We start from the raw sequence: 57,671 nt of genomic DNA, 5'->3' as shown, positions 1-57,671 counted from the left end.
GCATCGACAGCGAAACCCAGACCCTGCTCAACCGCCTCGGCTGGCGCCGCGCCAGCGAACGCTCCCTGTACGCCGCCTGCCAGATCGGCACGCCGTTGCTGACACTGGGTCTGGCGATCTTTCTGCAAGAGGTGTTCTTCCCCCAGGCCGACAACCGTTGGCTGGTGCCGATGCTCGCCACCGGCGGCGGATATCTGCTGCCCAAACGCTTGCTCGCCTACGCAGCGGCCCAGCGACAGAAAACCATCGCCGTCGAGGTGTCGACGTTCATTCCGCTGCTGCGCATCCTGTTCGAATCCGGCATGGCCGTCGAACAAGCGCTGCGTGTGCTCAGCATCGAAGCGCAAAAACTGCTGCCGGAACTGACCAGCGAACTGCGCCTGATCCTGACCCGTGTCGACTCAGGTCTGGAGCTCGGCCAGGAGTTGAACAAAGCGGCGGTGATGCTCGCCGTGGACGAATTCAGCGACACCTGCGTGATCCTTCAACAACTGATTCAACAGGGCGGCGGCGCGATGAAATCGCTGCTGGCGCTCAAGCAATTGCTGGATGACCGCCGCCTGACGCGCTTGCAGGAATACATCTCGAAAATGTCGGCGAAGATGTCGGTGGTGATGATGCTGTTTCTGTTTCCGGCACTGCTGATCGTCCTCGCTGGCCCGGGCTTCACCGCGATTGCCCGGGCGTTCGCCAACTGACCTTGCTCATGGAGAGCGTTTGATGAAAGTACTGATAGTCATGGCAAGTCTGTTGTTGCTCGGCGGTTGCGCCACCGACGGCCAGGCACCTTGGACGGCACTGCTGGCACCGAGCAGTTGCAGCAAAATGACCCAGGAGCAGGAGCTGGCCCTGAACCTCGCGGACGACCTGGCCAACGACGGCAAACTGCACGCCAGCCTGGCCAACCTGCAAAGCCTGCCGGACAACATCAGCGAAGTGCGCCTGCGCAAAGCCAAGGTCTATCGCCTGCTCGGCCGCAGCGAAGCCGAGCCGCTGTACCGCGGCCTGCTCGGCGGCTGCCTGACCGCCGAAGCCGAACACGGCCTCGGCCAGCTCTACGCAGCCCGTGGCGACAACGGCCAGGCCCAGGCCCACCTGCAACGCGCCGCGCGCTTGGCCCCCACCGACGAAAAAATCCGCAACGACCTCGGCGTGGTCTACCTCAACCAGCTGCGCCTGAACGACGCCCGTTTCGAGTTCCTCACCGCCATCGAACTCAAGCAGAACAACCAACTGGCGACGCTGAACATGGTCACCCTGCTGCTGTACCAGAATGACTGGCCACAAGCCGCCGAAATCGTCAGCCGCGCCAAACTGACCCCGCAACAATTCACCGAAGCCCAGGAACGCGCAGAAAAACTCAAAGCCCCGGTCAAGGCCAAACCGGCCAGCAGCAATCAAGTGGCCGCCGTCGCCGACCCGTTGCCGTCATCGCTCAAATAAGGAGACAGCCATGCATCCCTTCAAAGGCCTGTGCTACCTGACCCTGCTCAGCCTGCCCCTCAGCGCCGCCGCCATCGACGCCGGCCCTGCCTCGGCGCAACAACAGGAAACCGAAGGCTGGCTGGTCCTGCAAAGCCGCAACAAAGCCGCCTCGCCCAAACCACAAACGGCGACCGCAACCGAACGGGATCTGGCGATGCAGCGCTGGTTGAAGAAGTACAAATATGAGATTCCGGATTTTTATGACCCGGATGCGGGTGGCAAGATCGAGACCAAGAATTAGAGAAGCGCTGACCTTGCGAGCGCTTTCGCGAACAGGCTCGCTCCCACCTTTTGAAATGCACTCCACCTGTGGGAGCGAGCCTGCTCGCGAAGAACGATGACGCGGTGTGCCTGCCGGATCAGGTCTGCGGATCTACCCGATCCAATGCCCGGTTTACCGCCAGTTCAGCCAGCATGATGATCTGCTGAATCGCCAGCGCAGTATTACGCTCGGGCCGGCCGAGTTGATCGGCAAAGTTACCGGCCAGCGTATTGGCCGAAGCCAGGGATTCGCAGGCGTGGGCGAGCAGGCTTTCGGTATCGATTTTCGGATGGATGAGAAACATCGTGCTCGGTTGCCGGGGTTTTGCAGGTTCGGGGCAGAGGTAGAAATCGAGAGCGCGTTTGATCGCTTCGCGGTTTTTGGCGAGGTTGTCGGCGCGGATGGCTTCTTCGAGCGGGGTGGTGGGTTCGTGGGGTGGGTCGGGGATCAGTTTGTCCATATCAACTCCTACTTGGCTGAGGAGCCAACCTTTGTCGTTTCCACACGACAAAAGGTGGCAGCTGTACGCAGGGTGGAAAACCGATAAGTAGGCAACCGGCCAGACCGAAGCCTGCCCGCGCACAGCCGCCGCGACACAGTTTGCAGACGAAAGAAGACGCCGACAATGATTGCGGTAGCGATGCAACGCATCTACTTGAAATTCAGGTTTCCACACCCGGTCGCTGAATTGGCAGCGACAGCCAGAGACTAGAGAGCTCACGTCCGACGGACAACCTGAAAACCGTGTGGGAAGGTTCCGGTTATCTGGCACACATTTAAACAGCCAAAAGCCAACCCTCACCCTAGCCCTCTCCCAGAGGGAGAGGGGACTGACCGAGTTGTCTGTAAGAGGTACGCCGACGTGAAATATCGAGTCGAATTCAGATTTTGAAACAGATCAAAAGCCCCTCACCCTAACCCTCTCCCAGAGGGAGAGGGGACTGACCGGGGTGTTTGGTAGAGGTACGCCGACGTGAAATACCGCGTCGAACTCAGATTCTGAAAAGCACCAGATCAGCTCCCTCTCCCTAGGGAGAGGGTTGGGCGGGCGGCGTTCCGATGAGGGGCAAACCCACCACAAAACTAAAGCCGAACACCCGCTCTTCACCACTCAATAGGCCGAGTGTCAGCTCGCCTGCTTTTGATCTTGGAGCCCGTCGGCAGGCTGAGTGGAGGGATTGATCCGGGGCTAGGCGCGCAGCGCCGTTCGACGAAGTCGAACACATCGAAAGGAGGTGCAGCGAAGCAAACCGGAAGCGATGCCCCCGGATCGATCCCGGAGCGAAGGAACCCCGAGCCCTAGCGAGCGGGCCGAACGTCAGGGCGCAGACCTTTTGGTTACTTTTGGGGCGTTTGCCAAAAGTGACCCGCTGTAAGAGCGGAACCGCCAGCGGCAACACCCGCAACAACGGATATTCACCCAAACCACCCACAACATGGTCGGCCCACAGGCCGCCAAGTCAATGCGCCGTAACCCGCTGCCGAGAAGCAGAAGCACTCGGCGACAAGGCCAAAGCCAACTGCGTCCGATTATGCATATGCGTCAACCGCAACACCTGCGAAACATAAAGCTTCACCGTGTTCTCGGTAATCCCCAACTCACAGGCAATCTGATAATTGGTCTGCCCTTTACCCACCAACCGCGCGACATCCAGCTGCCGCGGCGACAACTGACTGAAAATCGCCGGCATCTCCTGCACCTCAGCCTCGCCTGGTTCACCACCCGGCACATCGCGAGCCACCGTCGAAGGATTGCGCCGCACCTTGTCCAGATCCTGATACAGGTCATCAATCGACTCAGACAAATACTGCAACTTCTGATTCAAATGCCCCAGCTGCAGATTCTTCTGCCGCTCCTGCAGAGCCACCTCCTGACGCCGCACACCTTCCAGCAACTCATCCAGATCAATCGGTTTCTGATAATAATCGGCAATCCCGGCACGCAACGCCTTGATCACATCCTGCTTGTCGGCACGCCCGGTGAGCATGATCGCCTCAAAAGCCCGATGCTTGCCTGCCAACCGCTGCAACGCCTGGATCAACTGAATGCCATCCATCTCCGGCATGTGCAGATCACTCAACACCAGACCGATTTCCGCGTCCTCACTGAAACGCTCAATCGCCTGCTGACTCGACTCACACGGCACACAGCGATACCCGTTACTTTCAAGAAACTCGCACAGCTCCTCCACAATCAACGGCTGATCGTCGACCACGAGGACTTTTACCGCAGACGTAAGCTTGTTCACGTGCTACTCCATGTCCCAGGCCAAAGCTGACCATTCCTGTACTGCCAGCCTTTGGCTGTATAACCAGTTCCTTTGAAAGTAGACGTACTTTCCGACTATGTACATAGGACTAGTGGCGCTTGGCGACTAATGGATCCAAAGCAGGACCAGCAGCGTCCCAACCAGCACAAACGGTGCAAATGGCAGCTTTTTTGACATAGTTGGCCCCAGATATCGCAGACGCTCTCTAAGCCCTTGACTCATATGAAGCCAGACTCTTGGCGCCAGCAGCATCCAGACCACGCTGGCGAGCCCTGCACCAATAAATACGCCAAGAATGAACAGACCGTCCGTCGCAAGCCCCAGAGCTGTCATTAATTTCACATCGCCGGCGCCCATGCGGCCCATGAAAAAACCCGGCAGGGTCAGTGCCAGCGCAATCAGGCAGGCCCAGCCGCCCTGCGCCGCTTCCGCGCCCAGCCAGGTGCTGCCGGTCCACCACAGCCAGATCAGCGCCAGCGCGGCAACGCCGAGGGTCAGAGCATTGGCAATGCGGCGCTGGCGGGCGTCTTGCGCCGCGCACAGCACCAGCCAGATCAGGAGGATAAAACTGTGCATCCGGTAAAAACCGTCCGTTTTTGCTGAATGATTCTATGCTGATACTACGCAGTGACAGTCAGGGTAGACGCACTCATGAAAACCGGCTTTCGGAAGTCGCAAAAAGGTGCGGTGGCGATCGAGTTCGCCTTGGTGTTCATCGTCTTTTTCGCCGTGTTCTACGGTCTGGTCAGCTACAGCCTGCCGTTGGTGATGATGCAATCGTTCAATCAGGCCACGTCCGAAGCGGTGCGCCGCAGCGTCGCGGTCGACCCCAACACACCTAATTATTCAACAGTGGTGATCAACACCGCTAACGCCACCCTGACCCAGCAATTGTCGTGGATCCGGCCGATCTTCAACCTGGTGATCGGCGTTGACACCAGCGTCCAGTACAGCGCGTCGGGCCTGCTGACGGTGCAAGTGAATTATCCGGTCAGCAAACTCAATCAGGTCATGCCGTTTCTGGTGCTGCCGGGCATCGGCACAGTGCCCAATCTGCCGCCCTACCTGACCGCCACCTCGAGTCTGCAATTTTGACCTCGGGGGACAAGCTCTTCGGGCGCCTGCTCAAACGCACACCGCCCGCCGCCCACGAGTTGCCCGACCCACTCGGCTCACCCGCAACAGGCTTGCACCTGTACCTGAACGACGACGCTGGCGTGCTGCACATTGCTGGCCCGTTACGTCATCTGCTGGCGCAGCACAAACCCCACAATCAGCCCTTGCCATTGAGCGCCTATCTGTTGCCCCACAGCACACTCACCGTCGAAGGCAGGCCGAGGGAATGGCAGGGGCTATTGCTTGACCTCGACTTCTTCGGTCTGGGAGAGCAAACCGTGCACCTGCGGGGCTGGGTACAGCCGTTGGGCGACGGCTGGCTGATGCAGTTGATCGACATCGCTGATTTGCTGCTCGAACGCCAACAATCGCGCCAGCGTGACGCCTGCCAATTGATCGCCGGGCAGGTCAGCGAACAGGTACGCGCCTGCAGCCAAGTGCGTTTGCCGGTGATCGTCAGCGAACAATTGCAGGTGATTGCGCAACACGGGCACATCCCCTGTCTGGCGCTGGCTTTGCTTGATGATGAAGAACAGGGCTGGCAGATTTTTCAGCAATATCGCGCCCACGATGCACCGACCCTGTGGCATGACGGTCAGCGTCTGGGCACGCCGCTGGACAGCCTGAACGGTGCCGCGCCACAGCGCGTCGGCGCGCACCATGGTCTCGACGAACATTCACGGGTGCAGGCTCTGTTTGGCAATGCCGAAGGTTTCGCCGTGCCGTACAGCGATGAACGCGGCGTGGTGGCCTGGCTGCTCTGCGGCTTTTATCCCGTGGACAGCGCCGCGCCCTACCTGACCGAGCGCGACTGGATAGCGCTGCTCGCCGCGCTGGCCGGGCCGTTGCTCGGGCGCCTGCGCGAACAGCAACATCACCTGCAACTGGAACGCATCGAAGCGCTGCAAACCCTGCTTGGGACCGGCTGGTGGGAGATCCCCGCAGGCAACGACAACATCCAACTGGCGCCCGCGCTGGCTGCGTCCCTGCAACTGAACAATGATGGGCTGGCGCTGGAAGACTGGCTGGCACAGATCCATCCCGCCGATCGCGACGAGTTGCGCAGCCGCCTCCAAGCCTTGCAGCAACAGGGTGAAGCCCTGACGTTATCGGTGCGCCTGCACGGTGGTAATAACGAGCAGACGCCCACGTGGTATCGCGTACAGGGCCAAGTGATTGGCCACGGCGAGCACCGCCGGCGAGTCGGTTTCATGCTCGATATCAGCGACATCCAGAACCAGCAACAACGCGCTGCTGCGGCACATGCACGGCTCGACAACCTGATCGCCAGTTCACCGGCGGTGATTTACGTCCAGCACTACCACGAAGGCGCGCTGATTCCGGCGTTCTTCAGTGCCAGTCTGCAACCCTTGCTGGGCTGGAGCCTTGAGGACTGTGGCGACGGCGCGTTGGTCGAGATGATCCACCCTGAAGACCGCGACCTGTATTTCGCCCGCAGCCGCCAATTGCTGCGTGAAGGCTCAGTGCGCACGCGTTATCGACTGCGCGACCGACGCGGCGAATATCACTGGCTGCTTGATGAAGCCAAACTGCTGCGCAATGACCTCGGCCTGCCGGTGGAGGCGGTCGGGTTGTGGCTGGACGTCACCGAAGCGACCCTGGCTGCCGAACAGGTGAAAAAGAGTGAAGAACGCTACCGGATTCTGGTGGAGGACTCGCCAGCGATGATCTGTCGCTACCGTCCGGACCTGACGCTGACTTTCGGCAACCGCCCGTTGGCGACCTATCTGGAATGCACCCCGGAAGAGTTGCCGGGGGTCGATCTGGGTAGCTGGATGTCCGACGAACAACGTGCCGCCTTCGTCCAGCGCCTCGCTTCGCTGACCGCAGAGCAACCGGTGAGCACCGCCGAAATCAGCTTGCAGTTGCCCGGCCGCGAACACGCCTGGTGGGTGTGGTCCGATCGCGGCGTGTTCGACGAGCAGGGCCAATTGATCGAAGTGCAAGCGGTGGGCCGCGACAACACCGAGGTGCGCCGCTCGCAGCAACAGCTCACGCAAAGCGCGAAAATGGCCACCCTCGGTGAAATGGCCACCGGCCTGGCCCACGAAATCAATCAGCCGCTGAACGTGATGCGCATGGCCATCGTCAATGTGCTCAAGCGCCTGAGCAACGGCGACGTACAGATCGATTACCTGACCGACAAACTCAATCGCATCGACGCACAGGTGCAGCGCGCCGCGAAAGTGGTCGATCACATGCGCGTGTTTGGCCGGCGTTCGGAGATCGAGCAGCAACTGTTCAATCCGGCCTCGGCCATTGAAGGCACGCTGTCGCTGCTGGCCGAAGGCATGCGCGGCAAAGGTGTGGATTTGCGCATCAGCGAGACCGGATTCGAAGTGCAAGTGCGCGGCTATGTCGATCAGCTTGAACAAGTGCTGATCAACCTGATGGTCAACGCGCGCGACGCCTTGTTGAGCAAACGCGAGAAGGACTCATCTTTCAAACCGTGGATCTCGATTTATGCCGAGCGCGATGAACAGAGCGTACGGTTGTGGGTCGAGGACAACGGCGGCGGTATCGATCCGCGTCTGCTGGAGCGGATCTTCGAGCCGTTCTTCACCACCAAACCGATCGGCGTCGGCACCGGGCTGGGGCTGTCGGTGAGCTACGGCATTATCGACAACATGGGTGGCCAGTTGAGCGTGCGCAATTCGGCGCAGGGCGCGCGGTTCTGCATCGAGTTGCCGGTTGCCGTGGACGCCTAGATCACCAGATAAGCCTTGCCGGTCTGGCCGCAAGTCATGTTGGCGCCAACGTCGACGTCCATCAGGTTGATACCCAAACCTTTGAGCAGGTTGTTCAGCAGCGGGTCGAGCAACGGACTAAGTGCCCCGGTCACCACGGGCAACAATCGGTTGGTGACATCGCTGATCAACGAGGCAACGCCAGTGACGATGGCACCCAATGGATTGCTGCCCTGCGGTTTGTAGACGATCAGGTTGATGCCCGCGAGGGTGCTCGACAGGCTGCCGACGATGTTGCTGGTTGGCGCTGCCGGCAAGATGCTCGGTGGCAGTTTGAGGTTGGCCGGGGTGGCGAACGGCGTGCTGCTGGAGAACAGCAGATCCTGGGAATTTTGTCCGACGCTGGTGTCGAGCATGATGCCGATGCCTCCCGCGCCGAAAGGAACATGGGTGGCAGGATCACAGGTGCCGAGCAGCAGGATTTTGTGACAGGTGACGATCCCCAGATCGATCAGCGCCAAGGGTGCCACCGTGGGTTCGGCCGCCGAAGAAAAGGCATTGGTCGGATCGATCTTGCCGAGCTTCAAGTCAGCGATGGACGTGATGGTATGCGCAGTCAGGCTCTTGGTGCCGGTGATGCCCGTCGGACAGCTGTAATCGGTGACATAACTCTTGGCGCCACCGGCATCCAGGCTGATGTCGATTTGCGGTGAGGGCAGCAATTGCGGATCAAGTTGCTCGCAACCGGCGCCCAACAGGCACAGGACCGAGTTGAGCGTACTGACCAGATTCAGACTCAGCAGTGCATTGAGGGTCGGGGTTAATCCGCCGACCAGCCCCAGCACGGCATTGGTCAGCCCGGTGACGCCGCTGAGTGCCGGTAGACTGACGGACACCAATGTGCGGATCTGCGCGGTTCGGACATAAATCCGGTCCACCCCGGTCGGATTGGCCTTGGCCCGCGCCGGATCGCCAATCGCAGAGAACTGCGGCGGCTCGATCACTTTCACCCGCACCGTGACATTCGCCAGCCCCAGCACACTGATCGGCAACGTCGCCGCCACCGCACTTTTGCTGTTGGCCAGTTGCACCACGCCCTGAATCAGCTGCAGCAATTGCAGATTGGCGTCCAGCCCTGCTGCTGTGGTGCCGGTCTGCAGTTGCAGGATGTCGCCCAGTTTGACCGGCGCCGCGTTGATCGCTGCCACCTGCAATTGGCCCAGCGCAGTGATCACCTGCGCGGTCGCGCCATTGAGTTGCACCACCGTCGCCGCCGCTTGAATCAGTTGCGTCACCGTGGCCTGAGTGTTGAGTAATTGCGTGTAATTGCCCGCCGCGACGTTGAGATTGATCGCCAGTTGATCAAGGTATTTGAGCAGGTTGATGTCAGTGTTCAGCAGGCCATCCCAGCCCAGCGCCGTGAGGTTGACGTTACCGCCGAGCAGCCCGGAAAACAGCGGATTGAGGATGTTCGACTGCGCCGTATCGATGCTGCCCAGGGTGCTGCGGATATTCAGTTGCGCCACCGTCGGCTGCGGTTTGGCGGCCACCGCCGAGGCATTGAGCGTGGTATTGAGACTGACCGGTGTACCACTGAACAAGGCCTGTACGCCGCCAGCAAAACTGGTGGTCACGGTGCGACTGGCGACGACTTTGACCGCGGCCGCTTGCGTGGCATCCACTGCAAACGTGCGCACGCCGGAGGCTGGCGTGACCAAGGTGCCGCACGTGGTAGCGAGGGTGTTGCCAGCATCGACAATGTAGCCATTGCGCACGGCGCTCTGCCCGGCGTAACTGGCGGCGCTCAGACCCGGCAGGCAATTGCCGCCACGACTGACGGCTTCGAGGGCGGCGTTGTCCACCACCCGCTGCAGCTTGCGCTGTTCCATGTACAAACGGCCGGTGTCGACCACCAGCAACATCATCACCACCGCCAGACTGAGGGTGGCCGCCGCCATCAAGCCGATCGCCCCGCGCTGGCGGGCCGGGCCGTTGAATCGCGAACGAGGCGACATGGCGCACTCCTTTGCCGCTAGCTCCATTAGTGCAACTGAGTGTAGACGCGCAATCCCCCGTAGGAGCTGCCGAAGGCTGCGATCTTTTGATCTTCGCCTCTAAAAAGCAAAATCAAAAGATCGCAGCCTTCGGCAGCTCCTACCGGGGGTCGTCACAGGGCAAAAAAATGGGAGCTCAGGAGCTCCCGTTTTTTCTGAACAGATTCAACGCGGTGGATAGTTGGCCAGAATCCGTCCGACGGTCTCACGAATGGCATTGCTGCGATCTTCGGGATTCGGCTTGCTGGCGAGCATCTGCTCATCGCTGCCGCGCCACACCAGTTTGCCGTCCTTGCCGTCGAGCAGGTCGATCTGGATGGTCGCGACCTTGTAGGTGATGTTGCGCGTTTCGTTGTACATCGGCGCGCCCCAGTAGCCGTTCCACGGGCCGCCCCAGCCGCCGCCGTAGTTGGTCGTCACTTGCTGCTGACGATCCTCGACAATCAGGTAAGTCTGCACATTCAAATCACCCTTGGCGCCCGCCGCCGCAGGACGCAAACCGCGCTGGTCGAGCTGATCGGCCACAGCCTGGCTGATGCGCTGTTCGGTCAGGTCACTCTTGATCCGTGGATCATCGGGGCGGTATTGCAGGGCGGGGTCTTTCCAGCTCCAGCTGCGATAGGCGGCAAAGTCGCGGCTGGCATCAAAGTCATGGTTGACCTGGTTGGCGGCGCAGGCGCTGAGCAGCACGGCCATGGCCAGTAAAGCGAGACGGCGGAACATGGTTTTTCTCCAGTTGAAGACATGAACCTGCTAGAGCTTGTCATTTGCGGGAAGCTAACCGGGAGGATACGCCGACATGGCCTTTTCCACAGCCTCGCGGATCGAATCGGTGCGATCGATTTCGCTGCCCTTGTTCGCGGTTTCGGCACTGGCACTCCAGACCGGTTGACCCGTACCGGCATCGAACAGATCAACCTGCACCACCACGACTTGCTCGGAATAGGTGCGTACGATCGGCACCGAGTTGTACATGCCGTAACCGCGACCATATCGATCATAGCCACCGTATCCACCGCCGTAATAACCATAGTCGTCCTGGACCTGACGCAAGCGGGTTTCCAGACGCAAATTGGCGCTGACCAACAGGTCGGCCGGGTGATTGTCGTGCAATGGGCGCAAGCCGCGCTGATCCAGCGCATTGCTCACCGCTTCGGCCACTTGCGCCGAATCGGCCCAGGCCGTGCCCGGCGGTAATTGCCCGTTGAGCCAGGCCCAGCTGCGATAGCGTCCATAATCACGCGGCGGCGCCGGATACGCGCTGCGGTCGAAGGTGGTGGCCGCTTGCGGCGGCGCCGGTGGCAAGGGTCGCGACTGCGCCACGTACGGGTTGCTGCTCTGGCAAGCAGCCAAGCCCAGACACATCAGCAGTAACCCGGATTGAGCTTTCATGTCGCGCTCCGATCAGATCGGCCGGCAGATCCAGTGCAAGTAACGCCCAAGCCCGGCGAAGCTTGGGTGACGACGGTGAGCGAGCTCCATCTCGAGCAAATCGACGAGTTCGGCGCGGGCCTGGAATTCCACTGGCATGTAATCGTGGAAAACCCGGATGCCGCTCTGGGTTTCGACCTGCCACAAGCCGTCGAGTTGCGTTGCCAATTCCCGTGGGTCCAGCGGCTGTTGCGGAGTCAGGCTCTGCTTTTCGCCGGCCATGACGTTCTTGCGCATTTTCTTGAAATGGCCTTTGAGCAGGTTGCGATAGATCAGCGCATCACGGTTGTAGAACGCCAGCGACAACCAGCCACCGGGTTTGGTCAGTTGATGCAGCACTGGCAGGATCGCGTGGGGTTCGGCGAGCCATTCCAGTACGGCGTGGCAGATCACCAGATCGTAAGGTTCGGTGAGCTGGCCGAGCAGTTCCTGCCATGGCGCCTGAATGAATGTCGCGGTCTGCCCGGCTTCGGCGAAACGCTGGCGCGCGCCTTCGAGCATCGGTGCGGCCGGCTCGGTGAAGGTCACCTCGTGACCGCGTTCGGCCAGCCACAGCGACATGTGGCCGAGGCCGCCGCCAATGTCGAGGACGCGCAACGGACGATCCGGCAGCGCTTCGGCCAGGTCAGCCTGTAACACCGCGAGACGAATCGCGCCTTTGGCGCCGCCGTAGATTTTTTCGGCGAACCGCGTCGCCAACTGATCGAAATGCCGGTCGCTCATCAGCTGAACCGCCGTTCGCTGTCGGCGAGCTTGGCGCGCACCACTTCATTCATGTCCAGCCCCAACTCGCTGCACAGCAGCAACAGATACAGGACGATATCGCCGACTTCCTGCCCGGCATGGGCGAGTTTGTCAGCGGGCAACTGGCGCGACTGGTCTTCTGTCAGCCACTGGAAGATTTCCACCAGCTCGGACATCTCGACACTGGCCGCCATGGCGAGGTTTTTCGGGCTGTGAAATTGCCGCCAGTCATTGCGGTCGCGAATGGCGTGCAGGCGTTCGGTCAGTTCAACAAGGTTCATCGGGCTCTCCTGAAGGCGTATAGCTTCGGGGGGATACCCACCAAAGGCAAGCGGCGCAGGTGATCTAATGTGGGAGCGAGCCTGCTCGCGAAAGCGGTGTGTCATTTAACCCATCAGTTATCTGATCCACCGTATTCGCGAGCAGGCTCGCTCCCACACAGAATTGGTGCAAACCTTCTATCATGCAGGGAACTCGGCCACCGGCGTTGTGGCCCAAGGCTCAGCCCTTTCATCAGGATGCACATATGCAGGTAGAAAGCTTTTTCGAATGGCTCGGCCAGGCGCTCGGTTCGGTCATCCGCTTTATCGTCGATGGCCTCAGCGGCCTGTTCAACATTTTGAGCAATGCCGGTGGCAACTTTGTCGATGGACTGGCGAAGACGCTGGGCATGGACACGTCGATCATCAGCATCATCGCGCTCATCGTCGGGCTGATGCTGTTGTGGTCGGCGATTCGCGCGTTCATGAATGCGTCGATCATTGCCGGGATTATCTGGTTGTTGCTGGGGTTGTGGTTGTTGAGCTGGATTATTCATTAACCCTTTAGAGCCCCCTCACCCTAGCCCTCTCCCGGAGGGAGAGGGGACTGACCGGGGTGTTTTGCAGAAATACGCCGACTTGCGATACCGAGTCGAACTCAGGTTTTGAAAACGCCAGAGGTCGGCTCCCTCTCCCTCCGGGAGAGGGCTGGGGTGAGGGTGGCTTCTACCGCTACAATGCCGCTCCCCCAAGGAGCCCGCATGTCCACTCTGATCGCCGACTGGCGCGACCGCCCGACACACCGCAAGGTCTGGGCTCTCGCCGCGCCCATGATTCTGTCCAATATTTCCGTGCCGCTGGTGGCGCTGGTCGACAGCACTGTCATTGGCCACTTGCCCCACGCCCATCAATTGGGCGCGGTGGCGGTCGGTGCCAGCCTGTACACCTTTCTGGCCTGGGCCATGGGTTTTCTGCGCATGGGCACCACCGGGTTTGCTGCGCAAGCCGCCGGGCGCAGCGACGGTGCAGCGTTGCGGCAGATTCTGTTGCAGGGTTTGCTGCTGGCGATGGGACTGGCGCTGGTGTTGGGCACTTTGGGCGTGCCGCTGAGCGGGATAGCGCTGCACTTCATGCAACCGTCGGCGGAACTGGATCAGCTCACACGGGATTTCTTTCACACACGACTGTTCGGCCTGCCCGCCGCGCTGGCCAGTTACGCGCTGGTCGGCTGGTTCCTCGGTACGCAAAACGCCCGAGCGCCGCTGGCAATTCTGCTGACCACCAATCTGATCAACATCGCCCTCAATCTGTGGTTTGTCATCGGTCTGGACTGGGGCGTGGTCGGTTCGGCGCGGGCTTCAGTAATCGCCGAATGGAGCGGCGCCCTGCTCGGCCTGCTGCTGACCCGCAAGGCACTGCGCGCGTATCCGGGACACATCATCTGGGCGGCGTTGAAGGTCTGGCAAAGTTGGCGGCCATTGCTGGCGGTCAACCGCGACATCTTCATCCGTAGCCTGGCGTTGCAATCGGTGTTTTTCCTGATCACCGTGCAAGGCGCGCGGCTGGGCGATTCGACGGTGGCTGCCAACGCGCTGCTGCTCAATGGCTTGCTGTTGACGGCGCATGCGCTGGACGGTCTGGCCCACGCCGTCGAAGCCCTGTGCGGACACGCCATCGGCGCCCGCGATCGTCTGGCCTTGCGTCGTTCGCTGGTGGTGGCCGGCGGCTGGTCGCTGATCGCCAGCCTCGGATTTGCCGCGCTGTTTCTGCTCGCCGGGCACCTGTTCATCGAGATGCAGACCGATATCCAGAGCGTGCGCGACACCGCGTTCGTCTACCTGCCCTACCTCGCCGTGCTGCCATTGATTGCGGTCTGGAGTTACTTGCTCGACGGTCTGTTCATTGGCGCCACCCGCGCCCGTGAAATGCGCAACGGCATGCTGATCACTGTGGTGCTGTTAATGCCGTTCGCCTGGGCGCTGCAAGGTCTGGGCAATCACGGGCTGTGGATATCTTTTCTGCTGTTCATGGTCCTGCGCAGCCTGACCCTCGGCGCACAAGCCTGGTGGCTCAAACGCAATGATGGCTGGTTCAGCGGCGCCGCTCACTGAGTCGGCGTGTGCGCGATAAACCCGACGACCTGATCGAGCACTGGCGCCAGACGCCGTAACGGACGCGACAGGGTCGCCACCAGGGTTATGTGGCTCGGCCGCGAGTAATACAAATCCTGCGCTGGCACCCCGGCCGCGCGCAGCTTGCTGGCGAGACCGCCGGTGTTGCGTGTCGGGTTGACCAGATCATCTTTGCTTGCCGCAATCAACAGGGCCGGCGGTGCGCCACGATGGACATGGTTGATCGGCTGCGATTGCGGCGGTGAGTCCGGCCAGAAGAACACCGGACGCACCTCGGGATTCTTGATCGGCAGAAAGTCATAAGGACCGGCGAGACCAATCCAGCCCTGCAGATCCCTGGGCGACATGCCCACCGCTGCGAGCCATTCGTCATCCAGCGCGAGCATCGCCGCGTTGTATCCGCCGGAGCTGTGGCCCATCAGATACAAGCGCTGCGGGTTGCCGGAAAATTCGTGGATATGCGCTTTGGTCCACGCCACCGCTCGCGCGCCGTCCTGCAGAAACAGCGGATAGCGCACCTGCGGATACAAGCGGTAATCCGCCACCACCGTGACAATCCCCTTGGACGCCAACGCTTCACCGACAAAGCGGTAGTCGACGCGCGAACCGCTGTTCCAGCTGCCGCCATAGAAAAACACCACCACCGGTGCGCCCGGCATCGGCTGATGCGGCACGTACACATCGAGCTTCTGCCGCGGATCGTCACCATAAGCGATGCCCGCCTTCTTGTCGTACGTGCTGTCCGGGGTCAGCGCATTGAGCAATTGCACCGGCGAACATCCGCCCAGCGCCAACAGCAACACACTGCCGATCACTGCAACGAACCCTTGCCGGAATAACCGTGTCATACGCGCCGAACCTCGCCTCAGAGCTGATCGCCGCGCCATTGACGCCGCACATGGTCGAGCCGTTGTTGCTGGGTCAGCCCCACCGGCGGCGGCACCAGTACGGCACGCGGATGCAGCAAGCGTAGCCATAACCAGCCATCGAGCACGGTGCGGTCACTGAACCCCAGCGCCAGCCCCTGTTGGACATGGGAGGACATCGTTGCGTAATCGGTTCCCAATGATTGGCACCAGCGCCAGATATGCTGCTCCAGCAGGCAGGTTTGCAAGCGTTCGCGCTGGCGCCGGGTCAGGCTTTCTTCGATGCTCAGCGGCTCGACGGCAAGTCCCGGATTGCGCAGCTGCTGCCAGCCCTGACTGCCAATCGCGCGGTCCGCCCAGGTGCCACCGAACCAGCGCAACTGGCGGATCGGCCCGAGCCAGCGGCTCAATTCAGCGGCGTCGCAGGCATCGAAGAAATAGCTCGCGGTCTGCCGGTTGTAATAGCTGAGCAAGGCCCGATGACTCAATCCAAACGACACCGTGAGCATGCGTTGCAAGTGGCCCAGCAACTGTTGCGCCGATGCCTCACTGACGAGCAACAGCCCGCGCCAGGTATCCGGATCGCTGTGACACAAGGCGGCCAACGCCGGGTAATCGCGCAACTCGAGCAACACCGGGCCGTACTCGCTCACCGGTGCAAACTCGGTACCCTCGAACAAACCGAAGCGCGGCACACCGGTAAAAGCCTGGCGCAAGATCAGCAAGGCCTGTGGAGCATCCGGGCCATCGAGCAACAGCCATTGCGCCCTGGGCTCATGCACCGCGCCACTCATGTTGCGCCGCTCTGTTCAAGCGCAGTGACCAGTCGACAACTGCACACCGACTCTGCGCAGTGACTGAAGCTGCCGCCACCGGGGATCAGGCACAGCAGCAGCAACGGCTCACCGGACGCCAGCAATTGCTGCAAGCCGTCACTGACCAGACGGTCGGGCAGTGGCGGGGCAACGCCCGTGTCGGTCTCGGCGAGTGGCGGCTGCAGGACGCCGCTGATCATCGGCTGATCCGGGTCGCCTTCAAAGAAACTCACTACCACCTCGACACCATCGCTCAGCGCCGTGATTGGCGTCTGCTGCAGAGACGGCGCCAGCGGCAACCAACAGTGACTCGGCGCGGCGCCTTCGCCTTGATAGAGCCAGTCAAACTGCACCGCTACCGGTCGCGAGCAATCGGGTTGTGGTTCATCGACCGCCACCACCCAGGCCCGTTGCAGGCTGTGCATGCGCTGGCGCGGTGGCGCGGTGGCCACTGCACTCGGCAGTTGCAACGCGCCGAACAGGCGGTTGGCGTAAGCAGGTTCGAGGGCCGGGTCGGCGCGATGCTCAATGCGAGTCAACAACCATGGGCGATTGCATTCGGCGAAGGGATGCCCGGCCAATCGCAACCAATGACCGCTGCGCAATGTCGCCAGATCACTCTGACCTTCGGCCTGTTGCACACCCGCCGAGTTGACCTGGATTGCACTGTGCAATTGCCATTGGTGCAACGCGGGAGAAGCATCATGTCCGTCATCCTCGCGCTGATAGCTCGCGGCGCCCGCCAATGGCAAGTGCGCCGGATCGTCAGTGAAAACCAGGCAATGCCGATCACGCTCGTGTTCAAAGTAATAGTGAATCCGCGCTTGCGCGCACAAGCGCTGAAGCAGTTGCAGATCGGACTCGCGGTATTGCGTGCAGAACGTCCGGGCCGGGTAATCACCACGCAATTGAAAGCGGCGCTGGGCAGCGACGATGCCGTGCTCTTTGAGCACCTGATCGATGATCTGCGGCACCGAACGGCCACTGAAGATCCGCTGACTGAAGCGCAGCGCAAGGCAACCGAGTTTTGGCCCCAGACGGATCCGGCTCAACCGCAAGCCTTCGCCGTACTCATGCTGGACAAGGCTTTGCAATTGCCCGTGCACGCCCTCCCCTGACGGCCCGAAACAGAGGAATGCCGAACGGTAGAGCAGGCCGGCGAGATCCAGGTGCGGATCGTTGATCAACACATCGATCTCGAACGCAAAGGATTCGCTGAGGGCTTCACTACCGGTAAAGGCCAGGACTTCGAAGGGGTCGGACAGGCCCGCTACATCGAGACGAAACGACGACTCGTTGACTGGATCGAACATGGGCGGATCTCTACAGGAGGGGCGGTCGGGGATTCTCGCCGAGAGCCATGGCCGAGTAGAGAGCTGAAGTACAACTTAGGAAATGACCTACGCGAAAAGCAGACCGGATGACTTTGCTGGCCAGGACAGCCAAGCTTTTCGCGAAGATTTTGGGAGATGTCCCACCGGGTCATGCGAATTTTCCACCACTTTCGGAAAAAATTCGGACAACCCGGGGAGATCGCACCTGGACTCAGGAAGACAGGTAGGAGGAGCGGGTCAGGCCCAGACGCAAGGCATCGAGAAATTGCGTGCGCTCGCTGGCACTGATGCGGGCACTCGCGCACTTGTCGCGGTAGTGGGTCATCAGTTCTTCCGGCGACAAGTGCACGTAACGCAGCATGTCTTCAATGGTGTCGTGGGTCTCGATGCCGGCGTGGTACACGCTGCCATCGGCGTTCTGGTAGATGTTCACCGAGTCGGTGTCACCGAACAGGTTGTGCATGTCGCCGAGGATTTCCTGATAGGCGCCAACGAGGAACACGCCCAGCAGGTAGTCTTCGCCTTCATTCAAACCGTGTACCGGCAGGCTGGTTTCGATGCTCTGCTCGTCGACGTACTGGTTGATCTTGCCGTCGGAGTCGCAGGTCAGATCCTGCAGAACCGCGCGGCGCAGCGGCTCTTCGTCGAGACGGTGCAGCGGGATGATCGGCAGCACCTGATCGATCGCCCAGGTATCCGGCAGGCTCTGGAACACCGAGAAGTTGCAGATGTACTTGTCGGCCAGCTTGTCGTTGAGTTCGTCGAGCACCTGACGGTGCGAACGCTGACGCGCTTTCAGCGAGTTGTGCAGGCGACGGCACACGGCGAAGTAGCACTGCTCGGCCAAGGCTTTTTCGGCCAGGGTCAGTTTGCCGTCGGCGTATTGCGCGGCCACGTCGCTCATGTAGTGAGTCGCGCGCCAGTAGGTTTCTGTGACCATTTCGATGTCGGTCGGGCCCAGCAGGTCAACCAGCCACTGCACGGTCTCCGGCAGCGCTTCCTTGTTTTCGATCTGCGGGATTTCGTCGTTGTGCTTCTCGACGTCGGTGACCTGCACCACCAGCATCGCGTGGTGCGCGGTCAGCGAGCGGCCGCTTTCGGAGAAGATGTGCGGATGCGGCAGGGCCTGCGCATCGCAGAACTCCTTGAGCATACCGACCACGACACCGGCGTAATCGTCCATGTCGTAGTTGATCGAGCTGGCGTTGCGCGAGTGCGTACCGTCGTAGTCCACGCCCAGACCGCCACCAACGTCGATGTGGTCGACCGGCAGACCGAGGTTGCGCAGCTCGCCGTAATAACGGATCGCTTCCTTGAAGCCGTGCTGATAATCAGCGAGGTTGGCAATCTGCGAACCCATGTGGAAGTGCAGCAGGCGGATGCCTTGATCCAGGCCGGCGGCGCGGAAACGCTCGACCACCGACAGCAGTTGCGCCGCCGACAGACCAAATTTGGACTTCTCGCCACCGGTGTCCGCCCACTTCGACGAGGCCAGCGACGACAGACGCACGCGCAGGCCGACCTGTGGCTTGACCTTGAGCGAAGCCGCTTCTTCGATCACCAGGCCGACTTCGGATTCTTTCTCGATGACGATGAACACATTGTGGCCGAGCTTCTGGCCCATCAGTGCCAGACGGATGAACTCGCGATCCTTGTAACCGTTGCAAACGATGGTGCCACCCTTCGGCGCCAGTGCCAGCACGGCCAGCAGTTCAGGCTTGGAGCCGGCTTCCAGACCGATGGAAACGTCCTGGGTGGCGATGATGTTCTCGATCACCGCTTCTTGCTGGTTAACCTTGATCGGGTACAGCGCGGTGTACTTGCTCTGGTATTCCAGACGTTCGATGTTCGCATCGAAGGCGCCGGTCAACTGGCGTACACGGTCTTGCAGGATGTCGGGAAAACGAACCAGCAACGGCAGGGACAAACCGCTTTTGCGCAGTTGGTCGACTTGCTCGAACAGGTCGATAGGCGAGCTGCTCGGGCCGTTCGGACGAACTTCGACGCGACCGGCGTCATTGATCGCGAAATACCCGGCCCCCCAATGGCGAATCCCGTAAACACTGCGGCTGTCCGCAACTGTCCATTGGCTGCCATCGTCTTTGCGTGTGCGTCGTACGGACATCGAAGTCCCCTATAAAGAAGTCATAGTGCGTCGCCTGATCTCAGGTCGGCGCAGTCTAAAGTATGAAAATGACGGTTCGTCAGCGCGGCGGTAGACCGCACTGACTGCGTGGAGTTTAGAAACCGGTCATGAACAGGCTCTGTGAAAACCATGGAGACGACGCCGGATCTGCAACTGTGCAGAGCCGGATCAAGCCGCAGGTGGTTTTCACAGAGGCTGCTAGCCGCCGGACTTCTTCGCTTTGAAACCGTGCTTGATCAGTTCTGCCAAGAGTAGCTCGACATGATCGCCCTGGATTTCGATGATGCCGTCCTTCAACGCGCCGCCGGTGCCGCAACGTTTCTTCAACGTTGTCGCCAACTCTTTGAGCGCCTCTTCGGCCAGTGGCACGCCGGTAATGGTGGTCACCGTTTTGCCGCCACGGCCCTTGCTCTCGCGTCGCACGCGGGCAATACCGTCGCCGGCCGGGATCACGGTTTGTTTGCAGATACAGGCGTCCACCGGCTTACTGCATTCCGGGCAATGACGACCTGCGTCGGTGGAAAATACCAGGCCACCTAAGGCGGCGAAGGATGCGGCTTTTTTGGCCACCGGCAATCCTCTTGGGAGGACAAAGACTGATCGCGACCTTGGGCAAGGTCATCGACCGCGAAGCCCCACTCAGGCAGGGGCAGCGCTACTGCACCGGAATTTGGCGACGAGACTGCTGACCTGTAGGAGCTGCCGAAGGCTGCGATCTTTTGATCCTGCTCTTGAAAAACAAGATCAAAAGATCGCAGCCTTCGGCAGCTCCTACAGTGGGTCAGCAGGCCAACCTCAAACTATTCGGTACAGCTTGAAAAGGTCGCGCAGTGTAACGGCAAAAAAGCGACTTGCTAAGTGCCAATCGGCGCCAATTTATGTGTTCTTTGCGACGTCGCTTTGCTGCGCCTTCAGATAGCGCTTCAACGCGGCCAGAGAGTCCGGGCAATAAGGCTTTTGCGCAATTTCCCGCATGACCTGCTCGACCGGAATAAAGCGCGCTTCAAGCACCTCTTCAGGTTGCAGTTTCAACGGCCCGTCCCACACGGCAGAAAACGCCGAACACCACAGACGGTTGCCGGTGTCTTCGAAGTAGAAATGGTCATGGGCAGTCAGCTCGACACCGCTGACGCCCAACTCTTCCTCCAGCTCACGGGCCGCCGATTCGGCGTAAGTCTCGTCGGCCTGCACCATGCCGCCCGCCGCGACGTCCCAGAAACCGGGATAAATCGCCTTGCTCAACGTGCGCCGGTGCACGCAAAGGTCGCCGGCGGAATTGAACAACATGATGTAGGTGCCGCGACCAATGAGCCCGCGCTCGCGCAGATCGGCACGCACCAGAGCGCCGAGCAGGTTGTCCTGCTCGTCGACCCAGGCGATCTGTTCTGCATCGGAGGCGGCGCGATGGGCCGCCTCTTTGGCGTTCTGGCTCATGAATCAGCCCTGATTGAGCAGTTGACGCAAATCGATCACAGCGGCGTTGGCCCGGGAAATATAGTTGGCCATGACCAGCGAGTGGTTGGCCAGCACGCCGAAGCCGCTGCCGTTAAGGATCATAGGACTCCAGACGGGTTCCTGCGAGGCTTCCAGCTCACGGATGATCTGACGCACGCTGACCGTGGCGTTCTTTTTCGCCAATACATCGGCGAAGTCGACTTCGATGGCGCGCAGCAGGTGTGACAGCGCCCAGGCCTGACCGCGTGCTTCGTAGAACACATTGTCGATTTGCATCCACGGAGTTTCGACGACTTCCTCGTCAACCTGTGGCACTTCGCCGATGGCCGGGGTTTCGGTTTTCAGCGCGGTGTTGAGTTTGACCCGACCGACACTGGCCGACAGGCGTTGCGACAACGAGCCCAGGCGCGTGCCGACATCGCCGAGCCAGTTGTTCAGGTTGTCGGCTCGAGCATAGAACAGTGCGTTTTTCTGGGTAGGATCGGACAGACGCGCCTGATAGCGGCTCAGCGAGTTGATCCCTTCCTGATACTCCGACTCACTCGACGGCAGGATCCAGCTTTTGTTGTCGAAGTTGAAACGCGGCTCGGCCTTGGCCAGATCGGCATCTTCAGCCGACTGTGATTGCGAGCGGGCGAAGTCTTTGCGCAGCGCGCGGGTCAGGTCACGCACTTGCACCAGCACGCCGTATTCCCAGCTTGGCGTGTTGTCCATCCACAGGCCAGGCGGGAAGCGGTCATTGGAAATGTAACCGCCCGGCTTGTTGAGCAAGGTGCCGGCGACGGTCTTCAGGGTTTCGACGGTGGTGTAGCCGATCACCATCTGTTTGCCTTCCTTCTCGGCAGCCATCTGGGCGTTTTGCGCGACCGGAAACAACGCCGGCTCCTGGCTCCAGTACCAGCCCAGGCCAATGGTCACCAGCAGATAAATGCCGATCAGCGTGGCCAGGGCACGACTGAAGAGCAGCCCGCCAACATAGCTGCGGGTGGCCGACTTGGGCTCGGCGGCTCGTTCAGGCGCGCTGCCCGCGCGGTTTTTCCAGTCCAGCATGGCGATATCCTTTCAAATCTTGGGTTCAACGGTTCGACCACAACCATACAACAACGTGCCGAGGCCGGGCACCCGCGCGTAAAGATAAGCCGCAAATCATGTGGGCGAATGACGCTTCGATGCCAACTAAGGGAATCCCCGATGCCTGCGCCTCAGTCAATCGAGTTGCAGAGTATTGAAAACCCTAGCAAAGCTCATTCTTCGTGCGGATGAACTTACGACTGACAACTCATCCAGATCGCCCCAATCAATCAGCGAGCGCCCGTTCCACGGGGGTTTGAACGACGACAAGGTCGAAATCAAAACCGCTCGGTCAGAAACTGAATGGTGACGCACTGCAGATTATTGACGTACGACACTCGTCTAAGGGAAAAGAGGTGCTAGCATAGAGCCACCAGTCGATCTCAGCATGCAGCCTAACTAGTAGTCAGGATATGACCGAGCCAGAAGACCCCAGCCGTGAGCGTCTCAAGCACCACTTTGCCCAGCGGGTAATTCATCAGGCACGTCAGATTCTTGAGATATGGCAGCGCCTGCAACGCAGTGAGTGGTCCACTGTCGACCTCGCCGAACTGAGCGAGGCCAACCTGCGCCTGCTGCGTTTTGCCGAGCGTTTCGAACAGCCCGAACATACTCAGCTTGCGCGCCATATCAGTCAGTCGCTGGAAGCGGTGGACGCCAATCGCGGCCGTCTCAGCAGTGGCCTGATCACCGACCTCAATCGCTTGATGCAGCGCTTGTCACGCACCGGCTTGCGCCATGGCGATCAACTCGACCAGACGTTCCTGCCGCCACTGCGTAAACCGATCTACGTGATGCTGCAGGATCACGACCGCGCCGAACGGCTGGCCAAACAACTTGAATTCTTCGGTCTGAGCGCGCAGGCGCTGGACAGTGTTTCGGCATTTCGCTCCTCGATGGTCGAGCGCCTGCCGGCCGCGATCGTCATGGACGTGGATTTCAGCGGCGCCGGCATCGGCCTGAAACTCGCAGCCGAAGCCCAGGTCGGGCTCGAGGAGCCGCTGCCGCTGCTGTTCTTCAGCCTGCACGAAACCGACACGCCGACCCGTCTCGCCGCCGTGCGCGCCGGTGGCCAGGAATTTCTCACCGGCACTCTCGAAGCGTCGAGCCTGCTGGAAAAGATCGAAGTCCTCACCTGCGTCGCCCAGTACGAGCCTTATAAAGTGTTGATCATCGACGACTCGCGTGCGCAGGCCTTGCACACCGAACGCCTGCTCAACAGCGCCGGCATCGTCACGCGCACCTTGATCGAACCGATTCAGGCGATGGCCGAACTGGCGGATTTCCAGCCCGACCTGATCATCCTCGACATGTACATGCCGGCCTGCACCGGTACCGAACTGGCCAAAGTGATTCGCCACAACGACCGCTATGTCAGCGTGCCGATCATTTATCTGTCGGCCGAGGACGATCTGGACAAGCAGCTCGACGCCATGAGCGAGGGCGGCGATGACTTCCTGACCAAACCGATCAAGCCGCGTCACCTGATCACCACCGTGCGCAACCGCGCCGCCCGCGCGCGCAATCTGAAAGCACGGATGGTCCGCGACAGCCTCACCGGCCTCTATAACCACACGCACATTCTGCAATTGCTCGAAGACTGCTCGTTCCGCGCCCGCCGCGAGAACAAGCCGCTGAGTTTTGCCATGCTCGACATCGACCACTTCAAACGGGTCAACGACAGCCACGGCCACCCGATGGGCGACCGGGTGATCAAAAGCCTGGCGCTGTTTCTCAAGCAGCGTTTACGCAAGACCGACTTCATCGGCCGCTACGGCGGTGAAGAGTTCGCCATCGTCATGCCCGACACCGATATAGAAGCGGCGCACAAAGTGCTCGATGAAATTCGCCAGCGCTTCGCCGAAATCCATTACCCGGCGCAGCCGCAGGATTTGTGGTGCACCTTCAGTGCCGGCGTGGTGGAAATGCACGACGACTGCGACAGCCTGATGATGGCCAGCCAGGCCGACGAGGCGCTGTACCGCGCCAAGGGTGCCGGACGCAATCGCGTGCAGACCGCGCGCGACTCAAAGCAAAGTGCCACTTTTTCATCGGATTCCACTGATTCGGTCATAACCCTGTAACAGAACCGCAATAAATTCAGGCGCTTACCATTTCTGCCGTTGGTAGCCGTCATGCGCCTGAAGTTGCTCACCAATCTCAATACGCTGCTGCTGGTCGCCGTGTGCCTCGCACTCGGCGCCACGCTGTGGTGGTCGCAAAAAGCCCTCGAACGCCCGTATCTGTTGATGGAGCGGTATTTGGGACTGTCGCAGCAGTTTCAGAACGAGGTCGCACGCAACGTCGAGGATTACCTCGCCAGCGGCGACGCCTTGCGCCTGAGCAGCGCCAGCCAGGCCATCGATAGCCTGCGCAAAGAACTCGATGAGTTGCCGCCGGCGCTGGCTGCCACGCTGCGTCCGAGCCTGTCGGGCCTGGAGGAGTTCAGCAAAACCGACTTGCTCGCGGCCGGCAAACTGGCGGGTGATCCGCAGGCGTTGCTATTGCAGGCCGAGCGCGAATTGAGCGCCAGCCTTGAGCAACTCAGCACTTATGCCAATGGCAACGCGGCCTATATGACACCACTGCTGGTTGCCTCTCAGCATTTGGGCAAACTGTCGCTGGCAAGGGACAAACTGGTCAGCAGCGGGCGCAGTGAACTGGCCGCCGATGTCGAGCGCGAGGTCACCAACATCCGCACGCAAGCGCAATTGATCGATGCCCTGCCCTTGCTTGGCGTGGTCGCCACCAGTGAGTCCGGCAGCGACGATTTCGCCGCGATGATGGGCATCGAGAGCACCGAAAAAGCCGCCGCCGAAGACGCCGGTATCAGTTTCAAACGCGAACTCAATAGTCTGCTCGGACGATACCCGGCGGAGCTGGCGCGTACACGCGATCAGATCCAGAAACGCGCCGACCTCAGTACGGCGACCCACCAGAAAATTGCCGCCGTGCAGCAGGCCATCGCCGGGCTTGAGCCAGTGGTGCGTGCGCAACACGGGCAAATTCAAGGCGAAGTGCGTCTGATGCAGGGCGTGATGATCGGTTTGATTCTGCTGATCGCTTTACTGATCGATACCTTGCAACGGCGGCTCTCGCGCACTCTGACCAATCTCGCTCCGGCGCTTTCAACCTGGGCCGAGGGCGATTTCAGTCGCGACATTCATCTGGGCAAAACCAACCGCGAACTGCACGACATCGAAGCCTCGCTAAACCGCTTGCGCGCCTATCTGGTGGATCTGGTCGGGACGATTCGCGGCAATGCCGAACAAGTCGCGGGCAGTAGTCGCACCCTCGCCGAACTGAGCAACGACTTGCACAGCGGCGCCGAACATCAGGCCGGCGATACCGCACTGATCCGCGATTCCCTCGGCGAACTGGAAGCGACAATCCAACAGGTTGCCGGTGATGCCCAGCAAGCAGCAGACGCCAGTCGTCATGCCGGACTGGCGGTCGAGCATGGCCAGACCGTGATCGGCCAGAGCCTGACCGGCCTGCATGCCTTGGTCGGTGAAGTACAAGGCAACGCGCAGATGATCGAACATCTGGCCGAAGAGTCGGCAACCATTGGTGGCGTGTTAACGGTGATTCGCTCGATTGCCGACCAGACCAACCTGCTGGCCCTCAACGCGGCGATTGAAGCGGCGCGCGCCGGGGAAATGGGTCGTGGTTTTGCCGTGGTGGCCGAGGAAGTGCGTTCACTTGCCCAACGTACTGCCGGCGCGACTGCCGAAATTCAGATGCTGATTGCCGGCCTGCAAACAGCGGCACGGCAATCGGTCGAAGGCATGCGCGCACAGGTTGAACATGCCGAAGCCACCGCCAATCAGGCGCAAGCGGCGGACGGTGCGCTGGATAAAATTGTCGGTGCGATTCAGACCATTTCCGATACGGCAATCCGCATTGCTGATGTCACTGCGCAGCAGAGTGGCGCGGTCAGCGAGATTCGCGATCACAGCGAGCGGATTCATCAGTTGGGTGGGGATAACTTGCTGCGTATCGGCCGTGGGCGCGAACAGGGTGAGAACCTGCTGGTATTGGGCGGGCAACTGCATACGGCCGTTCAGGCCTTTCGCGTCTGATAGACCGCTATCGCGAGCAGGCTCACTCCTACAAGGGAACGCATTTCAACTGTAGGAGTGAGCCTGCTCGCGATAGCGTCATTTGTATCACCGCCTATCTTGCGGAATGACCGGATCAAATGACTTGGTCACATATTTCGCGCAAACATCGGCCATCGTGCTGGCTATTGCATAGAACTGGACAGTCACAAAGTCTTTGCGGCATAGTCGCCGGGTTCTGACGAATGCTCATTGATAACAAGGACTACGCAGATGGCAACCCTACTGGTGCTGCACGGCCCCAACCTGAACCTGCTCGGCACCCGCGAACCCGGCACTTACGGTTCTACGACCCTGGCGCAGATCAATCAGGATCTGGAGCGCCGCGCCCGTGAAGCCGGCCATCATCTGCTGTATCTGCAAAGCAATGCCGAGTACGAATTGATCGACCGCATCCACGCCGCGCGCGGCGAAGGCGTCGATTTCATTCTGATCAATCCAGCAGCTTTTACACACACAAGTGTCGCATTACGTGACGCGTTGCTGGGAGTGAGCATCCCATTCATCGAAGTGCATTTGTCCAACGTGCACAAACGCGAACCTTTCCGCCATCACTCTTACTTCTCCGACGTAGCGGTGGGAGTGATCTGCGGCCTTGGCGCCAGCGGTTACCGACTGGCCCTGGAGGCTGCACTAGAACAGCTTGAAACACAGGCAACGACTTGAACTACAAGCGTTAAGCGCCCCTGACCGACCCTTGGGAGTTGATGATTCATGGATATCCGTAAAGTTAAGAAACTGATCGAATTGCTGGAAGAGTCCGGCATCGACGAGCTCGAGATCAAGGAAGGCGAAGAGTCCGTACGCATCAGCCGTCACAGCAAGACCCCGGCTCAGCAGTACTACGCGCCGGCTCCGATGCAAGCACCGGTCGCTGCACCTGCCGCTGCTGCTCCGGTTGCTGCCGCAGCCCCGGCTGCCGCTGCTGCGCCAGCGCTGAACGGCACTGTTGCCCGTTCGCCGATGGTCGGCACCTTCTACCGTAAATCTTCGCCAGCCTCGCCAGCCTTCGTTGAAGTCGGCCAGACCGTGAAGAAAGGCGACACTCTGTGCATCGTCGAAGCCATGAAGATGATGAACCACATCGAAGCTGAAACCAGCGGTGTGATCGAGTCCATCCTCGTCGAAGACGGCCAGCCGGTTGAGTACGACCAACCGCTGTTCACCATCGTTTGAACTGCGGAGAGCCTTTGATGACTGCGAAGTTGGAAAAAGTTCTGATCGCGAACCGCGGTGAGATCGCCCTGCGGATTCTGCGTGCCTGCAAAGAGATGGGCATCAAGACCGTCGCCGTTTACTCCAAGGCCGACAAAGAGCTGATGCACCTGGGTCTGGCAGACGAATCCGTCTGCATCGGCCCGGCGTCTGCCGCTCAGTCCTACCTGCACATCCCGGCCATCATCGCTGCCGCTGAAGTGACTGGCGCTACCGCCATTCACCCAGGCTACGGTTTCCTCGCGGAAAACGCCGATTTTGCCGAGCAGGTCGAGAACTCCGGCTTCGCTTTCATCGGCCCGAAAGCCGACACCATTCGCCTGATGGGCGACAAGGTATCGGCCAAGCACGCGATGATCGAAGCGGGCGTACCGACCGTTCCAGGTTCCGACGGCCCGTTGCCGGAAGACGAAGAAACGGCGCTGCGCATCGGTCGTGAAGTCGGCTACCCGGTGATCATCAAAGCCGCTGGCGGCGGTGGTGGTCGCGGCATGCGTGTTGTGCACAAGGAAGAAGACCTGATCGCCTTCGCCAAACTGACCCGCACCGAAGCTGGCGCGGCGTTCGGTAACCCGATGGTCTATCTGGAAAAATTCCTGACCAACCCGCGTCACGTCGAAGTGCAGGTGCTGTCCGACGGCCAGGGCCACGCCATCCATCTGGGCGACCGCGATTGCTCGCTGCAACGTCGTCACCAGAAAGTTCTCGAAGAGGCGCCGGCACCGGGCATCGACGAGAAGGCGCGCGAAGAAGTACTGGCTCGCTGCGTCAAGGCGTGCATCGACATCGGCTACCGCGGCGCGGGTACTTTCGAGTTCCTGTACGAGAACGGTCGTTTCTACTTCATCGAAATGAACACTCGTGTTCAGGTGGAGCACCCGGTTTCGGAAATGGTCACCGGTATCGACATCGTCAAGGAGATGCTCAGCATCGCCGCTGGCAACAAGCTGTCGTTCACGCAGGATGACGTGGTGATCCGCGGTCACTCGCTGGAATGCCGGATCAACGCTGAAGACCCGAAAACCTTCATGCCGAGCCCGGGTACGGTCAAGCATTTCCACGCACCAGGCGGCAACGGCGTTCGCGTCGATTCGCACCTGTACAGTGGCTATGCCGTTCCGCCGAACTACGACTCGCTGATCGGCAAGCTGATCACTTACGGCGCGACCCGCGACGAAGCCATGGCACGCATGCGCAATGCCCTGGACGAAATCGTGGTTGACGGGATCAAGACCAACATCCCGCTGCACCGTGATCTGGTTCGTGACGAAGGCTTCTGCAAGGGTGGTGTAAACATTCACTACCTTGAGCACAAGCTGGCTGGCGAGAAGCACTAAGCTTCAGCCGCACCAGACAAAGCCGCCTTCGGGCGGCTTTGTTGTTTCTGCAGTAAAGTCAAAAAGATCGCAGCCTGCGGCAGCTCCTGCATTTCGAATGCATCCCCCTGTAGGAGCTGCCGCAGGCTGCGATCTTTTGATCTTCAACCATGTTCGTGTTCTGCCGCGCGCTCGCGTAAACTTGCGCGCTTCTCGCCGGCCGCTAGGCTGCAATCAATATTTTTCAAAGGTGCCCGCCATGCCTTGGCTGCAAGTACGTCTCGCCATCAGCCCGGAACAAGCCGAAACCTACGAAGACGCTTTCCTTGAAGTGGGCGCCGTATCGGTGACCTTCATGGACGCCGAAGACCAGCCGATCTTCGAGCCGGAACTCAACACCACCCCGCTGTGGGCGCACACGCACCTGCTGGCGCTGTTCGAAGGCGGTACCGAACCGGCACCGGTTCTGGCCCATCTCGAGCTGCTGACCGGCAGCCCGCTGCCTGAGCATCACAGCGAAGTCATTGAAGATCAGGACTGGGAACGCAGCTGGATGGACGGTTTCCAGCCAATGCGTTTCGGCCAGCGCCTGTGGATCGTGCCGAGCTGGCACGCCGCGCCTGAGCCTGACGCCGTCAACCTGCTGCTCGATCCGGGGCTGGCGTTCGGCACCGGCACCCACCCGACCACCGCACTGTGCCTGGAATGGCTCGACGGTCAGGACCTGAAAGACTGCAACGTGCTCGACTTCGGCTGCGGCTCGGGGATTCTGGCGATTGCCGCCCTGCTGCTTGGCGCCAAGGAGGCGGTCGGCACCGACATCGACGTTCAGGCCCTGGAAGCCTCCCGCGACAACGCCGGTCGCAATAACATTGCCGACGAACTGTTCCCGCTGTACCTGCCGGAAGATCTGCCGCAGGCTCAAGCTGACGTACTGGTCGCCAACATTCTGGCTGGCCCACTGGTTTCTTTGGCGCCGCAACTGTCCGGCCTGGTGAAATCCGGTGGACGTCTGGCGCTGTCGGGCATCCTCGCTGAACAAGGTGATGAAGTCGCTGCCGCTTATGCGCAGGACTTCGATCTCGACCCGATCGCCAATCGCGATGGCTGGGTGCGCATCACCGGCCGTCGGCGTTAATATGAGCGCCTGCATAATCCGGATCGCCGCATGACCGACAGTTTCGTCACCCAGTGCCCGCATTGCCAAACCAGCTTCCGTGTCAGCCATGCTCAATTGAGCGTGGCCCGCGGGGTGGTTCGCTGCGGCTCCTGCCTGCAAGTGTTCAATGCAGCCAAACAGCTGCTGGAGCAACACGCCGGCAAGGACGCGGTGACGCCGGTTGCACCGTCGATTATCGAGCAGCCGGCCATCGTCGAACAGCCCGCCCCGCGCGCAATCAGCCAAAAGCAGTGGAGCGCGTCGGAGCTGGATCTCGATAGCCTCGATCTGGACGAAGAACTGGCCCGCCTCGAACAACGGGAAATCCAGCCGACCACCGAATTCGGTCGTCCACGCGAAGATGCCCTGAGCGCACGCCGCGACAACCCTGAACCGGATGAAACGCTCTGGCGCGACAGTCTGTTCAGCGAGCGCGCCGATGAACACACGGTCGAGCCCGAGGACGACGAGGCTGAAATCGCCAACATCGAACCGGTCAAATCCGAGCGCACCGAGCCATCGCTGTCACTGGAACCGGTGGATCTGGATGACGAGCCAGCGATTCCGCATCTGCGCCTGCACGATCCGATCGATCCCAATGCCCGCCGCGAACGCCTGTCAGCCGGCGACGAAGCGAATGACGACGATTTGCCATCGATCGAGCCGCTGCGCAAAAAACGCGAGCGCGCAGAGCCCGGCGTACGTGCCGAAGTCCTGCAAGACCTGACCGACGACCCGCTGCAACTGGACTGGCAGAAGCGCCGCTCGCCGTGGGGCCGACGCATGCTCTGGCTGCTGTTGGTAATGCTGGCGGCAGGTGGGCTGGCGGCCCAGTACATCTCCTATCATTTCGAGGAGCTGGCGCGGCAGGATCAGTATCGCCCGTGGTTCCAGCAAATCTGCCCGCAGATCGGCTGCACGGTGCCGTCCAAGGTCGACATCGCCCGGATCAAGAGCAGCAACCTGGTGGTGCGCAGCCATCCGGAGTTCAACGGTGCGCTGGTGGTCGACGCGATCATTTATAACCGCGCGACATTCTCCCAGCCGTTTCCATTGCTGGAATTGCGCTTTGCCGACCTCAACGGTCACCTGATCGCCAGTCGTCGCTTCAAACCCGGCGAATACCTCAGAGGTGATCTCGAAGGCCTGGCGGAAATGCCGCCGCAGACGCCAATCCATATTGCTCTGGATATTCTCGATCCCGGGCCGAAGGCGGTGAATTACAGCCTGAGTTTCCACTCGCCCGAGTGAATCACGGCGTCGCTTTCCAATTGACGGCGGTTTTCTGACTTTGCCACCCACAACCAAACCCGTGGCGATAACAGAATAACTGTTCAGATTTTGTTCAATTCAGCCTTTATCCAGTCATCGAGAGCGGGTATCATGCCAACCCTTTTTCGAACTCTCATGATCCGGCCCCACCTCAGGGAAGTCCTATGTCGGCGGTACGCATCGGCCCATACACATTGCAGAACGGCTTGATTCTCGCCCCTATGGCGGGCGTCACCGACCAGCCCTTTCGTCAGCTGTGCAAGCGTTTGGGCGCAGGGCTTGTAGTCTCGGAAATGGTCACCAGCGACATGAGCTTGTGGAACACCCGCAAGTCGCGCATGCGCATGATCCACGAAGGCGATCCCGAGCCACGCTCGGTGCAGATTGCCGGTGGTGATGCGCAGATGCTGGCGGATGCAGCCCGGGCTAACGTCGAACTGGGCGCACAGATTATTGATATCAACATGGGTTGCCCGGCAAAAAAGGTCTGCAACAAGGCTGCCGGTTCCGCGTTGTTGAAGGACGAAGCACTGGTCACCGAGATCCTGCAGGCCGTTGTGGCTGCGGTAGATGTGCCGGTGACCCTGAAGATCCGCACCGGCTGGGATCGGGACAACAAGAACGGCCTGACCGTGGCGAAGATCGCCGAGCAGGCCGGCATTACGGCGCTGGCAGTGCATGGCCGCACTCGTGCCGATCTGTATAAAGGGGAAGCCGAGTACGACACGATTGCCGCGATCAAGCAGGCGGTGTCGATTCCGGTGTTTGCCAATGGCGATATCGATTCGCCGGAGAAGGCCCGTTACGTCCTCGACGCAACCGGTGCCGATGGCCTGTTGGTAGGCCGAGCCGCCCAAGGGCGGCCATGGATTTTTCGCGAGATCGAACACTTCCTGCGTACCGGCGAGAAATTGCCGGCACCGGAGCTGATCGAGGTGGAACACATACTGCTGGAGCATCTGGCCGCACTTCACGCTTTCTATGGGGACGTGATGGGCGTGCGAATTGCTCGGAAGCATGTGGGCTGGTATCTCGCAACCTTGCCGGGCGCCAGGGAGTTTCGCGCCCACTTCAATCGTTTGGATGGTACGGAAACACAATGCGCCAATGTTCGGGAGTTCTTCGCCGAGCATTACAAGAGCCTGACAGGGGACGAAGAAGGGGTGGCCGCATGACGATGATGACCGAGACTTTAGTGAGTGGAACAGCACCCGTGAGCGACAACGTGAATTTGAAACAGCACCTCAATACCCCGAGCGAAGAAGGTCAGACCCTTCGCGGGAGTGTCGAGAAGGCGCTGCACAATTATTTCGCCCACCTTGAGGGCGCGTCCGTCACGGATGTGTACAACCTGGTGCTCTCCGAAGTCGAGGCGCCCCTGCTCGAAAGCGTGATGAACTACGTCAAGGGCAACCAGACCAAGGCAAGCGAGCTGCTGGGACTTAACCGCGGCACGCTGCGCAAGAAACTCAAGCAGTACGATCTGCTGTAAGCATTCAATCAAACCAGAAAGGCGCCCGCGTAAAAAACGGTCGCCTTTTTTGCTGACTTCCTTTGCTTTTGATGGAAATTGAGATGACCGACCAGACTACCCGCCTGCCGATCCGCCGCGCCTTGATCAGCGTTTCCGACAAGACCGGGATCCTCGAATTCGCCAAGGAGCTTGAAGCTCTGGGCGTAGAGATCCTCTCCACCGGCGGGACGTTCAAGCTGCTGCGCGACAACGGTGTTGCCGCAGTGGAAGTCGCGGATTACACCGGTTTCGCCGAAATGATGGACGGTCGGGTGAAAACCCTGCACCCGAAAATCCACGGCGGCATCCTCGGTCGTCGCGGTATCGATGACGCGATCATGAACGAGCACGGCATCAAGCCGATCGATCTGGTTGCCGTCAACCTTTACCCGTTCGAAGCCACTATCAACAAGCCAGGCTGCGACCTGCCGACCGCCATCGAAAACATCGACATCGGCGGCCCGACCATGGTCCGTTCGGCAGCGAAAAACCATAAAGACGTAGCCATCGTGGTGAATGCCAGCGATTACACCAGTGTGCTGGAAGGCCTGAAGGCCGGCGGCCTGACCTACGCTCAGCGTTTCGACCTGATGCTCAAGGCCTTCGAACACACCGCGGCCTACGACGGCATGATCGCCAACTACATGGGCACCGTGAATCAAGCGGCTGAAACCCTCAGCACTGAAGGCCGCAGCGAATTCCCGCGCACCTTCAACAGCCAGTTCATCAAGGCTCAGGAAATGCGCTACGGCGAGAACCCGCACCAGAGCGCGGCGTTCTACGTTGAAGCCAAGCCTGCCGAAGTCGGCATCGCCACCGCGACCCAACTGCAAGGCAAAGAGCTGTCGTACAACAACGTGGCCGACACCGACGCCGCGCTGGAATGCGTGAAGAGCTTCGTCAAACCTGCCTGCGTCATCGTCAAGCACGCCAACCCGTGCGGCGTAGCAGTCAGCCCGGACGCTGAAGGCGGCATCCGTCAGGCCTACGAACTGGCTTACGCCACCGACACCGAGTCAGCGTTCGGCGGCATCATCGCTTTCAACCGTGAACTGGATGCCGAGACCGCCAAAGCGATCGTCGAGCGTCAGTTCGTTGAAGTGATCATCGCCCCAAGCGTCAGCGCAGAAGCCCGCGCCATTGTTGCGGCGAAAGCCAACGTGCGCCTGCTGGCGTGCGGCGAGTGGTCGGCTGATCGCGCCGCTGCCTGGGACTACAAGCGCGTCAACGGCGGCCTGCTGGTACAGAGCCGTGACATCGGCATGATCAGCGCCGATGACCTGAAAGTCGTGACCAAACGCGCCCCGACCGAACAGGAAATCCACGACCTGATCTTCGCCTGGAAAGTTGCCAAGTACGTTAAGTCCAACGCCATCGTCTACGCCAAGAACCGTCAGACCATCGGTGTCGGCGCGGGCCAGATGAGCCGCGTAAACTCGGCGCGTATCGCCGCGATCAAGGCTGAGCATGCTGGCCTGCAAGTTGCCGGTTCGGTGATGGCATCCGACGCGTTCTTCCCGTTCCGCGACGGTCTGGACAACGCGGCCAAGGTCGGCATCACTGCAGTGATCCAGCCGGGCGGCTCGATGCGTGATGCTGAAGTGATTGCTGCAGCCGACGAAGCCGGCATCGCCATGGTCTTTACGGGCATGCGCCACTTCCGTCACTAATCACACGATCCACTGTAGGAGTGAGCCTGCTCGCGATAGCAATTGGTCAGTCAAAGCTGCAGTGACTGACACACCGCAATCGCGAGCAGGCTCACTCCTACAGAAAAGCGCCCTGCGGCGCTCAACAGAATTAGCGTCATCCGAGGTTTTTGAAATGAATGTTTTGATCATTGGCAGCGGTGGCCGTGAACACGCCCTGGCCTGGAAAGTGGCTCAGGATCCGCGCGTGCAGAAGGTTTTTGTTGCACCGGGCAACGCTGGGACCGCCATTGAAGCCAAGTGCGAGAACGTCGCCATCGACGTACTGGCCCTCGAGCAACTGGCCGACTTCGCCGAAAAAAACGTTTCCCTGACCATCGTCGGCCCGGAAGTGCCACTGGTGGCTGGCGTTGTCGACCTGTTCCGCTCCCGTGGCCTGGACTGCTTCGGTCCGACCGCCGGTGCCGCGCAACTGGAAGGTTCGAAAGCCTTCACCAAGGATTTCCTCGCGCGCCACAAGATCCCGACCGCCGACTACCAGAACTTCACAGAGATCGAGCCGGCTCTGGCTTATCTGCGTGAAAAAGGCGCTCCAATCGTGATCAAGGCCGATGGCCTGGCCGCCGGTAAAGGCGTGATCGTCGCCATGACCCTCGCCGAAGCCGAAGACGCCGTGCGCGACATGCTCGCTGGCAACGCTTTCGGTGATGCCGGTTCGCGTGTGGTCATCGAAGAATTCCTCGACGGCGAAGAAGCTTCGTTCATCGTCATGGTCGACGGCAAAAACGTTCTGCCGATGGCCACCAGCCAGGACCACAAACGCGTCGGCGATGGCGACAGCGGCCCGAACACTGGCGGCATGGGCGCTTACTCCCCTGCCCCGGTGGTCACCGCCGACGTGCACAAGCGCGTAATGGATCTGGTGATCTGGCCGACCGTGCGCGGCATGGCCGAAGAAGGCAACGTCTACACCGGTTTCCTCTATGCCGGTCTGATGATCGACAAGGCCGGTAACCCGAAAGTTATCGAGTTCAACTGCCGATTCGGTGATCCGGAAACCCAACCGGTAATGCTGCGTCTGCAATCGAGCCTGGTGCTGCTGGTCGAAGCCGCGCTGGCGCAAGCGCTGGACAAGGTTGAAGCGCAGTGGGATCCACGTCCGAGCGTCGGCATCGTGCTGGCCGCTGGCGGTTACCCGGGCGATTACGCCAAGGGCGCAGCGATCAACGGTCTGGACGCAGCCGCGAAGCTGGAAGGCAAAGTCTTCCACGCCGGCACCGCGCTGAAAGACGGCAACGTCGTCACCGCCGGCGGTCGCGTACTCTGCGCCACTGCAATGGGCGCCAGCGTCGGTGAAGCGCAGCAGCAAGCCTACAAGCTGGCGGCCGCCATCGACTGGGAAGGCTGCTTCTACCGCAAGGACATTGGCTACCGCGCCATTGCCCGTGAACGTGGCGAAACCCAGGAATAAGCTGTACCTCAAGTCCGGCGAGGGATACCGTTCCTCGCCGGGCTGTTCCGCCGCCGCGCATCGTTATATTCTGGCATCAACCTACGAAGGGATTTCGCCGTGCGCTGGCTCAGGATTGCCATAAGCTTCACCGTCACGTTGCTGACCTTGCTCTGCATGCTCCCGGCCCTGGCCGCGCAAGGCAGTGGCTGGTCGGTATTGCTTGATGATCAGGGCAATCTGCAACTGAGCGACATCCGCTCCACTCGTTACACCAATCAATTCAGCCCCATCGACCTTGACCGCCTCACCGCGTCCGAGCCCGATGGCGCCTTGTGGCTGCGTTTCCGGCTGGCACCGGGCAAGCACGAGCAAGTGCTGCGGATCTTCGCCCCGGACCTGTCACAGCTCAATCTCTATGTACTCGACGGTGACAAACTGATCGAGCAACGCAACACCGGCACCGACCAGCCGCAGGCCGAACGGCCGTTGCCGAGCAGCGACTTCATGCTGCCGTTGCCGCAGAGCGACAAACCCCTCGATGTCTATCTGCGCATGGTCTCCGACCATCAATTGCGCCCGCACGTCACCCTGCAATCGGCGGTGATGAGCGCGGCCAACCACAATCAGACGCTGCTCTTCGGCTTGTTGTTCGGCTGCCTCGGCATGCTGCTGTTGCACAACCTGGTGCGCTACGCCTACTCGCGCTCGCGCAGCAGCCTGTGGCTGGCAGTCTGTGAAGGCCTGCTGGGGCTGAGTCTGTTGCTGCTGCTCAATCTCGCCGGCCCGTGGCTGCCGAACTGGCATGCGGTGCAGACGCCGGGCGCCTATCTGGCGTTGCTGCTGACCGCTCCGGCCGGATTGATGTTCGCCTATCGTTTCTTCGCCCCGCTCGGCCCGCATCCGCTGAACAAACTGCTGCTGGGCGACATCCTGTTTATCGTGACCTGCAGCCTGTTGCTGCTGTTCGTCAACACCCTGCCGCTGAACATCATCACTTATGCCTTGGTGGCGCTGGCGGGCCTGAGCATGCTGTTTGTCGCCTTCTATCACTGGCAGAAGGGCTACCGGCCGGCGCGCTTGTTCGTCGCGGCGATGGTGGTGTTCAACATCGGCACATTGATCATTCTGCCTGCCTTGCTGGGGCTGACACTGGTTTCGCCGCAAGGCTTGATCATGACCCTGATGGCGTTCATCTGCATCAGCGGCCTGTTGATGAGCATCGCTCTGGGTGAGCGTCAGCGCAGCATCACTGAAAGCCGTTTCAGCGTCAGCCGCGACCTCGCCGCGAGCAATGCCGAGATCAATGCCAAAGCCGAATTCCTTGCCAAGATCAGCCACGAAATCCGCACGCCCATGAACGGCGTGCTGGGCATGACCGAACTGCTGCTGGGCACGCCACTGTCGGTCAAGCAACGCGACTACGTGCAGACCATCCACAGCGCCGGCAACGAACTGCTGACGTTGATCAACGAGATCCTCGATATCTCCAAGCTCGAGTCCGGGCAGATCGAGCTGGATGATGTGCAGTTCGACCTCAATGCCTTGATCGATGACTGCCTGAGCATTTACCGCGCCAAGGCCGAACAGCAGAACGTCGAACTGATCAGCTTCATCCAGCCGCAAGTACCGCGAGTGATCAGCGGCGACCCGACACGCCTGCGCCAGACCCTGCTGAGCCTGCTGGAAAACGCCCTGAAGAAAACCGACGAAGGCGAAGTGCTGATCGTCGTCGCCCTCGACGAACGCAGCAGTAAGCCGCGTTTGCGCATTGCCGTGCAGGACAGCGGCCAGCCCATGGATCAGGAAGAGCGCGATGCGCTGATGCACGCCGAGCTGCACAGCAAGCACTTCCTTTCGGCCAATCGCCTGGGTGGCAATCTGGGGCTGGTGATCGCACGCCAACTGATCCGCCTGATGCAGGGCGAATTCGGCATCAAGAGCGGCGCCAATCAGGGCAGCACCTTGTGGCTGACCCTGCCGCTGGATCCCGATCGCCTCGAACACCCGACCTCGGATCTCGACAGCCCGCTGCAAGGCGCGCGGGTGCTGGTGGTCGATGACAACGACACCTGCCGCAAAGTGCTGGTGCAGCAGTGCAGTGCCTGGGGCCTGAATGTCAGCGCCGTACCGTCGGGCAAGGAAGCGCTGGCACTTTTGCGCACCAAGGCGCACTTGCGTGACTACTTTGATGTGGTGCTGCTCGATCAGAACATGCCGGGCATGACCGGCATGCAGCTCGCGGCCAAGATCAAGGAAGACCCGAGCCTGAACCACGACATCCTGCTGATCATGCTCACCGGCATCAGCAATGCGCCGAGCAAGATCATCGCGCGCAACTCGGGGATCAAACGCATCCTCGCCAAACCGGTAGCCGGCTACACGCTCAAGACCACCCTGGCCGATGAACTCAACCAGCGTAACAAAGGCCAGGTGGTGTTCCAGCCGCAAGTGGTCACTGCGGCCACGGCCGCCAAAGTGCCAAGCGATTTCCGTATCCTCGTCGCCGAAGACAACACGATTTCGACCAAAGTGATTCGCGGCATGCTCGGCAAGCTCAACCTGCAACCGGACACCGCTGCCAACGGCGAAGAAGCGTTACAAGCGATGAAAGCCCAGCGTTACGACCTGGTGCTGATGGACTGCGAAATGCCGATCCTCGACGGCTTCTCGGCGACCCAGCAACTGCGCGCGTGGGAAGTCAGCAACCAGCGCATTCGCACGCCGATCGTGGCTCTGACAGCGCACATTCTCGCCGAGCACAAAGAACGCGCACGTCAGGCCGGCATGGATGGGCACATGTCCAAGCCAGTCGAATTGTCTCAATTGCGCGAGCTGATCGAGCACTGGGTTGCTCAGCGTGATCAGCAGAATCGCGCCGCAACACCTACCTCCTGAGCCGACAGACCCCGTAGCGCCTGATAGACTCCCCCACGACTTCCCTCGCCAGTGAGCTTGCACCATGCTCCATGTGTTGTTCAGCGTTTACCTGAAGATGCTGGTGCTCTACAGCCCGTTCTTCGTGCTCTCCTGCTTTATCAGCCTGACCCGCGGTTATTCGCGCAAGGAGCAACGGCGCCTGGCCTGGAAAGTGGCGGTGGCCACGCTTGTTTCCAGCGTCTTGCTGTATTTGTTCGGGCGGGTGATTTTCGATGTATTCGGAATTACCGTGGATGCGTTCCGGATCGGTGCCGGCAGCGTGCTGTTCATCTCGGCACTCGGTATGGCGCAAGGCAAGTCAGCGGTGCAGGCCGATAACGTGCAGCAAGACGTAACCATCGTTCCACTGACCATTCCTATCACGGTCGGTCCCGGGACCATCGGCGCATTGTTGGTGATGGGCGTTAGCCAGCCCCATTGGGACGACAAACTCACTGCCATCATGAGCATCGTACTGGCCAGCTTCACCGTCGGGATCGTGCTTTATCTGTCGAACCGGATTGAACAGATTCTGGGGGATCAGGGTTTGCAGATAGTGAGTAGATTGATGGGGTTGTTCGTCTGCGCACTGGCTGCGCAGATCATATTTACTGGAATAAAGGGTTACCTGGTGCCTTGAGTGCCACGCAGTGATGGATACCCCAGATGTGAAAGCCGAAGCTTTCTATCCTCCTGCCCATTTATAACCAATATTCAATCGAGCGGTTTAGACAAACCGCTCGATTTCCATGGTTTCTCTTCCGTCGAGAGTTCTGAGCACCATGGCTCTTTTGGAATCGGCATAATCCTCATCCAGCTGCGCGACAAAGTACTCTGCATGAATACTTTCAACCATCTCACCCAATGTGAATTCCTGCCGCAAAAAGCAGGCTTCGACAGGTTGGCGCGTTGCGATGTTAAGTATCACGCATTTCACCGTGGATTTATCGTCAACGACGCCGACCTGGACTCGGACACGATTGACGACTCCTTCTCCTTCCAAGACTGGCGAAACTGATTCAACTGCGCGCTGCCTGAATAAAATCGATGCTTTGCTGTCGGCATTCAATTGCGAAAAATCCTGCATCAGCCGCTCCAGCAGACACTTTTCCTCAGCCGATAAAGCCCCTGACAATGCAGCACAAACCATCTCTGTCGGCGTCAGGGATTTATCGAGCGAGGTTGAAAACCCCTCATAACTGAGCCAGCCCGATAGTTTATAGAGGCAAAAACGCTGAACTTGTGAGTAGCGGTCATTCCAGGCTTTATAGTCTGCAAACAAAGGAAACTTGTTATTGCACGACAACTGCATGTAAACAGATGAGGACAGAATATCTTTCAGATGTTGGCCAGGTAGCGATGTGGCGCATGCCAACAGGCATCCGGCGTTGGCATATCCATGATATTTCATACTTTATCAATCCATGAAGAGGTCAGGCGCAGAGCGCCTGACCTGAAAAATCAGAAACCGAATTCCATTTCAAGAGCAGCATCGATCGCTTCGTAGAAGCGATTGGCTGCCGCTTCTTTCTTCGAGGTGAAATCTTCGTCGGGGTACATGGTAAATACGCCATGGCCTTTGATCACACTGGAAGAAGAATCGGTTTTGTCGAAGAACGCAATATGCGAGCTGCCGGATTGAATGCTGTAGCTTATCGAGCCTACGGTAAGGTAAATATCATCGTCTTTACTTTCGGCCGCGCTCATCACGCCGAAGTTCGAACCACCGGCCTTCTTGCCATTTTTCTCATAAAGCTTCAGAGCCTCGGCGTTACCTTCGAGGCCTTTGATGGCCGCGTCTGCCCCCAGCTTCATCACTTCACCAATAGTTCCAACGCCCACTGCACCCAGCGCAGCCTTGGCGATATCCACAACCAGATTCGACATGGTTACGCCAGTGGCGACGGTTTCCTCAAAGGTCTCAGGCTTACCGAAATGTGCCCAGCCCATGGCATTCAAACCCTGGAGCATGTAGGACAGACGCTTCGCAGCATCTTCTTTGTTCGGGTATTTGATCTGCGCAGACAAGTCAGCAAACAGAAACGTACGCTTGATAATGGTTTTATGGCGACGCTTCATACCTTCAGGAAAGGCGATCATCGTCGAGTTAAGTACCGCTTTATTCAAGGTATCCTTGTCGGGCAGGTCCAATTTGAATGCCCGGGCGAAAGGCATGATCGAACGCGAACCCTGCAGAACAGCGATGCTTTCCTTACAGCAGTTTTCGATAAACGCGAGACTTTCCGCCTCATTCATTTTTACAGCCACCACATCATTCATTGCTATTTCCCTATATTTATAAAAAAGCCGTTGCGGCTTGAGAAGCAAACTAACCAAACACCAAACTCACAGCAACAGAAAGAACATTACAACAAGTAAACTTACGCCATACTTCACGCGCCAATCGATTCCAGCCGCAATTCAATTTCCCTCATGTCATCCTCTTCGATAACAGCCTCTACTTCGGCACGAACTTGTGCGTAGGCGCTTCTGTCGAGGAAAAAGCTAAGATAGTTATGACGCAGTAGAACTTCACCCGAGCGCCAGTGACAGAAAAGGAAATTCTCCACTTGGCGCGTGGCATTCAGCCTTGAATGATTTAAGACCAGCGTGATTCGCCCTTGCTCGTCGCGTCCGGACGGCATTGTCTGAAACGACTGCCCCCAGAGACTTTCCTTTGCATAAGAGGCTAATCCCGCTTTATGTTTTTTCAGTGCAGCAAAGGAGGCCAGCGTGTTATCCAGCATCGGCTCGTTGCCCAGTTCCCGGACGACCTCGACCATCTTGCTGGAGATATCGCCGGAAAAATCATCATACTTTTTCTCGCCGGGTTTGCGATCCGAGTACCAACCCATATAATTCAGTGCCTTGGCATATATATCCAGCCACGCTGCAAGATCGAGCTTTTCGTCTTTGTACTTATTACTCAGAATCTGGGCAAGTCTCACACTATTTCTTATCTCACGCCTCTCATCCCGGCTCATTCCCTCCATATAGTTCAGCAGCGTATCACCCAGCAATACTGCACTTTGGCTGCCACTGCTCCCAAGCGCCGAGTAACTTTTAACGGAAAGCACGCGACTCCTGGTTTTCGGCGCAGGCGTGAGCAATTTGATTTCACGAATAAACGTCAAACGTTCAGCGAGCGGCGGAATGACACTAATGTCTACACTCATGTTAATTCCTTTTCGATTATGATCATTTAATGACCTGTCATCGCTTTAATCCAAGCAACATCGACAGGCACCAAACACCATAAACAGCACAACCTGGAAATCACAGAAAAACCCCACCAACATATTTAACAAAATATTATCAAGAACATTGTTTACATTAACAGTATCGAGAGTAACTTCTGAAGGCATACACATTTTCATCTATCCATGCGACAGGCGTTTTACCGGGGTCAAAGATTATCTGGTGCCTTGAGCGCCCGACCTCGGTTTAACTGCCAAAACAAAAACGCCGCGAACGACAATGTCCGCGGCGTTTTATTGTTCAAATGAATTTACCGCTCAGGGCAAATGTTCAGCCACCACCGCCAGGCTGGCAATGGCGTCACCGTCCTGCACTGCCGCAAAAGCCTGCAACCACTGCTCGAGTGCGAACAGATAATGACGGCCAGCCATTTTGACAGCCAGTTCGCACTCACCCTGCTCCTCGACGCCGCGCACGATCAGACTGTGCCCATTGTCCGGGTCGGTCAGCACCAGGTGGCCAGCGACCTGCGACATCAGCAAATGCCCGCCCTCCGCCACGTCCAGCACCAGCAAGCCAGGTTCCGGCACCCGCCCCTCGGATGGACGTCGCACATCAACAACAATGCAATCCAGACGCTGCCAGGTTTCGGCCGATATCCGATAACCTTCTGTGCGCGAACCGAAGGTCAGAATCAACCTTTCAACGCCGTCGGCAAGCAATGGCTGCACGTCGGCCAGATCTTCACTCAATTCCAGCGCCATGACTTCCTCGTCACGATGCGCATAACTGCCCGGCAACCAAACGCCATCGACCGCTCCGGCACTGAAGAGCAATTCGTCAATGGGGTCGAACAGTAGCGGATTGCCCCCATCACGCGTACCGAGAAATGTTGCCCATTGTCCATCGTCCCGTGCGGACACCTCGAACAGCCGATCGAGCGTCGGAACGTAGTACTGGTAACGATTGCCGGTGTTTTCAATGGGTAAAAACGCGGCATGGGACTGCCCTTCCAGCCGCCATTTCAAACGTTCCTGCAGTTGCCTTGGCGTCTGACCAGGAGCCTGTGACCATCGGTTTTCCATGCTGATAATCCGTGCCGGTTGCTGATCGCGCAGTAGCAGCGTCACACCTTCACGGGTACGCCCGAGCAGGCCGTCTGCGTGCGGCAGCACTTCGCTAAATGCCCACGACGACCATACTTGTTCGGCTTGGGGCAAGGCTTCGCGATGCAGCAACACGCTGCCGTTACCAAACGCCGTCCGCATCGTATCGACGCTAACCAGCGTCTGGCGCCATAGCTGCCCGGCGCTCGCATCAAGCAACCAAACGGCCTGCCGATCAGGTGTCAGCCCCAATAAAGCAAGCTCGCGGTTAGCCGTTGCGTCCATCAGCACGAGCTTTTCGTCAATGCACCACGCCGCCAGCAACGGCTGACCCGGTTGGGCACGCAAACCGATGATCGCAAAGGCTGCGCTGCTGTATTCCCTGGCAAGCGCCGGTAATGCCGCCAGCCAATCCGGATTTTGTTGCAGCCAATGCCGGCTGAGACCAACAAACTTCAGAACATTTCTATCAAGCTCGGACAGCCAGTTGTCGTCCTTGGCACCGAGGTCGATTTCGAACAGTCGTCCGTCGTTTTGAGTGGCGAGGAAGCTTTCACCCACACGGGTAACCTCGATCACATTTTTCGCCAGCGCCTTGTGCCAGAAGACGTTGTCGCGCAGTTCGATGCCATGGCTGAGCGTCTGGCTTTGCTGGCTGTAAAACAGCAGCGCAGCGGCCGGATCAGCGGACCGAGGCATCAGCATCACCCTGTCCTCGTCACTGCCGCCGTCGGCACGGAAGTACCTGTCGTGATGCGCGCCAATCCATGCCCACTCAAGCAACTGAGCGAAAGAATAGGCACGGGCGTGAATGTAAGGTGCGTAGGTCCAGGCGCTGATGGACGAAGCCATTTGCGCAGTGCCGTCCGCGTAGGGACGAGTTTTTTTCTGTCGATGGCGGAAAAACGCGATTCTCGTACCGACTTCAGGCTTGAGAAACGAGTTTTCCAGACCGGGCGACCACATGTGGATGTCCGTCAGGATCACTTCGTGGTCGCTCAGATGAAACTCCAGCGTCGTGCGCACTTTCACGGACTTTTGCTCTACCAACTGCTGCGAGACTCGCAGTGTGCCGTCAGCCAGTTGCCCGAATGTGGTGATTTTCGTACCGGATTCCAGGCTCAGTAACCGATAACGATGGACGACCGAGCCAGTGACCACATCGACCCGCCAGACCGTGGCATGGTCGGGATGATAAAACCACGCATGAGTCGCGTTGGCGGCGCCGAGCATCAGGCCCTCATTGACTTCGCCCGGCAGATCGCGCGCATACAACACGCGTTTTTGAGCGACATCGTAAAAGGCTGTCGTGCGCACATCGAGGCTGGCCGGATTGAGCGCAACCTTGAACCGCTGAAGCGTGACGTACCCCGTGCCGAGGCGCATCTCCTTATCTCGTTTGCGCAGGTGGGCAAGCACATCACGCGGGGTGTTTTTATCATCGCCCAGGGTGATGGAAACCAGGCACAACGCATTGCGTTGCCAGTCCAGTTGAAACAACTCTCCCCCGGCCAACTCGATCAGCCCCTCAAACGCCGACAGCACGATACCGTCGACCGTCAGTTGATGCCCCGCCAGGTATGTCTGCGGCGGGTCGACATCCATCTTGGGCAGGACATCAAAACTGACCTGCTCGATGCTGGCCCAAGGGGCATGCACCAGCCATTGGGTCGCGCCGTTGAATTTCACCGTTTTCAGTCCCGGCGTCAGACGTAGCTGGCAGCGGTCTGACGTGGCGCTGATTTCGTAGGACAGCTTTTGCTGGCACTCCACCGGCAGGGTCGGCACTGCCAGTTGGCGCACCTGCTCGTCCAGCACCACGCTGATCGTTGTCGGTTTATAGACCGGATGCAGTTTGTAGAGGATGTGCTTGAGCGACGGTGTGCTGTGCAGATAAAAGCGCCGGTTGCCCTGCTCGTCATACTCCAGTTTGTCCGCCGCGCTGTTGCGCAATTGCGGATAGCGCGTGTGGATGCGCCCATCCAGTTGGTTCGTCAGCGTATCGGTCAATGCCGTGAATGGATTTAACAACGAGTACCAGTTTGGCGCAGGCCTTTCACTGGCGATGCGAGGCTCCACCTGCTCTCCCGGCAGAGGCTCATAGACGTAGCCCGCACCTCCCAGTTGATATTCGTACCCGTAGTAGCAAAGCGGCGTGCACGGCAACACCACGGTATGAGGCGCAGCAGCCCTGTGAATGTTCAACGTCGCACTCTCGGGGAGACCGAACGCGTGCCGGATATTGAGGGAACGGTGTATCTGCCTGGGATCATCGTTGTATTGCGGCAATTCAAGTGCACCGCCGCCCCACGGATAAAGACGCTGACTGTCAAAGCGCACCCGCCGGTCCTGCAAATCCAGATGGGTGATGACGGCTTCCGGCGGAAACTGCAACACCCCGTCCTCGACAGTGAAAGCGCCCGGATTGTACGCATTTTGAATGGCACGCAAATGATTGCCGACCGCTGTCGCCTTGTCGGCAATCTGCCCCAGATTGCTGGCGATGGCCGTGGCCCCGATGCCGATACCGAGCAGCGGCACTGACAGAAAAGCAGCCGCCGCCCCTACCGTTCCGCCGGCCGCCAATGCGGCGATGTCCAACCCCAATGCCACTGCGTTGAACGCCAGAGATGTGGAGAAGCGCGAACGCTGCTCGTGATTCTCCGCCAGTGAAAGGTTGTAAATATCGAAGCCGATATTGACCAGCGAGAGTGCAAAACCAACGCCGGTTGCCGCGCGACCGAGCACGCGGCCAGACAACGACGACTGGCGCAAGAGCAGCGCCTGTTCACTGGCCACCGCTTGCCGCACCAGGTTGATCATCTGCGCGGTATCGCTGACCACGCCAAAACCCAACTGCGCATAGCTGACGTAGACCTGTACTTGCAGCGCGATCGACAAGCCTGGCACCTGATCACCCGCCAGGTATTCGCGATGACGCATTTCGCTGATCAGCGTCTGGATCGCAAAGGCGAAACTCAAGCGACTGCCGCCATCCGCCTCGGCCGGACCACCCGGGTTGCCTGCCTTCACACTCTCGTGCAGATGCTGTTTGAGCTGAGTGAAGCGCGGGTCGGCCGTACTGACGGTGCGCGCTGGATGGCGATTCTGCGCATCGACCAACGTCACCGAAAAACCACCGTCCGCCTGCGGTTTGAGCGTTTCCAGCAAAGGCAGATATTCCCGCCCGAGCGAATGTTCACTGCGCAACTGCTGGGTAGCCTGAGTAAATTCCTGCGCCCAATAGCGCGCATCCATTTGCGCCAGACTGGCGCCCATCCGCGCGTTTTCGCTGAGCGAACGCTGGCGCGCCACGGCTTGTTTTGTCCAGACAGGGACACGCTGTGAATCACTCGAAGGTATGTGCAAAAAACTGTCCAGGCGCAAACCGCTCGATAGCTTGCGGGCCGCGATCGCTGCAGTGTTCAACTCGATCACGTTGAACCGCGCTGCGGCCATCTCGCCAAGCCCGTAAAGCTTCGCCAGTGCGCTGTCGCCTGCGCTCAGATAACGCTCAACGCCGAGCTTCACTTGCGCGCCTTTGGCGAACGCGTAAATGGCAAAGTTCGGGTCATAGAAGCGGTAGACGAATTGGTCTCCAGCCTGCACTTTCGCCACCAGCAAAGCGTGATCACCGGTGTCGAGCAAGAAGACGCTGGACGCCGTTTTCGCCTCCAGCGTCTGTATGACTGTGTCCAGACTCTGCAAGCCACGTGATTCGCCGATGGCACTGCCAGGCAGGGCCCGCAGCTCGTTCAACGCACTGAGCAATGCCTGTGAGCTGAGTTCCTGATGGTTGACGTTGGCTGTGGCGACATGCCCCACCAACGTCCGTTCCGCCGACTCGCCGGCAGCCACCGCTGCGCCCATCAGCAGCGCCAGCGGATAACACCGACGCCCTGGGTCACTGGCGTTGTGCATCAGCAAATCCTGTGACAGTTGCCGGGCCGAGGTCGCGCCGGCCTCGACGAACATCTCGCGCACCTGCGCACTGCGCTGGAGAATCCGCGAGCGGTACTCACCCTGCGCAGTGCGATTGATCTGGCCGATACGTTCGCCCCATTGCCGCAAGGTCAGCGGCTCAAACAGTGCCTGCACCTTGAGTTCGCGCGAGGTCAAAATCCCTGGCACCTCTCCACGCGCCAGCCCGGCTTCGAAATCGGGTGATTGCCGCTGGCGGATGGCTTTTTCGACGGCGTCATAACGGGCGAACGTGCCGTCGCCGTCGGTGGCGACAGCGAGGTCACGCACGGTTTGCCAGACCTCGGTGAAGCCGACATCGTCCAGACTTGTCGCACCGAAAATCCCCCCGAGCATGACGCGCACCAACGGGCTCAGTTGCTCAATCGGCAAAGAGTCATGGGCAATGCGGCTGAACAGTTCGTTGAGGTTGTTCGAGGATTCGGCGCCAAGGGAAACAGGCAGTGCGCGCACAGGTTGCGCAAGGATCAACTGACGATTATCGAAGCCAATGGAAAAGCCCTTGGTGAAGGTGATGTCACCACTCAGCTTGTCCCTCATGGCGCGCACAAAGGGTTCGCCCAGATCATCCATCAACTGTTGCAGGACTGCCGTCAACAGCACCGGTTTACCGCCGACCATGGGCCAGCCTTGTTTGAACGTCAGCGTCTGTTGCGGCTGAAGCAGATCCGCCAGTTGGCCGGTATAACGCGATTTGAGTTTGCCGGCTTTCCACTTTTCCCGCTCTTTGGCCAGCCATTGCACCTCGTCGTCATTGACGGTCCAACCGGAGATCGCCTCCTCCTCGGTCTGGACGTTGTAACCCTCCGCCAGGCGCAAACGCTCCTGAACCGTGACTTCGTTGTCCGACAGAAGATGAGTCTCGACATGGTTTTTCAATCCGGTGACTGCCGCACCGGGTCCGGTCAGCGCAATGGTGCCGCGCGCTCCGACGCGAATGCCGTCGCGGTAGTAATTTAAAATCGCCTCGCTCAACTTGCCCAGAAAATCCTGCAGCGTGCGTGTCAGTTGCCCCTGCGCGATTTTCTCGTTCATCACGTTTTCTATGACATCGAGCAAGCGTTCCGTCTGTGACCAGTCGACCGACGATGCTATTGCCGACTGTTCAACGGTTTGCAGGCAGTCATAGTTGAAGCGGATCAATTGCATGACCGCGAGCGTCATCTCACTCTGCGGCTGAGCCAACAGATAAGCGTTCATCTCCCGGCTGAATTGCGTGCCCATACGCAGACCGTGTTGCGGGCTATGGACTTCACGTGGCGCGACGAATACAGCCTCGACGCCGGGCTTGCTGCGGGCAAAGGCCAGCAGTGCATCGAGATGGGTGACAGGCAACGTATCCGTGTGGTCGGTGTAGCGCAGGCGGTCGCGCCCCGGCATCAAGGTTTCGTCATGATTGAGCAAAAGCTGCAACACCCCCAGTCGTTGCTCGTCACTGAAACCGCTTATATCGACTCCACCCAGTTTGTCGGCCAGCGGCGGCAAGTAATCCATGTCACTGTAACGACCGCCCTGCAGATACTCGGCCTGCAAACGCACCACATCGCTGGCAGCTGCAAAGTTACCGCGCATGGACACTTCGCGTTGATAGACATCCTGTAAAAAGTGCCCGGCAAACTCCCGTCCGACATCGCGCAACTGCAAATCGGTGCCGGCCATTTGCCGATGACTTTGCAAACAGCGTTGACGAAAGGCCTCCAGCGTCGCGCGGTCCTTGCCGTAGGCACGCACCATCAAATCGATTCGGGCCTGATCGGCGTGGCCTTGCCATTGCGGCAATTGCAGGTATTCAAACATCTCGCGCTTCAATACACGCGCACGATCTTCAATCATCTTTGCCAGCTCACTCGGGCTGGTCACTGTGTCGCCGCCCGACTCCATCGCATCGACTCTGGCACTGTCGGATATCACCCGATTCATTTCGAAAGCGAGCAATGCATCGCTGTCGTACCAAAGATTGAACTGGTAGTTTTCGGCAGCCAGCACCTGGCGCCAGATATTCATGTAATCGCGCTGGATACTGCCGACTTCACTGCCGCCCACCCAGACAAAGTGCATGATTGCGGGGACCGGACTGGATACATCACTGAGCATATTGACAGTACCTGCCAAACGGCCGGCATAGTCTCGCAACTTATTTTCAACCGTATTGATCAACACCGGCACGGGCGCTGAGTTGCGATGTGACAAGCGTTCAAGGTTTTCAAGGAAGAGCGTTACAACTTGCAGTTTTTCAGTGAGACTCGTGGCCTGCCCGGCATTTTCGTAAAGGGCTACCAACATTGCATATTCGGCAGAACCGGAAAGTGCCTTGAACGTTCGCTTCAGCGCAGAATATTCATCAGGCGAAATAACATTGAACCCACCGACATATTGCTCCATGACACCCATCAGACTTCATCCTTTATTCATTGAGAGAATCCAGGACGAAGTTATTCTGCCGACGCCGCAACTTCAAAAAACACACAACTCAAATAATTTCCCAAGAAACATCAAACGACAGATAAGTTCATCGCGCGCATGATCCGGTAACAAACAGCGGCATGGCGAGTCGTTTGATAAACAAACGAAGCGGTGTTCCTGACGGATTCACCGCTCTGTTTTAAACCTTATCGGCTGATAAGGAATTTCGACTTGATATCTCGCCGAGGCAACTTATTTACAACTTGCCTCGGGGTGATGCTCAAGAAAGCGGTTTTTCACCATACCAGCGCGGCGTGTAAACCCAGTCACCCCCGCTGGCACGGGGAAAGGTGCAGGTCGTGGAAGAACCAATCAGCACCATGGTGCGCATGTCCACCTGCTCCGGCGTCAGTGCACCCAACGTCGTGGTGCGCAAAGTCTGACCCGGACGGCCGATGTCGCGGCCCAACACCACGGGCGTTTCAGGTGCACGATGTTGCGCGACGATTTCCAGCGCCCGGCCCAGTTGCCACGGACGCGCGCGTGAAATCGGGTTGTAGAACGCCAGGGCCAGATCCGCTTCGGCGGCCAGGTCCAGGCGTTTTTCGATGATTGACCAGGGCTTGAGATTGTCCGACAGCGACATCACGCAGAAGTCATGGCCCAGCGGTGCACCGGCCTGCGCGGCGGTGGCCAGCGAAGCGGAAACTCCCGGGAGGATTTCCAGGTCGACGCTGTGCCACGCCGGATCAGCCGACTCGTGCAACGCTTCAAGCACCGCGGCGGCCATGGCGAACACGCCGGGATCGCCCGAGGACACGACGATTACCGAGCGCCCCTCGGCTGCCAACCTGAAAGCGTGGCGGGCGCGCTGCATTTCTTCACGGTTATCGGTGCAGTGCTGCACCTGATCGTCGCGAAACGGCCCGGCCATGCGTACGTAAGTTTCGTAGCCGAGTACATCGGTGGCGCGCGCCAGCTCGGCTTTCACCGCCGGCACCATCAGTTCGGCAGCGCCGGGGCCGAGGCCGATCACGGCGAGACGGCCGCGTGGCCGGCCAATGCTGGAAACATCCAATGGCTGTTCGGCGACTGCGATTGCCATGCCGTGGCCGGCAATGACTGTCGCTTCGGGCACGGCGATACGCGCCAGGGTTTCGAGGTTGCTTTGTGCCGCGACAAAGCGCAGCGGCACACTCAGCTCAAGCGCCGCTTCGCGCAAAAGTGGCGAAGCCATTTGCGTCTCGCTGGCCAGCAGACAAGCCAGCGATTGCACGGCAACTTTCGCCTGTTTCAAGGCACTGCGAACGGCATTTGGCAAATCTGCAGTTTCAGCACTCACCGCCACCGCCACGCTGCGCGGATAGATCAGCAACTCACTGGCACTCGCCTCACGCGCGGCACTGCCGACATGAATCGAGCGCTGTGCCTGCGGATCTTCCGGCAATTGCGCCTGATCCAGCCACGGCGCCGCGCCTTCGATACGCACGCTGTGGCCAGCCAACAGATCGGAGACAAAACGCTTGCCCAGCTCCAGATCGCCCAGTGCGTAACCACTCGGCGGATTGAGCAGGCACGTACCAAAACGCAACTCGCCGCTAGTGGTGATCGCTGCTGCAACTTGCAGCCCGGCGGCGATTTCCCGCGCCATGACGTTGACCCCGCCGAGGCCGCCCAACAGCGGCACCACGGCGCTACCGTCTTCGGCCACGGCAAGTACCGCAGGCTCAGCGCCCTTTTCCAGCAGCAGCGGCGCCAGCGTGCGGATGACGATGCCGGCCGCGCAGAGGGCTATGATCGGCGTGTCCTGCTGATAAAGCGCGCGCAGGGTCGCGCCGAACTCCTGATACGTGCGATCGGCGCCTTCGACCCGCCCGGCAAGGCCGTGGATCTGCGCCGCCGGATAGACCTGCTGAATACGACGCGCGGTGGCCAGGCTGCCCTGACCGAGAATGACGATGGCGGGGGTGGATTGAGTCATCAGCCTTGCCACCGTTCGCCCGGCACGATGATCAGCGAGAAGTACGGCGACGACATCGGCTCGACCTGATCCATCGGCACGATCTTCTGATTGGCCATGGTTGCGCGCTCGACATACAGCGCGCGTTCGGCCAGACCGAGTTCTTCCAGCACCTGACGCACTTTCGGGAAGTTGCGCCCCAGCTTCATGATGACGGCAGCGTCGGCGTCGGCCAGACGCCGCTTCAACTCTTCATGGGGCAATACACCGGAGACCACCGACAGGCTCTGATTGCGATACACCAGCGGCGCGCCCAACACCGAAGCGCCACCGAGCATCGAGCAGACGCCCGGCACCACTTGCGCTTCATAGCGCGTGGCGAGGCGATCGTGCAGATACATGTAGGAGCCATAGAAAAACGGATCGCCCTCACAGATCACTGCAACGTCGCGACCGGCGTCCAGATGCGCGGCCACCGTTTCGGCGGCCTCATCGTAGAAATCGCTGATCACCTGCTCATAGGAAAGCGGCGCCGGCAGCGCTTCGGTGGTCACCGGGTAGACCAGCGGCAGCAGGTTCTGCGCCTGTTGCAGATGCGCTTCGATGATGCCGAACGCGTTGCCCTTCTTGCCCTTGGCGACGAAGTACGCCACCACCGGCGATTCGCGCAGCAGGCGCAGGGCTTTGACGGTAATCAGTTCCGGATCACCCGGGCCGACGCCCAGGCCAAGCAAACGTCCTTTGGCCTGCATCATTCGATCTCCGTGGCGAGGGCGTTAACGGCGGCGGCGGCCATGGCGCTGCCCCCCAGGCGGCCTTGCATGATCACGAACGGCACGCCACGGCTGTCGGCAGCCAGCGCGGCTTTCGATTCGGCGGCGCCGACGAAGCCGACCGGAAAGCCCAGAATCAGCGCCGGTTTCGGGGCGCCGGCGTCGAGCATTTCCAGCAGATAAAACAGGGCGGTCGGCGCGTTGCCGATCACCACCACGCTGCCTTCCAGGTGTGGACGCCAGAGCTCCAGTGCCGCCGCCGAGCGGGTGTTACCCAGTTCACGCGCAAGTTCCGGCACGCTGTCGTCGCGCAGCGTGCAGATCACTTCGTTGTTGGCTGGCAGACGCGCACGGGTCACGCCTTCGGAAACCATTCGCGCATCACACAGAATCGGCGCGCCGGCGGCCAGCGCATCGCGCCCGGCCTTGCCTGCGCCTTCGGAGAATTGCAGACCGTCGATGGCCTCGACCATGCCGCAAGCGTGGATGACTCGCACTGCGAGTTTTTCCAGATCGGCCGGAATGCGCGCCAGATTGGCCTCGCTGCGAATGATCGCGAAGGAGTTGCGATAGATCTCCTGACCGTCGCGGATGTAATCAAGCATCAAGGGGGCTCCGAGAGCGGGCGTCGAGCAGGATCGCGGCCGCTTCAATAGTAAGGTTGCGTGCGTGCAGCGCGCCGAAACCCGGCAGCGTGGCATCGCGAAAATAGAGGTCGTAATGACCGGCACTGACGGCCAGCAACGTCACCGGGGCACAGTGGGCGGCGGCGCAAGAGCGCGTGCAGCCGCTGAGATGGACGTTGAGGGCTGAAGGCAACAAGGTCGCCAGATGGCGGGCGTCCTGTTTGGTGTCGGCCAGGCCTTTGCCGCAGCCATTGGCGCCGGTGCAGGCGATCAGCCGTGAGAGGGGTTCGGCAGCACGGGTCAACAGGTTCAGTTGCTCAAGACCTTCCAGCACTTGCGCCGCATCGCTGGCTTGTACATCAGGCACCAGCAAGTTTTGCCAGGGTGTGAAGCGCAAGCTGCCATTGCCGAACCGGCGGGCCAGTTGCGCGGCCCCGCGCAGCATTGCCGGATCGAGACGGCCCAGCGCCGGCACCGCACCGATGTACATCCGGTCCGGTGCATTTTGCGGGTGAACGCCGATGTGCAGATCGTCCGCCACAGCTGTGCGCTGCCAGTGGCTGAGCGCCTTGATCGGCAGGTGCTTGCGCAGATGTTCAAGAAACGCCGACAGCGGCAACTCATCGAGCAAATGACGCATGCGCGTCTGTTCTGGCCGCGCCGATTCAAGAAACAGCTCCAGCACCGCCACCACCAGTGCATGGCCGTGTTCCACCGCCACCGCGCCGAGCGCACGATCCGTCGGGCATCCGGCCAGACCAAACGCCAGCAACACTTCACCGTCACGCTCGAATGCTGACAGCCACAGGTCATGGGGATGCTCGAGCATCGCCAGCGCTTCACCGCCATCCAGTTGCACAGCGAACTTGGCGCTCAACTGGTGAAAACGTGGATGGCTTTGCAGGGTGTCGAGGATCTGCTCGGCAAGAGCACGCGTGTCGAAGTGCATCTGCCGATCGATCCCGGCAGCGGGGCTGAGCATCAGGTTGCGTACATCGTCACCGGCCGCCGTGCGCGGGCCAAGACCGGCAGCGAGCAAACGGTCAATCAGTGCCACAGACTGCTGGCCGATCCCGCGAATCTGCAGATTGGCACGGTTAGTCGCTTCGATGGCCCCACCAAACTGCTCGGCAGCATCTGCCACTGCGTCGGCCTGGTCTGACGTGATCGAGCCGCCATTGAGCTTGATCCGGCAGATGCCGCCATCCAGTGCCTGGACGATACGCAGCAACCCCGGGCAGGCCGAGGGGCGTAAGGCGGTGGACATCGGGCGTTCGTTCAAGGGGCTGACCGGCTGCGTGGGAAAGGCGCTTCGCGGGCGAAGGCGCGGTATTATGCCTGCTTTGTCCGCTGGCATGAAAAGTCTGCCCGTCGGAACGGCCTGTTTAGAGGAATATAGATGTCACCCTGGCTGACGGTAGTGGGAATCGGTGAAGACGGCTTCAAGGGCCTGGGCAAAAACGCCCGGCGTGCCCTGCTGGGCGCCGCTCGGATCGTCGGTGGCCAGCGTCAACTGGATCTGCTGCCAGTGTGCATTCGCGGTGAGCGGCAGTTGTGGCCGAGCCCGTTTTCTCTCGCGTCGGTGCTGGAGCAACGTGGCGAAGCGGTGTGTGTGCTGGCCAGTGGTGACCCGATGTTCTACGGCGTTGGCGCCAGTCTCGCCCGCCAGGTGCCGAGCGAGGAGATGCTGATCCTGCCGGCACCGTCGTCGTGCTCGCTGGCCGCCGCGCGTCTCGGCTGGCCGTTGCAGGACGTGGTGACGCTGTCGCTGGTGGCCCGACCACTGGCGGCGCTCAATGCGCAATTGTTCAGTGGCGTGCGGCTGTTGTTGCTGAGCAACGACGGTCAGAGCCCGGCGGCGGTAGCGAAGTTGCTTTGTGAACGCGGCTTCGGTTCGAGTCGTTTGACCGTACTCGAGCATCTCGGCGGTGACAGCGAGCGACGCATCGCCAACAGCGCCAGCGCCTGGAACGACTCGCCGATCGCCGACCTCAATGTCATCGCCGTCGAATGCCTGGCCGATGCCAATACCCCGCGCCTGTCACGCCTTGCTGGATTGCCAGACTCAGCGTTCCAGCATGACGGCCAACTGACCAAACGCGATGTGCGCGCCATCACCCTCGCCCGCCTCGCCCCGACCCCCGGCGAATTGCTTTGGGATGTCGGCGCCGGCAGCGGCTCGATCGGTATCGAGTGGATGCGCGCGCACCCGAGTTGCCGAGCGCTGGCCATCGAAGCCGATGAGGGTCGCCAGCAGTTGATCGAACACAACCGCGATGCACTGGGCGTGCCCGGCCTGCAGCTGATTCGCGGCAAGGCTCCGCAGGCATTGGCCGGACTGGAGCGCCCGGACGCGATCTTCATCGGCGGCGGCGTGACCCGTGAGGGCGTGTTCGCAACCTGCTGGGAGCAACTCAAGCCCGGTGGCCGTCTGGTCGCCAACGCGGTGACCCTGCAAAGCGAAGTCACCCTGATGAACTGGCGCGAACGCCATGGCGGCGAACTCACGCGTATCCATGTCGCCCAGGCGCAGCCGCTCGGCGAGTTCGACACTTGGCGTCAGGCGTTGCCGATCACCCTGCTCGATCTGGTCAAACCCCTCGATGCGTGACGAAACCGCCGAACAACCCGCGCCCTTGCGCAGCGGCCTGACCACCGGCAGCTGCGCCACCGCCACCAGTCTTGCCGCCGCGCGTCTGTTGCTCGGCGGACACTCCGCCGATGCGGTGCAGATTGTTTTGCCCAAAGGCAAACAGGTGCAGATGCGTCTGGAGTTCTGTCGTTTGACCGATGACGGCGCCGAGGCCGGAACGATCAAGGATGCCGGCGACGATCCCGACGTGACTCACGGTGCCCTGCTCTATTCGCGGGTAAGGCTAATGGCCGAGCCGGGGATTCGCTTCAATGCCGGTGCCGGCGTGGGCACCGTGACGCGGCCGGGACTGGTGCTCGGCGTCGGCGAACCGGCGATCAACCCGGTGCCACGCAAAATGATCAGTGACCACCTGAGTCTGCTCGCCGCCGAAACCGGCTATGGCGGCGGCTTCGACGTCACGGTCAACGTCGAAGGCGGCGAAGCGCTGGCGCTGAAAACCATGAACCCACGGCTGGGCATTCTTGGCGGGCTGTCGATCCTCGGCACCAGCGGCATCGTCCGGCCGTTCTCTTGCGCGGCATACATCGCCTCGATCCATCAAGGCATCGATGTGGCGAAAACCAATGGTTATCTGCACATCGCTGCCTGCACCGGTAATGCCAGCGAAGACACCATGCGCCGGGTCTACGATCTGCCGGAAATCGCCCTGATCGAAATGGGCGATTTCGTCGGCGCCGTGCTCAAACATTTGCGCAAAGTGCCTGTGGATAAGCTCAGCCTGTGCGGCGGCTTCGGCAAGATCAGCAAACTGGCGGCCGGGCACATGGATTTGCATTCGCGGCATTCGAGTATCGACCTGCCGCAACTGGCGGAATGGGCAGCGGCGATAGGCGCCGAGGAGCCATTGCTACAAGGCATTCGTGAGGCCAATACCAGTCAGCAGGCGCTGGCCATGGCCAGTGCGGCAGGGATCGCGCTCGGTGATGAAGTCTGCCGCCATGCGCTGAATTTTGCCCGCAGCGTGGTGCCGGCGCAGGTGCAGGTCGAGGTGTTTGCGATTGATCGTCAGGGCGGGATCGTCGGGCAGGCCGGAGGTTTTGCATGAAGCGGATTTTGCTGTTGGGCGGCGTGACGGAAGCGCTGGCGATTGCCCGCACGCTCGGGCCAGAACATATCTACAGCCTCGCCGGTGTTGGCCGGGTGCCGACGGATCTGACTTGTCAGGTGCGCGTCGGTGGCTACGGGGGCGCTGAGGGGCTGGCGCAATTCATTCGCGACGAAGGCATCGATCTGCTGCTCGATGCCACGCATCCCTATGCCGCACAGATCAGCCAGAACGCCGCAACCGCCGCGCGACTGACCGGCATCCCCTGCTGGGCTTTGCGCCGTCCGGCGTGGCAGCCGCAGCCCGGTGATGACTGGCGCGAAGTCAGCGACTGGGCCGAGTTGATCGCTGCCCTCAAGCCTTTCCGCCGTCCATTGTTCACCCTCGGCCGCGAACCGCTGCAGCACCTCGATGAAATCCCTGCGGAACAGTTCTGGACTCTGCGCGCACTCGACGTCTATCCCGGCAACGAACGCTGCGAAGTGATCGGCGCACGCGGGCCGTTTCTGCTGGAGGATGAGCGAGCGCTGTTCGAGCGGCGGCAGATCGATGTGTTGATCAGCAAGAACAGCGGCAGCACCGCGACCGAGCCAAAGCTGGAAGTGGCGCGCGAGCGTGGGGTGCCGGTAATTGTATTGAAGCGTCCGGGGTTGCCGGGGGTTGATCGGGAGTTTGCCTCGGTCGACGAAATCCTCATGGCCCTCGCGACCGTTAACCTTATCTAAAAACAAGCGCAGTTCTCACGGACGCCTTCGCGTGCAGGTCGAATAGTCGCACCGCCGCTTCCACAAGGTTCGCGACGTACACAGACTACGTGTTCGCCACCGACCACTGTGGGAGCGAGCCTGCTCGCGAAGACGTCGGCAAAGTCTGCAGATCATTGCCTGACCCACCGCTTTCGCGAGCAGGCTCGCTCCCACAATGTCAGGGGCTCGGCCGGATATCTGACTTGAATCCTACAAACGCGCCGGACACTGCCCACAACAACTTAACGAATCACTGACTATCGGCAGCCAGCGTCCACCTCTACGCTCAACGTCTTTGATTCCAAGGGCGTACACATCCAATGTCAGAAAAATTCTCCCGTTTCGACGTCAAGGATTACCTAAAAACACCTGTCGATCTTAGCGAATACATCAAGGGCTGTGAGATCGAAGACT

47 protein-coding genes (2 of these 47 cut by a window edge) are annotated in these 57,671 nt (G+C 60.0%); 24 read left to right on the top strand and 23 right to left on the bottom strand.

The features are described from left to right. The 3 genes in view from U6037_RS03195 to U6037_RS03185 are tightly spaced (at most 22 nt apart) and all read left to right on the top strand, a layout consistent with a single transcriptional unit that may run on beyond the window. Positions 1 to 698: the 3' portion of a type II secretion system F family protein gene (locus tag U6037_RS03195; protein ID WP_322845778.1), read on the top strand. 187 nt of this gene lie to the left of the window's left edge; 698 of the gene's 885 nt are visible here — the last part of the coding sequence; the start codon falls outside the window, past its left edge; it ends in the stop codon at positions 696 to 698. Between the two features lie 22 nt (positions 699 to 720). Beyond that, positions 721 to 1,443 (top strand): tetratricopeptide repeat protein, encoded by a 723-nt coding sequence (locus U6037_RS03190; protein WP_322845777.1) that lies wholly within the window; start codon positions 721 to 723, stop codon positions 1,441 to 1,443. 10 nt (positions 1,444 to 1,453) lie between these two features. Continuing rightward, positions 1,454 to 1,726 (top strand): DUF3613 domain-containing protein, encoded by a 273-nt coding sequence (locus U6037_RS03185; RefSeq protein WP_150730310.1) that lies wholly within the window; start codon positions 1,454 to 1,456, stop codon positions 1,724 to 1,726. Between the two features lie 118 nt (positions 1,727 to 1,844). Here U6037_RS03185 and U6037_RS03180 read toward each other — a convergent pair whose 3' ends face one another. From U6037_RS03180 to U6037_RS03170, 3 genes are all read right to left on the bottom strand, one after another. Further along, entirely contained in the window at positions 1,845 to 2,207 is a 363-nt protein-coding gene (locus U6037_RS03180; protein ID WP_102901619.1) for a DUF6124 family protein, read from the bottom strand. Between the two features lie 1,000 nt (positions 2,208 to 3,207). Beyond that, positions 3,208 to 3,996: a response regulator transcription factor gene (locus U6037_RS03175; protein ID WP_322845776.1), complete on the bottom strand. Its 789-nt coding sequence runs from the start codon at positions 3,994 to 3,996 to the stop codon at positions 3,208 to 3,210. A 126-nt stretch (positions 3,997 to 4,122) separates the two neighbouring features. Further along, positions 4,123 to 4,593 (bottom strand): A24 family peptidase, encoded by a 471-nt coding sequence (locus U6037_RS03170; protein WP_322845775.1) that lies wholly within the window; start codon positions 4,591 to 4,593, stop codon positions 4,123 to 4,125. A gap of 75 nt (positions 4,594 to 4,668) precedes the next feature. Here U6037_RS03170 and U6037_RS03165 point away from each other — a divergent pair, with 75 nt between their 5' ends. Together U6037_RS03165 and U6037_RS03160 are read left to right on the top strand one after the other, a co-directional pair. Next, positions 4,669 to 5,112: a TadE/TadG family type IV pilus assembly protein gene (locus U6037_RS03165; RefSeq protein ID WP_242208428.1), complete on the top strand. Its 444-nt coding sequence runs from the start codon at positions 4,669 to 4,671 to the stop codon at positions 5,110 to 5,112. Continuing rightward, positions 5,109 to 7,862 (top strand): PAS domain-containing protein, encoded by a 2,754-nt coding sequence (locus tag U6037_RS03160; RefSeq protein ID WP_322845774.1) that lies wholly within the window; start codon positions 5,109 to 5,111, stop codon positions 7,860 to 7,862. The genes U6037_RS03165 and U6037_RS03160 overlap by 4 nt, the downstream gene beginning before the upstream one ends. On the opposite strand, the gene U6037_RS03155 is transcribed toward U6037_RS03160, so the two are convergent. From U6037_RS03155 to U6037_RS03135, 5 genes are all read right to left on the bottom strand, one after another. After that, entirely contained in the window at positions 7,859 to 9,856 is a 1,998-nt protein-coding gene (locus tag U6037_RS03155) for a pilus assembly protein TadG-related protein (RefSeq protein WP_322845773.1), read from the bottom strand. The two genes, U6037_RS03160 and U6037_RS03155, sit on opposite strands and share 4 nt — an antisense overlap. 204 nt (positions 9,857 to 10,060) lie before the next feature. Beyond that, entirely contained in the window at positions 10,061 to 10,618 is a 558-nt protein-coding gene (locus tag U6037_RS03150; protein ID WP_322845772.1) for a DUF4136 domain-containing protein, read from the bottom strand. A gap of 54 nt (positions 10,619 to 10,672) precedes the next feature. Next, entirely contained in the window at positions 10,673 to 11,287 is a 615-nt protein-coding gene (locus U6037_RS03145; protein ID WP_322845771.1) for a DUF4136 domain-containing protein, read from the bottom strand. A 12-nt stretch (positions 11,288 to 11,299) separates the two neighbouring features. Continuing rightward, positions 11,300 to 12,049 carry a methyltransferase gene (locus U6037_RS03140; protein ID WP_322845770.1) on the bottom strand — a complete coding sequence of 250 codons (750 nt, stop codon included), beginning with the start codon at positions 12,047 to 12,049 and terminating at the stop codon, positions 11,300 to 11,302. Further along, complete coding sequence (locus tag U6037_RS03135; protein ID WP_007914625.1) at positions 12,049 to 12,351, bottom strand: MazG-like family protein; 303 nt, start codon at positions 12,349 to 12,351, stop codon at positions 12,049 to 12,051. Before U6037_RS03135 ends, U6037_RS03140 begins: the two co-directional genes overlap by 1 nt. Before the next feature lie 245 nt (positions 12,352 to 12,596). Between U6037_RS03135 and U6037_RS03130 the strand changes: the two genes are divergently transcribed. Then, positions 12,597 to 12,890, top strand: coding sequence for a hypothetical protein (locus U6037_RS03130; protein ID WP_007914623.1), 294 nt, complete (start codon positions 12,597 to 12,599; stop codon positions 12,888 to 12,890). A gap of 201 nt (positions 12,891 to 13,091) precedes the next feature. After that, positions 13,092 to 14,441, top strand: a complete 1,350-nt coding sequence (locus tag U6037_RS03125) for an MATE family efflux transporter (protein WP_322845769.1) — start codon at positions 13,092 to 13,094, stop codon at positions 14,439 to 14,441. On the opposite strand, the gene U6037_RS03120 is transcribed toward U6037_RS03125, so the two are convergent. From U6037_RS03120 to U6037_RS03090, 7 genes are all read right to left on the bottom strand, one after another. Continuing rightward, positions 14,435 to 15,310, bottom strand: a complete 876-nt coding sequence (locus U6037_RS03120) for an alpha/beta hydrolase (protein WP_322845768.1) — start codon at positions 15,308 to 15,310, stop codon at positions 14,435 to 14,437. The genes U6037_RS03125 and U6037_RS03120 overlap by 7 nt on opposite strands. A gap of 17 nt (positions 15,311 to 15,327) precedes the next feature. Further along, positions 15,328 to 16,122: a DUF4123 domain-containing protein gene (locus tag U6037_RS03115; protein ID WP_322845767.1), complete on the bottom strand. Its 795-nt coding sequence runs from the start codon at positions 16,120 to 16,122 to the stop codon at positions 15,328 to 15,330. Continuing rightward, positions 16,119 to 17,456, bottom strand: a complete 1,338-nt coding sequence (locus tag U6037_RS03110) for a type VI secretion system Vgr family protein (protein WP_322845766.1) — start codon at positions 17,454 to 17,456, stop codon at positions 16,119 to 16,121. The genes U6037_RS03115 and U6037_RS03110 overlap by 4 nt, the downstream gene beginning before the upstream one ends. 232 nt (positions 17,457 to 17,688) lie before the next feature. Beyond that, positions 17,689 to 19,602 carry an arginine decarboxylase gene (gene speA / locus U6037_RS03105; protein ID WP_007914615.1) on the bottom strand — a complete coding sequence of 638 codons (1,914 nt, stop codon included), beginning with the start codon at positions 19,600 to 19,602 and terminating at the stop codon, positions 17,689 to 17,691. 219 nt (positions 19,603 to 19,821) lie between these two features. Next, the gene (locus U6037_RS03100; RefSeq protein ID WP_242208439.1) at positions 19,822 to 20,193 is read right to left on the bottom strand and encodes a translation initiation factor Sui1; all 372 of its coding nucleotides are present in this window, start codon (positions 20,191 to 20,193) and stop codon (positions 19,822 to 19,824) included. 306 nt (positions 20,194 to 20,499) lie between these two features. Next, entirely contained in the window at positions 20,500 to 21,057 is a 558-nt protein-coding gene (locus U6037_RS03095) for an NUDIX hydrolase (RefSeq protein ID WP_322845765.1), read from the bottom strand. A 3-nt stretch (positions 21,058 to 21,060) separates the two neighbouring features. Beyond that, on the bottom strand, positions 21,061 to 22,128 hold the full coding sequence (locus tag U6037_RS03090) for a DUF2333 family protein (protein ID WP_322845764.1): 1,068 nt from the start codon (positions 22,126 to 22,128) through the stop codon (positions 21,061 to 21,063). A gap of 434 nt (positions 22,129 to 22,562) precedes the next feature. Between U6037_RS03090 and gcbA the strand changes: the two genes are divergently transcribed. From gcbA to U6037_RS03025, 13 genes are all read left to right on the top strand, one after another. After that, positions 22,563 to 24,233 (top strand): diguanylate cyclase GcbA, encoded by a 1,671-nt coding sequence (gene gcbA, locus U6037_RS03085; protein WP_034151562.1) that lies wholly within the window; start codon positions 22,563 to 22,565, stop codon positions 24,231 to 24,233. 51 nt (positions 24,234 to 24,284) lie between these two features. Then, positions 24,285 to 26,231, top strand: coding sequence for a methyl-accepting chemotaxis protein (locus U6037_RS03080; RefSeq protein WP_322845763.1), 1,947 nt, complete (start codon positions 24,285 to 24,287; stop codon positions 26,229 to 26,231). Between the two features lie 252 nt (positions 26,232 to 26,483). After that, positions 26,484 to 26,936 carry a type II 3-dehydroquinate dehydratase gene (gene aroQ, locus U6037_RS03075; RefSeq protein ID WP_007914604.1) on the top strand — a complete coding sequence of 151 codons (453 nt, stop codon included), beginning with the start codon at positions 26,484 to 26,486 and terminating at the stop codon, positions 26,934 to 26,936. Positions 26,937 to 26,984: 48 nt separating this feature from the next. Beyond that, positions 26,985 to 27,446: an acetyl-CoA carboxylase biotin carboxyl carrier protein gene (accB, locus tag U6037_RS03070; protein WP_322845762.1), complete on the top strand. Its 462-nt coding sequence runs from the start codon at positions 26,985 to 26,987 to the stop codon at positions 27,444 to 27,446. Positions 27,447 to 27,463: 17 nt separating this feature from the next. Further along, a complete protein-coding gene (gene accC, locus U6037_RS03065) occupies positions 27,464 to 28,822 on the top strand; it encodes an acetyl-CoA carboxylase biotin carboxylase subunit (RefSeq protein WP_102899385.1) in 1,359 nt (452 codons plus the stop codon). A gap of 238 nt (positions 28,823 to 29,060) precedes the next feature. Further along, positions 29,061 to 29,939: a 50S ribosomal protein L11 methyltransferase gene (prmA, locus tag U6037_RS03060; RefSeq protein ID WP_322845761.1), complete on the top strand. Its 879-nt coding sequence runs from the start codon at positions 29,061 to 29,063 to the stop codon at positions 29,937 to 29,939. 30 nt (positions 29,940 to 29,969) lie between these two features. Continuing rightward, positions 29,970 to 31,211, top strand: coding sequence for a DUF3426 domain-containing protein (locus tag U6037_RS03055; protein WP_322845760.1), 1,242 nt, complete (start codon positions 29,970 to 29,972; stop codon positions 31,209 to 31,211). A gap of 185 nt (positions 31,212 to 31,396) precedes the next feature. Continuing rightward, complete coding sequence (gene dusB, locus U6037_RS03050; RefSeq protein WP_007914598.1) at positions 31,397 to 32,407, top strand: tRNA dihydrouridine synthase DusB; 1,011 nt, start codon at positions 31,397 to 31,399, stop codon at positions 32,405 to 32,407. Further along, positions 32,404 to 32,724: a DNA-binding transcriptional regulator Fis gene (fis, locus tag U6037_RS03045; RefSeq protein ID WP_003221275.1), complete on the top strand. Its 321-nt coding sequence runs from the start codon at positions 32,404 to 32,406 to the stop codon at positions 32,722 to 32,724. The genes dusB and fis overlap by 4 nt, the downstream gene beginning before the upstream one ends. A gap of 83 nt (positions 32,725 to 32,807) precedes the next feature. Further along, the gene (purH, locus tag U6037_RS03040) at positions 32,808 to 34,415 is read left to right on the top strand and encodes a bifunctional phosphoribosylaminoimidazolecarboxamide formyltransferase/IMP cyclohydrolase (protein WP_322845759.1); all 1,608 of its coding nucleotides are present in this window, start codon (positions 32,808 to 32,810) and stop codon (positions 34,413 to 34,415) included. Positions 34,416 to 34,569: 154 nt separating this feature from the next. Further along, complete coding sequence (gene purD, locus U6037_RS03035) at positions 34,570 to 35,865, top strand: phosphoribosylamine--glycine ligase (protein WP_141125791.1); 1,296 nt, start codon at positions 34,570 to 34,572, stop codon at positions 35,863 to 35,865. A 99-nt stretch (positions 35,866 to 35,964) separates the two neighbouring features. Then, a complete protein-coding gene (locus tag U6037_RS03030) occupies positions 35,965 to 38,742 on the top strand; it encodes a hybrid sensor histidine kinase/response regulator (protein WP_322845758.1) in 2,778 nt (925 codons plus the stop codon). A 64-nt stretch (positions 38,743 to 38,806) separates the two neighbouring features. Then, positions 38,807 to 39,403, top strand: a complete 597-nt coding sequence (locus U6037_RS03025; RefSeq protein ID WP_141125789.1) for a MarC family protein — start codon at positions 38,807 to 38,809, stop codon at positions 39,401 to 39,403. Between the two features lie 87 nt (positions 39,404 to 39,490). Here U6037_RS03025 and U6037_RS03020 read toward each other — a convergent pair whose 3' ends face one another. From U6037_RS03020 to cobG, 8 genes are all read right to left on the bottom strand, one after another. Beyond that, entirely contained in the window at positions 39,491 to 40,174 is a 684-nt protein-coding gene (locus U6037_RS03020; RefSeq protein WP_322845757.1) for a hypothetical protein, read from the bottom strand. A 50-nt stretch (positions 40,175 to 40,224) separates the two neighbouring features. Beyond that, positions 40,225 to 41,043, bottom strand: a complete 819-nt coding sequence (locus U6037_RS03015; RefSeq protein ID WP_322845756.1) for a hypothetical protein — start codon at positions 41,041 to 41,043, stop codon at positions 40,225 to 40,227. Positions 41,044 to 41,156: 113 nt separating this feature from the next. Further along, positions 41,157 to 41,939: a hypothetical protein gene (locus U6037_RS03010; RefSeq protein WP_322845755.1), complete on the bottom strand. Its 783-nt coding sequence runs from the start codon at positions 41,937 to 41,939 to the stop codon at positions 41,157 to 41,159. Positions 41,940 to 42,278: 339 nt separating this feature from the next. Further along, positions 42,279 to 49,142 (bottom strand): TcdA/TcdB pore-forming domain-containing protein, encoded by a 6,864-nt coding sequence (locus U6037_RS03005; protein ID WP_322845754.1) that lies wholly within the window; start codon positions 49,140 to 49,142, stop codon positions 42,279 to 42,281. A gap of 589 nt (positions 49,143 to 49,731) precedes the next feature. Next, the gene (gene cobJ / locus U6037_RS03000; RefSeq protein ID WP_322845753.1) at positions 49,732 to 51,432 is read right to left on the bottom strand and encodes a precorrin-3B C(17)-methyltransferase; all 1,701 of its coding nucleotides are present in this window, start codon (positions 51,430 to 51,432) and stop codon (positions 49,732 to 49,734) included. After that, complete coding sequence (locus tag U6037_RS02995; RefSeq protein ID WP_416221698.1) at positions 51,432 to 52,166, bottom strand: precorrin-2 C(20)-methyltransferase; 735 nt, start codon at positions 52,164 to 52,166, stop codon at positions 51,432 to 51,434. The genes cobJ and U6037_RS02995 overlap by 1 nt, the downstream gene beginning before the upstream one ends. Beyond that, on the bottom strand, positions 52,163 to 52,789 hold the full coding sequence (locus U6037_RS02990; RefSeq protein WP_064117254.1) for a precorrin-8X methylmutase: 627 nt from the start codon (positions 52,787 to 52,789) through the stop codon (positions 52,163 to 52,165). Before U6037_RS02990 ends, U6037_RS02995 begins: the two co-directional genes overlap by 4 nt. Next, on the bottom strand, positions 52,782 to 54,077 hold the full coding sequence (gene cobG / locus U6037_RS02985) for a precorrin-3B synthase (protein ID WP_322845752.1): 1,296 nt from the start codon (positions 54,075 to 54,077) through the stop codon (positions 52,782 to 52,784). Before cobG ends, U6037_RS02990 begins: the two co-directional genes overlap by 8 nt. Before the next feature lie 132 nt (positions 54,078 to 54,209). On the opposite strand from cobG, the gene cbiE reads away from it, so the two are divergent. The 4 genes from cbiE to U6037_RS02965 all read left to right on the top strand — a co-directional run. Next, entirely contained in the window at positions 54,210 to 55,421 is a 1,212-nt protein-coding gene (gene cbiE / locus U6037_RS02980; RefSeq protein WP_322845751.1) for a precorrin-6y C5,15-methyltransferase (decarboxylating) subunit CbiE, read from the top strand. After that, positions 55,414 to 56,511, top strand: a complete 1,098-nt coding sequence (locus U6037_RS02975) for a cobalt-precorrin-5B (C(1))-methyltransferase (protein ID WP_322845750.1) — start codon at positions 55,414 to 55,416, stop codon at positions 56,509 to 56,511. Before cbiE ends, U6037_RS02975 begins: the two co-directional genes overlap by 8 nt. Beyond that, positions 56,508 to 57,236 (top strand): cobalt-precorrin-6A reductase, encoded by a 729-nt coding sequence (locus U6037_RS02970; RefSeq protein WP_322845749.1) that lies wholly within the window; start codon positions 56,508 to 56,510, stop codon positions 57,234 to 57,236. Before U6037_RS02975 ends, U6037_RS02970 begins: the two co-directional genes overlap by 4 nt. 341 nt (positions 57,237 to 57,577) lie before the next feature. Continuing rightward, positions 57,578 to 57,671: the 5' end (the start) of a hypothetical protein gene (locus U6037_RS02965; RefSeq protein WP_064388729.1), read on the top strand. The gene runs 218 nt beyond the window's last position; the window shows 94 of its 312 coding nt (coding positions 1–94); its start codon is at positions 57,578 to 57,580; its stop codon lies off the right edge, out of view.

This window comes from Pseudomonas sp. B33.4, from assembly GCF_034555375.1.
Lineage (GTDB): Bacteria > Pseudomonadota > Gammaproteobacteria > Pseudomonadales > Pseudomonadaceae > Aquipseudomonas.
The sequence above is the reverse complement of the archived record's forward strand: the minus strand, read 5'-3'. Positions and strand labels throughout refer to the sequence as shown.

Coding starts and splice junctions, on each gene's coding strand:
- U6037_RS03190 (WP_322845777.1), top strand. CDS start 721: ATGAAAGTACTGATAGTCATGGCAAGTCTGTTGTTGCTCGGCGGTTGC.
- U6037_RS03145 (WP_322845771.1), bottom strand. CDS start 11,287: ATGAAAGCTCAATCCGGGTTACTGCTGATGTGTCTGGGCTTGGCTGCT.
- U6037_RS02975 (WP_322845750.1), top strand. CDS start 55,414: ATGCGTGACGAAACCGCCGAACAACCCGCGCCCTTGCGCAGCGGCCTG.
- U6037_RS03130 (WP_007914623.1), top strand. CDS start 12,597: ATGCAGGTAGAAAGCTTTTTCGAATGGCTCGGCCAGGCGCTCGGTTCG.
- accC (WP_102899385.1), top strand. CDS start 27,464: ATGACTGCGAAGTTGGAAAAAGTTCTGATCGCGAACCGCGGTGAGATC.
- aroQ (WP_007914604.1), top strand. CDS start 26,484: ATGGCAACCCTACTGGTGCTGCACGGCCCCAACCTGAACCTGCTCGGC.
- U6037_RS03180 (WP_102901619.1), bottom strand. CDS start 2,207: ATGGACAAACTGATCCCCGACCCACCCCACGAACCCACCACCCCGCTC.
- fis (WP_003221275.1), top strand. CDS start 32,404: ATGACGATGATGACCGAGACTTTAGTGAGTGGAACAGCACCCGTGAGC.
- U6037_RS03135 (WP_007914625.1), bottom strand. CDS start 12,351: ATGAACCTTGTTGAACTGACCGAACGCCTGCACGCCATTCGCGACCGC.
- prmA (WP_322845761.1), top strand. CDS start 29,061: ATGCCTTGGCTGCAAGTACGTCTCGCCATCAGCCCGGAACAAGCCGAA.
- U6037_RS03005 (WP_322845754.1), bottom strand. CDS start 49,142: ATGCTCAGTGATGTATCCAGTCCGGTCCCCGCAATCATGCACTTTGTC.
- U6037_RS03095 (WP_322845765.1), bottom strand. CDS start 21,057: ATGAGCCAGAACGCCAAAGAGGCGGCCCATCGCGCCGCCTCCGATGCA.
- U6037_RS03080 (WP_322845763.1), top strand. CDS start 24,285: ATGCGCCTGAAGTTGCTCACCAATCTCAATACGCTGCTGCTGGTCGCC.
- gcbA (WP_034151562.1), top strand. CDS start 22,563: ATGACCGAGCCAGAAGACCCCAGCCGTGAGCGTCTCAAGCACCACTTT.
- U6037_RS03165 (WP_242208428.1), top strand. CDS start 4,669: ATGAAAACCGGCTTTCGGAAGTCGCAAAAAGGTGCGGTGGCGATCGAG.
- dusB (WP_007914598.1), top strand. CDS start 31,397: ATGTCGGCGGTACGCATCGGCCCATACACATTGCAGAACGGCTTGATT.
- U6037_RS02995 (WP_416221698.1), bottom strand. CDS start 52,166: ATGATGCAGGCCAAAGGACGTTTGCTTGGCCTGGGCGTCGGCCCGGGT.
- U6037_RS02970 (WP_322845749.1), top strand. CDS start 56,508: ATGAAGCGGATTTTGCTGTTGGGCGGCGTGACGGAAGCGCTGGCGATT.
- U6037_RS03110 (WP_322845766.1), bottom strand. CDS start 17,456: ATGTTCGATCCAGTCAACGAGTCGTCGTTTCGTCTCGATGTAGCGGGC.
- U6037_RS03170 (WP_322845775.1), bottom strand. CDS start 4,593: ATGCACAGTTTTATCCTCCTGATCTGGCTGGTGCTGTGCGCGGCGCAA.
- cbiE (WP_322845751.1), top strand. CDS start 54,210: ATGTCACCCTGGCTGACGGTAGTGGGAATCGGTGAAGACGGCTTCAAG.
- U6037_RS03015 (WP_322845756.1), bottom strand. CDS start 41,043: ATGAATGATGTGGTGGCTGTAAAAATGAATGAGGCGGAAAGTCTCGCG.
- purD (WP_141125791.1), top strand. CDS start 34,570: ATGAATGTTTTGATCATTGGCAGCGGTGGCCGTGAACACGCCCTGGCC.
- U6037_RS03010 (WP_322845755.1), bottom strand. CDS start 41,939: ATGAGTGTAGACATTAGTGTCATTCCGCCGCTCGCTGAACGTTTGACG.
- U6037_RS03125 (WP_322845769.1), top strand. CDS start 13,092: ATGTCCACTCTGATCGCCGACTGGCGCGACCGCCCGACACACCGCAAG.
- U6037_RS03185 (WP_150730310.1), top strand. CDS start 1,454: ATGCATCCCTTCAAAGGCCTGTGCTACCTGACCCTGCTCAGCCTGCCC.
- U6037_RS03025 (WP_141125789.1), top strand. CDS start 38,807: ATGCTCCATGTGTTGTTCAGCGTTTACCTGAAGATGCTGGTGCTCTAC.
- U6037_RS03020 (WP_322845757.1), bottom strand. CDS start 40,174: ATGAAATATCATGGATATGCCAACGCCGGATGCCTGTTGGCATGCGCC.
- U6037_RS02990 (WP_064117254.1), bottom strand. CDS start 52,789: ATGCTTGATTACATCCGCGACGGTCAGGAGATCTATCGCAACTCCTTC.
- purH (WP_322845759.1), top strand. CDS start 32,808: ATGACCGACCAGACTACCCGCCTGCCGATCCGCCGCGCCTTGATCAGC.
- speA (WP_007914615.1), bottom strand. CDS start 19,602: ATGTCCGTACGACGCACACGCAAAGACGATGGCAGCCAATGGACAGTT.
- cobJ (WP_322845753.1), bottom strand. CDS start 51,432: ATGACTCAATCCACCCCCGCCATCGTCATTCTCGGTCAGGGCAGCCTG.
- U6037_RS03090 (WP_322845764.1), bottom strand. CDS start 22,128: ATGCTGGACTGGAAAAACCGCGCGGGCAGCGCGCCTGAACGAGCCGCC.
- accB (WP_322845762.1), top strand. CDS start 26,985: ATGGATATCCGTAAAGTTAAGAAACTGATCGAATTGCTGGAAGAGTCC.
- cobG (WP_322845752.1), bottom strand. CDS start 54,077: ATGTCCACCGCCTTACGCCCCTCGGCCTGCCCGGGGTTGCTGCGTATC.
- U6037_RS03150 (WP_322845772.1), bottom strand. CDS start 10,618: ATGTTCCGCCGTCTCGCTTTACTGGCCATGGCCGTGCTGCTCAGCGCC.
- U6037_RS03140 (WP_322845770.1), bottom strand. CDS start 12,049: ATGAGCGACCGGCATTTCGATCAGTTGGCGACGCGGTTCGCCGAAAAA.
- U6037_RS03055 (WP_322845760.1), top strand. CDS start 29,970: ATGACCGACAGTTTCGTCACCCAGTGCCCGCATTGCCAAACCAGCTTC.
- U6037_RS03155 (WP_322845773.1), bottom strand. CDS start 9,856: ATGTCGCCTCGTTCGCGATTCAACGGCCCGGCCCGCCAGCGCGGGGCG.
- U6037_RS03115 (WP_322845767.1), bottom strand. CDS start 16,122: ATGAGTGGCGCGGTGCATGAGCCCAGGGCGCAATGGCTGTTGCTCGAT.
- U6037_RS03120 (WP_322845768.1), bottom strand. CDS start 15,310: ATGACACGGTTATTCCGGCAAGGGTTCGTTGCAGTGATCGGCAGTGTG.